Annotated in this window: 54 protein-coding genes (2 of these 54 only partly in view); 29 read left to right on the top strand and 25 right to left on the bottom strand. The window is 71.0% G+C overall.

Annotated features, from left to right (window positions below):
• On the top strand, positions 1–173 hold the 3' portion of the coding sequence (locus QF035_RS38675; protein WP_307525709.1) for an amino acid ABC transporter permease. It extends 742 nt beyond the left edge of the window; 173 of the gene's 915 nt are visible here — the last part of the coding sequence; the start codon falls outside the window, past its left edge; it ends in the stop codon at positions 171–173.
• Positions 170–940, top strand: a complete 771-nt coding sequence (locus QF035_RS38670) for an amino acid ABC transporter ATP-binding protein (RefSeq protein WP_307525707.1) — start codon at positions 170–172, stop codon at positions 938–940. Before QF035_RS38675 ends, QF035_RS38670 begins: the two co-directional genes overlap by 4 nt.
• Positions 941–1,080: 140 nt before the next feature.
• Here QF035_RS38670 and aroQ read toward each other — a convergent pair whose 3' ends face one another.
• Positions 1,081–1,554 carry a type II 3-dehydroquinate dehydratase gene (gene aroQ, locus QF035_RS38665; RefSeq protein ID WP_269653502.1) on the bottom strand — a complete coding sequence of 158 codons (474 nt, stop codon included), beginning with the start codon at positions 1,552–1,554 and terminating at the stop codon, positions 1,081–1,083.
• 103 nt (positions 1,555–1,657) lie between these two features.
• Between aroQ and QF035_RS38660 the strand changes: the two genes are divergently transcribed.
• Both QF035_RS38660 and QF035_RS38655 read left to right on the top strand, forming a co-directional pair.
• Positions 1,658–2,704 carry a S66 family peptidase gene (locus QF035_RS38660; RefSeq protein ID WP_307525704.1) on the top strand — a complete coding sequence of 349 codons (1,047 nt, stop codon included), beginning with the start codon at positions 1,658–1,660 and terminating at the stop codon, positions 2,702–2,704.
• Positions 2,705–2,763: 59 nt separating this feature from the next.
• On the top strand, positions 2,764–4,068 hold the full coding sequence (locus tag QF035_RS38655) for an MFS transporter (RefSeq protein ID WP_307525702.1): 1,305 nt from the start codon (positions 2,764–2,766) through the stop codon (positions 4,066–4,068).
• A 275-nt stretch (positions 4,069–4,343) separates the two neighbouring features.
• On the opposite strand, the gene QF035_RS38650 is transcribed toward QF035_RS38655, so the two are convergent.
• The 7 genes from QF035_RS38650 to QF035_RS38620 form a co-directional block, all read right to left on the bottom strand.
• The gene (locus tag QF035_RS38650) at positions 4,344–5,444 is read right to left on the bottom strand and encodes a calcium:proton antiporter (protein WP_307525700.1); all 1,101 of its coding nucleotides are present in this window, start codon (positions 5,442–5,444) and stop codon (positions 4,344–4,346) included.
• Between the two features lie 71 nt (positions 5,445–5,515).
• Positions 5,516–5,818: a hypothetical protein gene (locus QF035_RS38645; protein WP_307525698.1), complete on the bottom strand. Its 303-nt coding sequence runs from the start codon at positions 5,816–5,818 to the stop codon at positions 5,516–5,518.
• Between the two features lie 131 nt (positions 5,819–5,949).
• On the bottom strand, positions 5,950–6,951 hold the full coding sequence (locus tag QF035_RS38640; protein WP_189840446.1) for a TerC family protein: 1,002 nt from the start codon (positions 6,949–6,951) through the stop codon (positions 5,950–5,952).
• A gap of 286 nt (positions 6,952–7,237) precedes the next feature.
• Positions 7,238–9,274: a TerD family protein gene (locus QF035_RS38635; RefSeq protein ID WP_307525696.1), complete on the bottom strand. Its 2,037-nt coding sequence runs from the start codon at positions 9,272–9,274 to the stop codon at positions 7,238–7,240.
• 45 nt (positions 9,275–9,319) lie between these two features.
• Positions 9,320–9,898 (bottom strand): TerD family protein, encoded by a 579-nt coding sequence (locus tag QF035_RS38630; protein ID WP_055615261.1) that lies wholly within the window; start codon positions 9,896–9,898, stop codon positions 9,320–9,322.
• A gap of 140 nt (positions 9,899–10,038) precedes the next feature.
• Positions 10,039–12,177, bottom strand: a complete 2,139-nt coding sequence (gene uvrB, locus QF035_RS38625) for an excinuclease ABC subunit UvrB (protein WP_307525694.1) — start codon at positions 12,175–12,177, stop codon at positions 10,039–10,041.
• Between the two features lie 40 nt (positions 12,178–12,217).
• Complete coding sequence (locus QF035_RS38620) at positions 12,218–13,084, bottom strand: MHYT domain-containing protein (protein WP_307525692.1); 867 nt, start codon at positions 13,082–13,084, stop codon at positions 12,218–12,220.
• A gap of 276 nt (positions 13,085–13,360) precedes the next feature.
• Between QF035_RS38620 and QF035_RS38615 the strand changes: the two genes are divergently transcribed.
• The 4 genes from QF035_RS38615 (at position 13,361) to fdhA (ending at position 17,751) form a co-directional block, all read left to right on the top strand.
• The gene (locus tag QF035_RS38615) at positions 13,361–14,236 is read left to right on the top strand and encodes a glycerophosphodiester phosphodiesterase (RefSeq protein WP_307525690.1); all 876 of its coding nucleotides are present in this window, start codon (positions 13,361–13,363) and stop codon (positions 14,234–14,236) included.
• Between the two features lie 91 nt (positions 14,237–14,327).
• The gene (locus QF035_RS38610) at positions 14,328–14,882 is read left to right on the top strand and encodes a methylated-DNA--[protein]-cysteine S-methyltransferase (protein ID WP_307525689.1); all 555 of its coding nucleotides are present in this window, start codon (positions 14,328–14,330) and stop codon (positions 14,880–14,882) included.
• A gap of 217 nt (positions 14,883–15,099) precedes the next feature.
• Positions 15,100–16,407 (top strand): MFS transporter, encoded by a 1,308-nt coding sequence (locus QF035_RS38605; protein ID WP_307525687.1) that lies wholly within the window; start codon positions 15,100–15,102, stop codon positions 16,405–16,407.
• A gap of 117 nt (positions 16,408–16,524) precedes the next feature.
• A complete protein-coding gene (gene fdhA / locus QF035_RS38600; protein WP_307525686.1) occupies positions 16,525–17,751 on the top strand; it encodes a formaldehyde dehydrogenase, glutathione-independent in 1,227 nt (408 codons plus the stop codon).
• An 83-nt stretch (positions 17,752–17,834) separates the two neighbouring features.
• Here the strand turns inward: fdhA and QF035_RS38595 are convergent, their stop codons facing one another.
• A complete protein-coding gene (locus QF035_RS38595; protein WP_307525685.1) occupies positions 17,835–18,263 on the bottom strand; it encodes a VOC family protein in 429 nt (142 codons plus the stop codon).
• A gap of 99 nt (positions 18,264–18,362) precedes the next feature.
• Here QF035_RS38595 and QF035_RS38590 point away from each other — a divergent pair, with 99 nt between their 5' ends.
• Together QF035_RS38590 and QF035_RS38585 are read left to right on the top strand one after the other, a co-directional pair.
• Positions 18,363–19,268, top strand: coding sequence for a pseudouridine-5'-phosphate glycosidase (locus QF035_RS38590; protein WP_307525683.1), 906 nt, complete (start codon positions 18,363–18,365; stop codon positions 19,266–19,268).
• On the top strand, positions 19,265–20,209 hold the full coding sequence (locus tag QF035_RS38585) for a carbohydrate kinase family protein (RefSeq protein ID WP_307525681.1): 945 nt from the start codon (positions 19,265–19,267) through the stop codon (positions 20,207–20,209). The genes QF035_RS38590 and QF035_RS38585 overlap by 4 nt, the downstream gene beginning before the upstream one ends.
• A 148-nt stretch (positions 20,210–20,357) precedes the next feature.
• On the opposite strand, the gene QF035_RS38580 is transcribed toward QF035_RS38585, so the two are convergent.
• Positions 20,358–21,152 (bottom strand): methyltransferase domain-containing protein, encoded by a 795-nt coding sequence (locus QF035_RS38580; protein WP_307525679.1) that lies wholly within the window; start codon positions 21,150–21,152, stop codon positions 20,358–20,360.
• A gap of 235 nt (positions 21,153–21,387) precedes the next feature.
• Here QF035_RS38580 and QF035_RS38575 point away from each other — a divergent pair, with 235 nt between their 5' ends.
• Positions 21,388–22,515, top strand: coding sequence for a magnesium and cobalt transport protein CorA (locus QF035_RS38575; RefSeq protein WP_307525677.1), 1,128 nt, complete (start codon positions 21,388–21,390; stop codon positions 22,513–22,515).
• A 66-nt stretch (positions 22,516–22,581) separates the two neighbouring features.
• On the opposite strand, the gene QF035_RS38570 is transcribed toward QF035_RS38575, so the two are convergent.
• Positions 22,582–23,010 carry a CBS domain-containing protein gene (locus QF035_RS38570; RefSeq protein ID WP_269654330.1) on the bottom strand — a complete coding sequence of 143 codons (429 nt, stop codon included), beginning with the start codon at positions 23,008–23,010 and terminating at the stop codon, positions 22,582–22,584.
• 332 nt (positions 23,011–23,342) lie between these two features.
• Here QF035_RS38570 and QF035_RS38565 point away from each other — a divergent pair, with 332 nt between their 5' ends.
• From QF035_RS38565 to QF035_RS38545, 5 genes are all read left to right on the top strand, one after another.
• The gene (locus QF035_RS38565) at positions 23,343–23,984 is read left to right on the top strand and encodes a uridine kinase (protein ID WP_307525674.1); all 642 of its coding nucleotides are present in this window, start codon (positions 23,343–23,345) and stop codon (positions 23,982–23,984) included.
• A gap of 78 nt (positions 23,985–24,062) precedes the next feature.
• A complete protein-coding gene (locus tag QF035_RS38560) occupies positions 24,063–24,458 on the top strand; it encodes a PPOX class F420-dependent oxidoreductase (protein WP_307525673.1) in 396 nt (131 codons plus the stop codon).
• A 57-nt stretch (positions 24,459–24,515) separates the two neighbouring features.
• On the top strand, positions 24,516–25,217 hold the full coding sequence (locus QF035_RS38555) for a DUF2293 domain-containing protein (RefSeq protein WP_307525671.1): 702 nt from the start codon (positions 24,516–24,518) through the stop codon (positions 25,215–25,217).
• Between the two features lie 311 nt (positions 25,218–25,528).
• Complete coding sequence (locus tag QF035_RS38550) at positions 25,529–26,008, top strand: anthrone oxygenase family protein (protein ID WP_307525668.1); 480 nt, start codon at positions 25,529–25,531, stop codon at positions 26,006–26,008.
• A gap of 213 nt (positions 26,009–26,221) precedes the next feature.
• Positions 26,222–27,709 (top strand): glutamate synthase subunit beta, encoded by a 1,488-nt coding sequence (locus tag QF035_RS38545; protein WP_307525666.1) that lies wholly within the window; start codon positions 26,222–26,224, stop codon positions 27,707–27,709.
• A gap of 63 nt (positions 27,710–27,772) precedes the next feature.
• Here QF035_RS38545 and QF035_RS38540 read toward each other — a convergent pair whose 3' ends face one another.
• Positions 27,773–28,249 (bottom strand): carboxymuconolactone decarboxylase family protein, encoded by a 477-nt coding sequence (locus tag QF035_RS38540; RefSeq protein ID WP_307525665.1) that lies wholly within the window; start codon positions 28,247–28,249, stop codon positions 27,773–27,775.
• A 47-nt stretch (positions 28,250–28,296) separates the two neighbouring features.
• On the opposite strand from QF035_RS38540, the gene pdxR reads away from it, so the two are divergent.
• The 4 genes from pdxR to QF035_RS38520 all read left to right on the top strand — a co-directional run bounded on the left by pdxR (position 28,297) and on the right by QF035_RS38520 (position 34,179).
• Entirely contained in the window at positions 28,297–29,721 is a 1,425-nt protein-coding gene (pdxR, locus tag QF035_RS38535; protein WP_307525663.1) for a MocR-like pyridoxine biosynthesis transcription factor PdxR, read from the top strand.
• Positions 29,722–29,970: 249 nt separating this feature from the next.
• Positions 29,971–32,307: a PEP/pyruvate-binding domain-containing protein gene (locus QF035_RS38530; RefSeq protein WP_307525661.1), complete on the top strand. Its 2,337-nt coding sequence runs from the start codon at positions 29,971–29,973 to the stop codon at positions 32,305–32,307.
• A complete protein-coding gene (locus QF035_RS38525; protein WP_307525659.1) occupies positions 32,304–33,236 on the top strand; it encodes a hypothetical protein in 933 nt (310 codons plus the stop codon). Before QF035_RS38530 ends, QF035_RS38525 begins: the two co-directional genes overlap by 4 nt.
• A 226-nt stretch (positions 33,237–33,462) precedes the next feature.
• Positions 33,463–34,179 (top strand): fused DSP-PTPase phosphatase/NAD kinase-like protein, encoded by a 717-nt coding sequence (locus tag QF035_RS38520; protein ID WP_307525658.1) that lies wholly within the window; start codon positions 33,463–33,465, stop codon positions 34,177–34,179.
• Positions 34,180–34,268: 89 nt separating this feature from the next.
• Here QF035_RS38520 and QF035_RS38515 read toward each other — a convergent pair whose 3' ends face one another.
• A complete protein-coding gene (locus QF035_RS38515; protein WP_055616070.1) occupies positions 34,269–34,532 on the bottom strand; it encodes a DUF397 domain-containing protein in 264 nt (87 codons plus the stop codon).
• The gene (locus QF035_RS38510) at positions 34,533–35,393 is read right to left on the bottom strand and encodes a helix-turn-helix domain-containing protein (RefSeq protein ID WP_307525655.1); all 861 of its coding nucleotides are present in this window, start codon (positions 35,391–35,393) and stop codon (positions 34,533–34,535) included. It lies immediately after the preceding gene.
• A gap of 177 nt (positions 35,394–35,570) precedes the next feature.
• Between QF035_RS38510 and QF035_RS38505 the strand changes: the two genes are divergently transcribed.
• The 3 genes from QF035_RS38505 (at position 35,571) to QF035_RS38495 (ending at position 39,055) form a co-directional block, all read left to right on the top strand.
• The gene (locus tag QF035_RS38505) at positions 35,571–36,209 is read left to right on the top strand and encodes an ATP-binding protein (protein WP_307525653.1); all 639 of its coding nucleotides are present in this window, start codon (positions 35,571–35,573) and stop codon (positions 36,207–36,209) included.
• Between the two features lie 90 nt (positions 36,210–36,299).
• On the top strand, positions 36,300–36,755 hold the full coding sequence (locus QF035_RS38500; protein WP_269652351.1) for a hypothetical protein: 456 nt from the start codon (positions 36,300–36,302) through the stop codon (positions 36,753–36,755).
• A 437-nt stretch (positions 36,756–37,192) separates the two neighbouring features.
• Positions 37,193–39,055, top strand: coding sequence for an ABC transporter ATP-binding protein (locus tag QF035_RS38495; protein WP_307531743.1), 1,863 nt, complete (start codon positions 37,193–37,195; stop codon positions 39,053–39,055).
• Positions 39,056–39,138: 83 nt separating this feature from the next.
• On the opposite strand, the gene QF035_RS38490 is transcribed toward QF035_RS38495, so the two are convergent.
• The 4 genes from QF035_RS38490 to QF035_RS38475 form a co-directional block, all read right to left on the bottom strand.
• Entirely contained in the window at positions 39,139–39,309 is a 171-nt protein-coding gene (locus QF035_RS38490; protein ID WP_186001198.1) for a hypothetical protein, read from the bottom strand.
• A 247-nt stretch (positions 39,310–39,556) separates the two neighbouring features.
• Positions 39,557–40,270, bottom strand: a complete 714-nt coding sequence (locus tag QF035_RS38485) for a DUF899 domain-containing protein (protein ID WP_307525651.1) — start codon at positions 40,268–40,270, stop codon at positions 39,557–39,559.
• Between the two features lie 86 nt (positions 40,271–40,356).
• Positions 40,357–41,574, bottom strand: a complete 1,218-nt coding sequence (locus tag QF035_RS38480) for a cytochrome P450 family protein (RefSeq protein ID WP_307525650.1) — start codon at positions 41,572–41,574, stop codon at positions 40,357–40,359.
• Positions 41,575–41,677: 103 nt separating this feature from the next.
• Positions 41,678–43,108 (bottom strand): amidohydrolase, encoded by a 1,431-nt coding sequence (locus QF035_RS38475; RefSeq protein ID WP_307525648.1) that lies wholly within the window; start codon positions 43,106–43,108, stop codon positions 41,678–41,680.
• 147 nt (positions 43,109–43,255) lie between these two features.
• Here QF035_RS38475 and QF035_RS38470 point away from each other — a divergent pair, with 147 nt between their 5' ends.
• Positions 43,256–44,206 (top strand): endonuclease/exonuclease/phosphatase family protein, encoded by a 951-nt coding sequence (locus QF035_RS38470; RefSeq protein WP_307525646.1) that lies wholly within the window; start codon positions 43,256–43,258, stop codon positions 44,204–44,206.
• A gap of 67 nt (positions 44,207–44,273) precedes the next feature.
• Here QF035_RS38470 and QF035_RS38465 read toward each other — a convergent pair whose 3' ends face one another.
• From QF035_RS38465 to QF035_RS38440, 6 genes are all read right to left on the bottom strand, one after another.
• Complete coding sequence (locus QF035_RS38465) at positions 44,274–46,310, bottom strand: FUSC family protein (RefSeq protein WP_307525644.1); 2,037 nt, start codon at positions 46,308–46,310, stop codon at positions 44,274–44,276.
• A gap of 637 nt (positions 46,311–46,947) precedes the next feature.
• The gene (locus tag QF035_RS38460) at positions 46,948–47,679 is read right to left on the bottom strand and encodes a DUF7873 family protein (protein WP_269652725.1); all 732 of its coding nucleotides are present in this window, start codon (positions 47,677–47,679) and stop codon (positions 46,948–46,950) included.
• A 41-nt stretch (positions 47,680–47,720) separates the two neighbouring features.
• Positions 47,721–48,524, bottom strand: a complete 804-nt coding sequence (locus QF035_RS38455; protein WP_307525642.1) for a nucleotidyltransferase domain-containing protein — start codon at positions 48,522–48,524, stop codon at positions 47,721–47,723.
• A 205-nt stretch (positions 48,525–48,729) separates the two neighbouring features.
• Positions 48,730–49,164, bottom strand: coding sequence for a hypothetical protein (locus QF035_RS38450; protein ID WP_307525640.1), 435 nt, complete (start codon positions 49,162–49,164; stop codon positions 48,730–48,732).
• Positions 49,165–49,276: 112 nt separating this feature from the next.
• Positions 49,277–49,807 (bottom strand): hemerythrin domain-containing protein, encoded by a 531-nt coding sequence (locus QF035_RS38445; RefSeq protein ID WP_307531742.1) that lies wholly within the window; start codon positions 49,805–49,807, stop codon positions 49,277–49,279.
• Positions 49,808–50,375: 568 nt separating this feature from the next.
• Complete coding sequence (locus QF035_RS38440) at positions 50,376–51,542, bottom strand: peptidoglycan recognition protein family protein (RefSeq protein ID WP_307525638.1); 1,167 nt, start codon at positions 51,540–51,542, stop codon at positions 50,376–50,378.
• 139 nt (positions 51,543–51,681) lie between these two features.
• Here QF035_RS38440 and QF035_RS38435 point away from each other — a divergent pair, with 139 nt between their 5' ends.
• The 5 genes from QF035_RS38435 (at position 51,682) to QF035_RS38415 (ending at position 55,414) form a co-directional block, all read left to right on the top strand.
• On the top strand, positions 51,682–52,098 hold the full coding sequence (locus QF035_RS38435) for a MazG nucleotide pyrophosphohydrolase domain-containing protein (RefSeq protein WP_307525636.1): 417 nt from the start codon (positions 51,682–51,684) through the stop codon (positions 52,096–52,098).
• 78 nt (positions 52,099–52,176) lie between these two features.
• Entirely contained in the window at positions 52,177–52,938 is a 762-nt protein-coding gene (locus tag QF035_RS38430) for a hypothetical protein (RefSeq protein ID WP_307525635.1), read from the top strand.
• 87 nt (positions 52,939–53,025) lie between these two features.
• Positions 53,026–54,168, top strand: a complete 1,143-nt coding sequence (locus QF035_RS38425) for an asparaginase (RefSeq protein ID WP_307525632.1) — start codon at positions 53,026–53,028, stop codon at positions 54,166–54,168.
• 196 nt (positions 54,169–54,364) lie between these two features.
• A complete protein-coding gene (locus tag QF035_RS38420; RefSeq protein ID WP_307525630.1) occupies positions 54,365–54,784 on the top strand; it encodes a RidA family protein in 420 nt (139 codons plus the stop codon).
• A gap of 12 nt (positions 54,785–54,796) precedes the next feature.
• On the top strand, positions 54,797–55,414 hold the full coding sequence (locus QF035_RS38415; protein ID WP_307525628.1) for a gamma carbonic anhydrase family protein: 618 nt from the start codon (positions 54,797–54,799) through the stop codon (positions 55,412–55,414).
• A gap of 48 nt (positions 55,415–55,462) precedes the next feature.
• On the opposite strand, the gene QF035_RS38410 is transcribed toward QF035_RS38415, so the two are convergent.
• Positions 55,463–55,994, bottom strand: the 3' portion of a protein-coding gene (locus QF035_RS38410; RefSeq protein WP_373466799.1) for a glycoside hydrolase family 6 protein. The gene runs 494 nt beyond the window's last position; 532 of the gene's 1,026 nt are visible here — the last part of the coding sequence; the start codon falls outside the window, past its right edge; it ends in the stop codon at positions 55,463–55,465.

Below are 55,994 nucleotides of genomic sequence, written 5' to 3'. Positions count from 1 at the left end.
GAGCCGTCGACGCCGTGCGCGCCGCGGACATCATCGTCGGCCGCAGCCTCAACTACACGCCGTACATCGTCGCGGGGCTGGTCTTCGTCGCGCTGACCATCCCGATGACCCGCTTCACCGACTGGGTCACGGCACGTATGGACCGGCGGCAGGCGCAGGGAGGGAGCATATGAGTGAGACGCCCAAGGACTCCGGCGTACCCGTGCTGCGGATGGAGGCCGTTCGCAAGACCTTCGGCGACTCGGTCGTCCTGCGTGACGTCGATCTGGAGGTCGCCCCGCACACGGTCACAGCGCTGATCGGAGCCTCGGGCTCGGGCAAGTCGACGCTGCTGCGCTGCGCGAATCTGCTGGAGGAGATCGACGACGGCGCGATCTGGCTGGACGACGAGGAGATCACCGACCCCCGGGCCGACCAGGACGCGGTGCGCCGCCGGATCGGCGTGGTCTTCCAGGCGTACAACCTCTTTCCGCACATGACGGTCCTGCAGAACATCACGCTGGCCCCGCGCCGCGTGCACGGCGTGGACCGCGCGGAGGCGGAGGCACACGCCCGTGAGCTGCTCGACCGGCTCGGGCTCGGTGCCAAGGCGGGCGAGTACCCGGACCGGCTGAGCGGCGGCCAGCAGCAGCGGGCCGCGATCGTCCGCGCCCTGGCCGTACGCCCCAGGCTGCTGCTCCTCGACGAGATCACCGCGGCCCTCGACCCGGAGCTGGTGGGTGAAGTCCTCGCTGTCGTGCGGGACTTGAAGGACGACGGCATGACCATGGTGCTGGCCACCCATGAGATGGGCTTCGCCCGCGACGTCGCGGACCAGGTCTGCTTCCTCGACGGCGGCGTCGTACTGGAACGGGGCACGGCCGAGGAGGTGTTCGGCGACCCGCGGGAGGAACGCACGCGGCGTTTCCTGCGCCGGATCGTGGAGGCTGGACGGCTGTAGTCGACGGCCTGGCGCGGCGCGGGTCGGGATTCGCGGCCCGGGGCGGACGTGGACGGCGTTCGGAAATCCTGGATCAAGGTCATGCGTCGATGGTGGCACCCGCCACTGACAATCGGCCGCCGTCCGCCCGGGGCCTCCCGTCAGGCCTCCGCCCGAGCCGCTCCCGCCAGCGCCGCGACCCGCTCGACCCCGAACACGTAACCCTGCACTCCGCAGCCCGCGATCACGCCGTCGGCGCGGAGCGAGACGTACGAGTGGTGGCGGAACTCCTCGCGCTTGTGGATGTTGGAGATGTGGACCTCCAGCACGGGCAGCCCGTCGCAGGTGTTCAGGGCGTCCAGGATCGCGACGGAGGTGTGCGAGTAGGCGCCCGGGTTGATCACGATGCCGGAGTGGCCGAGGCGTGCCTCGTGGATCCAGTCGACCAGCTCGCCCTCGTGGTTGGACTGGCGGAAGTCTACCGTGCCACCGTGCGCGGCCGCCGCCTTGGCGCACATCGCCTCGACGTCGGCGAGGGTGTCGGAGCCGTAGATCTCCGGCTGGCGCTGCCCGAGGAGGTTCAGGTTGGGGCCGTTCAGAATCATGATCGGGGCGTTGGCGAGGGTGCGGGGCACGGGTCCTCCGGTCCGGTCGGATGGCTCGGCCCGTTCAGGACCGCTGCTCAGACCCGGTTTATCACGGTGCGCCGACACCGGGACGGCCCCTACCCTCCCTCGCATGACGACTCCCGCGTACCCGCCCAAGCCCGTGCCCGGCGACCGGGTGGCCGTGATCTCGCCGTCCGCCGCGCTGCCGGGGATCCTTCCGCTCCCGTACGAGTTGGGCCTGGAGCGGCTGCGCAAGGAGTACGGCCTCGAACCGGTCGAGTATCCGGCGACCCGGAGGATGGGGTCGACGCCTCAGGAGCGGGCCGACGACATCCACGCGGCCTTTGCCGATCCGGACGTCAAGGCTGTCATGGCGTCGATCGGCGGTGACGACCAGATCACCGTGCTGCCGCTGCTGGACCGGGAGTTGATCCACGCCAACCCGAAGCCGTTCTTCGGGTACAGCGACAACACGTGCCTGCTGGCGTACCTGTGGAACACGGGAATCGTCGGCTACCACGGCGCGAGCGTGATGGGCGAGCTGGGCCGGCCCGGCGCCATGGACCCGCTGACCGCCGAATCCGTACGCGCGGCTCTCTTCAGCTCGGGCGAGTACGAACTGCGTCCTGCGGAGCGGTGGCGCGACGTCGACCGCGACTGGGCGGACCCGGCGACCTTCGCGTCGGAACCGGAGACCCGGCCCGGCACCGGATGGACCTGGGTCAACGCCGACCGGGTGGTGGAGGGCCGCAGTTGGGGCGGCTGTCCGGAGATCCTGGCCTGGCTGCTGATGGCCGACCGGGAGATCCCGCGCGACCTCTCCGTCCACGACGGCGGCGTGCTCTTCCTGGAGACCTCGGAGGAACTGCCCAGCGCCGAGGAGGTGTTCCGCGTCCTGCGGAACATGGGCGAGCGCGGACTGCTCCAGCGCTTCTCCGCACTCCTGATGGGCCGGCCCAAGACGTGGTCCTTCGAACGCCCCAACAGCCCTGAGGAGGGCGCCCGTTACGCGACGGAACAGCGCGAGGCCGTGTTGCGCGCCATGGAGGCGTACGCCCCCGACGCCACCGTGGTCCTCGACGTGGATCTCGGGCACACCGACCCGCAGATCGTCATCCCCTACGGAGGAGTGATCCGCGTGGACGGCCCCGCCCGGCGCATCACGGTGACCTACTGAGGCCACTGGGCCCCCACGCGCCCCCGTAACCCTTGGTGACCGTGGGTAGTTGACGCGGCATGCACCGTGCACGCACAGTAAAGCCCCCTTCCATGCCGCGGCTCGCGGCGGCCTCGCTCGCGGGGACGGCCATCGAGTTCTACGACTTCTTCGTCTACGGGACGGCGGCCGCGCTCGTCCTGGGCCCGCTCTTCTTCCCCACGTTCTCGCCGGTGGCGGGGACACTGGCGGCCTTCGGGACGTTCGGAGTCGGGTTCGTGGCGCGGCCGTTGGGCTCGGTCCTGTTCGGGCACATCGGGGACCGGCACGGACGACGGCCCGTTCTCGTCCTCTCCTTGTTGCTGACCGGCGCGGCGACCGTCGCGGTCGGCTGCGTACCGACGTACGACTCCATCGGTACGGCCGCTCCCGTGCTGCTCCTTGTGCTGCGTTTTCTGCAGGGGCTGGGGCTCGGCGGGGAGTGGGGCGGGGCGGTGCTGCTGACCGCGGAGCACGCTCCGGCCGACCGGCGCGGGTTGTGGTCGAGCTTCCCGCAGATCGGGCCCGCGGTGGGGTTCGTCCTCGCCAACGGGGTGATGCTGGTGCTGTCGGCGGCCCTCTCCGACGCACAGTTCGCGAGCTGGGGATGGCGGGTGCCGTTCTGGGCGGCGGGCGTGCTCGCGGCGGCGGGGCTGTGGCTGCGCTCCTCCCTGACGGAGAGCCCCCAGTTCCTCGAACTGCGCGAGCACGCGCGCGTGCCGCTCGCCGAGGTCGTGCGCGAGCACTGGCGGCTCGTCCTGCTGACGGCGGGGGCGCTCGCGATCGGATACGCGGTGTTCTACGCGGTGACGACCTGGTCCCTCGCCTACGCGACCGAGCGGCTCGGGGTGAGCCGTACGGTCATGCTGGCCTGCATCATGGGGGCCGTCGTGGTGAAGGGCGCGCTGACTCCGTTGGTGGCGATTCTCGGCGACCGCTACGGACGGCGGCCGCTGTGTCTGGCGGGCTGCGCTGCCACCGCCCTGTGGATGTTCCCGATGATCGCGCTGCTGTCGACGGGCGAGCCGCTGCTGATGTTCCTCGGATTCCTGGTCGCGCTGATCGCGTTCGTGACGATGTTCGGCGTGATCGCCGCGTATCTGCCGGAGCTGTACGAGCCTCGGGTGCGGTGCACCGGTGCGGCCGTGGGCTACAACCTGGGCGGTGTGCTCGGGGGTGCGCTCACGCCGATCGTGGCCACGGCGGTCGCCGAGCAGAGCGAGCGGGTTCCCTGGGGCGTGGCCGCCTATCTGACGGGCATCGCACTGCTCAGCCTGGGGTGCTTCGCGTTGCTGCCGGAGACTCGGCCGGTGGCTGTTGTGGCTACGGAGCCGGCGACGGGGTGAAACGGGCACAGGGTACGCCGGGCGGGGGCTCGCGTAGACGCTTACGTAAGCGTCTACGCGAGCCCGCGAGCCCGCGAGCCCGCGAGTCCGCGAGTCCGCGAGCCCGCGAGTCCGCGAGCCCGCGAGTCCGCGAGCCCGCGAGTCCGCGAGTCCGCGAGTCCGCGGAGCTCCGCCGATACGCCCACGAGCTCGAAGGGCAGGTTCGGTGGCGACTGCGGGCCGTTGTGGCTGGTCGCGCAGTTCCCCGCGCCCCTTCGGGGCCCAGGCCCCGACTTCTACGGGTTGATCGCGAGTTCCAAGTACGCCGCGAACAGGACCAGGTGGACGCCGCCCTGGAGTGGGGTGGCGCGGCCGGGGACCACGGTGAGGGAGCTGACCACCGCGGTCAGGGCGAGCAGGACCATGTGGGTGGCGCCGAGGCCGAGGACGAGCGGGCCGGAGAGCCAGATGGAGGCGACAGCCACGGCGGGGATGGTGAGGCCGATGCTGGCCATCGCCGAGCCGAGGGCGAGGTTGAGGCTGGTCTGCACCCGGTCGCGGTGGGCGGAGCGCAATGCGGCGATCGTCTCGGGGAGCAGGACGAGGAGGGCGATGATCACGCCGACCACGGAGTGCGGCATCCCGGCCGCCTCGACCCCGGACTCGATGGTGGGCGACACGCCCTTCGCGAGACCGACCACGCCGACGAGGGCCAGGCCCAGGAGTCCCAGGCTGATGCCCGCGCTTCTGGAGGACGGGGCGTCGGCATGGTCGTCGGCGTCGATGACCTCGCCCTGCCGGGTGATGGGCAGGAAGTAGTCGCGGTGCCGCACGGTCTGGGTCGCCACGAACAGGCCGTAGAGGACGAGCGAGGACAGGGCGGCGAAGGTGAGCTGGGCCGTGGAGAACTCGGGGCCCAGCTTGCTGGTGGTGAAGGTCGGCAGCACCAGGCTGAGCGTGGCCAGCGTCGCGACGGTGGCGAGGGCTGCGCCGGTGCCCTCCGCGTTGAAGACGGCGAGCCCGTGCCGCAGTGAGGCGACGAGCAGGCTGAGGCCGACGATGCCGTTGCAGGTGATCATCACGGCCGCGAAGACGGTGTCGCGGGCGAGTGTGGAGCTCTTGTCGCCGCCGTCCGCCATCAGGGTGACGATCAGCGCGACCTCGATGATCGTGACGGCGACGGCGAGGACCAGTGAGCCGAAGGGTTCGCCGACCCGGTGCGCGACGACCTCGGCGTGGTGGACGGCTGCCAGCACGGCCCCGGCCAGTACCAGCGTCACCACGGCGACGACGGCGCCGGGCAGATCGCGGCCCCAGGTGAAGACCAGCAGGACGACCGCCAGCGCGGGCACGACGGCCGTCCACTGCGTCACGAGTGACCGGAGCCGAACGATCATGCAGCGATCGTCGCAGAGGTGAACGGGACCCGCACTCCGGTCGCACGGGCCCCGTTCACGGAACGCATGGGCTACTTGAGCGGGCCCATTTCCCGCACGTCGCAGTTGGTGTAGACGCGCTCACCGACGCACAGCGCGCCCAGTTGCTCGGCCAGCTTGGACGTCTCGGGGTCGTCGCTGTTGCTCATGGCCTCCTCGTACGAATCGAACTCGATCAGGGCCAGATAGCGGCGGGGGTTGTCGCGGTCCTGCAGGAGCACGCGGTGCGTGGGCCCACCCGGCTTGCCGGCGTTGCGCTCCCCGGCCTGCTGGAGCAGCTGCTGCATCTCGTCCAGGCGCTCGGTCTCGAAGTCGATGATCTGCACGAACTTCATCGGTGTCTCCATCCGGCCACGGCGTCCCCGGGCCGGGAAACGCGCTCAGTAGACAAGCAAGCACCGGGAGCGGTGGTCGGCAATTCGCCGCGGGCCGCTCCCGGTGCTGGTTGTTTCTACGTCCGACGTGGTCAGGCCTCGATGCTGTCCTTCGGAGCGCCTTCGTCGTCGCTCTGCGCCGCCTCGGCCGCCGCCTGCTTCTTGGAGGCCATCAGGCTGGTGATCGTGGTGACCACCAGGACCGCGCAGATCACGCCGAGGGAGACCGGGATGGAGATCTCCGGGACGTGGACGCCGGACTCGTGCAGCGCGTGCAGCACCAGCTTGACGCCGATGAAGCCGAGGATCACCGACAGGCCGTAGCTGAGGTGGACCAGCTTCCTCAGGAGTCCGCCGATCAGGAAGTACAGCTGCCGCAGACCCATCAGCGCGAACGCGTTGGCCGTGAAGACGATGTACGGGTCCTGCGTCAGGCCGAAGATCGCCGGGATCGAGTCGAGTGCGAAGAGCACGTCGGTGGTGCCGATCGCCAGCATGACGACCAGCATCGGCGTCATGACTCGCTTGCCGTTCTGCTGGATCCACAGCTTGGTGCCGTGGTAGCGGTCGGCGACTCCGAAGCGCTTCTCGGCGGCCTTGAGGAGCTTGTTCTCCTCCCAGTCCTCGTCCGACTCGTCGGCCCGGGCCTCCTGGATCAGCTTCCAGGCGGTGTAGATGAGGAACGCGCCGAAGATGTAGAACACCCACGCGAAGCTCGCGAGGATCGCGGCGCCCGCGGCGATGAATATCGCGCGCAGGACGAGGGCTATGAGCACACCGACCAGCAGCACCCGCTGCTGGTACTGGGACGGCACCGAGAACTTCGCCATGATCAGGACGAAGACGAAGAGGTTGTCGACGCTCAGCGACTTCTCGGTGATGAAGCCGGCGAAGAACTCTCCCGAGGGCTGGCCTCCGGAGAAGACGAGCAGTCCGAGGCCGAACAGCCCGGCCAGGACGATCCAGACGATCGTCCAGATTCCGGCTTCCTTGATTGATACGTCGTGCGGCTTGCGGCCGATGAAGAAATCGACCGCGATGAGGGCGGCAAGGCCCACGATCGTCAGGACCCAAAGGGTCACGGAAACATCCACTGCGCCTCCGGCAGTACGTAACGGCAAGTGTCAGCGTCGTCGCTGCCGGAGGTCTCTTCCACCCGATGCAGGTGGGGCGCGCGATGCGCCCGGTGCACTCGGGCCGACGCCCCGGGATCTGGCCAGATCCGTATTGACGGGTACGCCGCAGTAGGTAGGGAGTACTCCCCTCCGCACGGACGACAGTACCCCAATCACCAAGGAAAGGTAAAGAGATTAGTAAAAGAAGAGCCAAAAGCGCTGGTCAGGCGACTTGAAGAACTCTTGGTAAAGGGTGCGCGGAGCCTCAGCGGTTCCAGGAGCGGCGGGCCGCCGCGACCTGGGTGAGGACGTGCTGGAGCACCTGGCTGCCCGGGGGGACGCGCGAGGGATCGTAGGTCCACGCGTGCCCGACCCACGGGTCGGCCAGGTGGTCGTCGGGCGTGGGCGTGAGCCGGAGCAGCGAACGCCACAGCGGGTCGAGCAGCGGCCCGTAGGCGGTGGCGTCCTCCCGGTCGGCGACCAGCATGAGGTGGACGCCGACGGCCGGGCCCTCGTCCGCGAGATAGCGCAGCCGGGTCACAGCACGGTCGTCGAAACCGTGCGGGAAGTCGTTGACGATCAGCAGTTGCTCGGCCGTGTCGAGGTCGGGCGGCAGGGAGTCGGCCGCGCCGCCGCGGATCGCCATCTGTACGAGATCGACGCGCTGCGTGAGCCGGGCCAGCACGTCGGTCACCCCGGCGGCACCGGCGGCCGGCGGGCCGTTGAGCACACCGGCCTGCACGAGAGGCGCGAGGGAGGAGGCGCCGGAGCCCGCCGGGTCGATGACATGCAGCGTGTACTCGCCTGCCGGATAGACGGCGAGGAGCCGGGCCGCGATCGCCACAGCGGTGTCCATACCAAGGCGGCGCAGGTCGTCGGAGTCGGCGATCGAACCGTCGAAGGATCCGGAGCGTCCGCTGTCGATCCACAGACCGCGCTCCAGCGGCAGCCGCACCAGCATCGGAATGCTCAGGCCCGCGCTCTCGGGCAGGTGGAGGTCGCCCAGGCGCAGGGCCATGGGGATCTCCATCGGGACCCGGTAGCCGTGCCAGACGGGGTTGTCCCAGCGTGCGAAGGCGGGCGGGAGTGCGGGCTCGACGACCTCCGCCTCGGCGGTGAGCTGGGCGAGGTCGCGGTCGAGGGCCTCCCTGGCCCGGTCGATCAGCTGGGAGTGCTTGGCGCGGGCGGCCTCACGCGCCGCGTCGCCCTGGCCGCCGATGCGGCTGCGCGGGTCGGACAGGACCTTGTCGAGCTCCTGCTCCATACGCGACTCGGCGAAGTCGACCGCACTGCGGTACGCGGCCGTGGCGCGGGCCAGGTCCTCGAACATGCCCCACACCTGGTTGTACAGGCGCTCCTCCATCGACCAGCCGGTCGCGTCGCCCGCGACGGGCTGCGCGGGCTGTCCCGGCTGGGCCGGGGGCGCTGTCGGCGGGGGCGGCGGAGGCGCGGCGGCCTGCCGTCCCGGGTGGCTGTAGTCGACAGGGCCTCCGGCACCGGCGGGCTGGGTGACCGCGGACGGGTCAGGCTGCCCGGGTCCTCCGGGGTGGCCGCCCTGCGGTGTGGCGTGACCGGGAGTGCCGGACGCCGTGTGTCCCGGCCCGCCCGGGTGTCCGTGCTGCGGCGATACGTGGCCGGGGGCGCCCTGGGGCGTGGCTCCGCCCTGGTTCTGACCCAGTGCCGGGGTCGCGGCGTGCCGCGAGCGGTCGCCCTCCGACGTCCGCGGCGGAGGTGCGGCCACCGACCGGGCGAGGCCCTGGGCAACCGCGTCGTTGATGCTGCCCGCGAGTTGACGGGCCTCGGGCAGGCCCTGGTCGGCGAGGAGTTCGGCGAGGCCGCCCGCGTATCCCTGGCCCACGGCGCGGACCTTCCAGGCACCCTGCCTGCGGTAGAGCTCCAGTGCGACGACGGCCGACTCCGCGTCGAGTCCTGTGATCGTGTAGCTGGCGACCTCGGAGCCGTCGAGTCCGGTGACCGCGACGAAGGGCGCGGCGACGGAGCCGAACCTGAGCGGCCCGCTGCCTCCGGACGGCAGCGCGAGCAGCACGCTGACCCGGTGCACGGACTCGGGCAGGGCGTCCAGGTCGCACGCGAGGCGGTGGTCCGCCGCCGCCTGCTTGGAGACCTCCAGACCGGGCAGAGTGGGTGAGCCCGGGTGGGCCACCCACTCGACACCGTGCACCGTGCCCTGTTCGTCGCTGAGCGTGGCCCCGGCCACGATCGGTTTTCCGGCCGACACCCGGATCTCAAGTCGGGCCTGGGGCAGCGGGTGGTTCTGCCCCCGGACCAGCTCAGCCGTCATCGCCTTCGTTCCCCCTATGTACTCGTGCGCCGGGTGCCGGGCTGCCTACAGGTGCGGCAGGATCGCCGGCATCAGGTCCTGGAAGGTGCGGCCGTTGGCCGGCGTACCGAGAGCGGTCATCTGCCAGCCCGCGCCCGCGCGGTGGACCTTCGCCATGATCTGCGCCGTGTACTGGCCGCCGCCGGCCAGCGTGTAACGGGCCAGCTCCTGGCCGTTGGTCTCGTCGACCAGGCGGCAGAACGCGTCCTGCACCTCCTGGAAGGTCTGGCCCGTGAACGAGTTCACGGTGAAGACGATCTGGTCGATGTGGACCGGGATGCGCGCGAGGTCGACGAGGATCGCCTCGTCGTCGCCGCCCTGGCCAACGCCGCCGACGAGGTTGTCACCGGTGTGGCGCACGGAGCCGTCGTCGCTGACGAGGTGGCGGAAGAACACCACGTCGACCGGCTGCTTGTCCGCGAACAGCACGGCGGACGCGTCGAGGTCGATCTCACGGGTGCGAGAGCCGAACAGGCCACGTCGCGGGGCGGCCTGCCAGCCGAGCCCCATGCGGACCGCGGTCAGCGTGCCTCCGTCGTTCTTCTGCAGACTGATGGCCTGACCCTTGGTCATGTTGACCGTCACGCGCTGTTCCCCTCTCGAACTGTCCCCTGTTGCCGCAGAGTCCTGCGGTTGACCAGCAACCCTACGCAGAGCCACTGACAGCGCCGAACCCTGGTGCACACTTTGTGTCGGTCTTGCAACACAGCGCGCCACTCCGGGTGTCAGGCGATGCCGGCTTCCTTCATCTGTCGCAGTTCCTTCTTCATCTCCGAGACCTCGTCACGCAACCTCGCGGCGATCTCGAACTGCAGGTTCGCGGCGGCCGCGCGCATCCGCTCCGTCATCTCCTCGATCTGCTCGGCGAGTTCCGCCGCGGGCCGGTCGGTCGGGACGGTCTCCTTGGCCTTGCCCTTGGCGGACTTGGCGCCCTTGGCCGCCTTTCCACCGAGCGCGGGCACGGGGGCCTTGGCGCCCTTGCCGTCCGACGACTTGCGGTAGCCCGAGCCGAGCAGCTGTTCCGTGTCGACGTCCTCGCGGGCGATCTGCGCCACGATGTCGTTGATCTTCTTGCGGAGGGGCTGCGGGTCGATGCCCCTCTCCGTGTTGTACGCGACCTGCTTCTCCCGGCGGCGGTTGGTCTCCTCGATGGCCTTCTCCATCGCCGGGGTGATCTTGTCGGCGTACATGTGGACCTGACCGGACACGTTGCGGGCGGCGCGGCCGATGGTCTGGATCAGGGAGGTGCCGGAGCGCAGGAAGCCCTCCTTGTCGGCGTCGAGGATCGACACCAGGGAGACCTCGGGCAGGTCGAGGCCCTCCCTGAGGAGGTTGATTCCGACGAGGACGTCGAACTCGCCGGCCCGCAGCTCGCGCAGCAGTTCGACACGGCGCAGGGTGTCGACGTCACTGTGCAGATAGCGGACCTGGATGCCCAGTTCGAGGAAGTAGTCGGTGAGGTCCTCGGCCATCTTCTTGGTGAGGGTGGTGACCAGGACGCGCTCGTCCTTCTCGGTGCGCTTGCGGATCTCGTGCACCAGGTCGTCGATCTGGCCCTCGGTGGGCTTGACGACGACCTCGGGGTCGATGAGGCCGGTGGGGCGGATGATCTGCTCGACGAAGCCGTCGCCGCGCGAGAGCTCGTACTTGCCCGGTGTCGCCGACAGGTAGACGGCCTGGCCGATGCGCTCCTGGAACTCCTCCCACTTCAGGGGGCGGTTGTCCAGGGCGGACGGCAGCCGGAAGCCGTGGTCGACGAGGGTGCGCTTGCGGGAGGCGTCGCCCTCGTACATCGCGCCGATCTGCGGGACCGTGACGTGCGACTCGTCGATGACGAGCAGGAAGTCGTCCGGGAAGTAGTCGATCAGTGTGTTCGGCGGGGAGCCCGGCTCGCGGCCGTCGAAGTGCATCGAGTAGTTCTCGACGCCCGAGCAGGAGCCGATCTGGCGGAGCATTTCGAGGTCGTACGTCGTGCGCATCCGCAGGCGCTGGGCCTCCAGGAGCTTGCCCTGCTTCTCCAGCTCCGAGAGGCGCTCGCCCAGTTCCTTCTCGATGTCGTTGGCGGCGCGCTCCAGGCGCTCGGGCCCCGCGACGTAGTGCGTGGCCGGGAAGATGTACAGCTGCTGGTCGTCGCTGATGATCTCGCCGGTGAGGGGGTGCAGCGTGGAGAGGGCCTCGATCTCGTCGCCGAACATCTCGATGCGGACGGCCAGCTCCTCGTAGACCGGGAAGATCTCGATGGTGTCGCCGCGCACGCGGAACGTGCCGCGGGTGAAGGCCAGGTCGTTGCGCGTGTACTGGATGTCGACGAAGCGGCGCAGGAGGTCGTCCCGGTCGATCTCGTCGCCGATCTTGAGGTTGACCATGCGGTCCACGTACTCCTGCGGCGTACCCAGGCCGTAGATGCAGGAGACCGAGGCGACGACGACAACGTCCCGGCGGGTGAGCAGCGAGTTGGTCGCGGAGTGGCGCAGGCGCTCCACCTCCTCGTTGACCGAGGAGTCCTTCTCGATGTAGGTGTCCGACTGCGGGACGTACGCCTCGGGCTGGTAGTAGTCGTAGTACGAGACGAAGTACTCGACGGCGTTGTTCGGCAGCAGCTCGCGGAACTCGTTGGCCAGCTGGGCGGCCAGCGTCTTGTTCGGTGCCATCACGAGGGTGGGGCGCTGGAGCTTCTCGATCATCCACGCGGTGGTGGCGGACTTGCCGGTGCCGGTCGCGCCGAGCAGGACCACGTCCTTCTCACCTGCGCGGATACGCCGCTCGAGGTCGGCGATGGCAGCGGGCTGGTCGCCGCTGGGCTGGTAGGGGCTGACGACCTCGAAGGGCGCCACCGTGCGTTCGATCTTGGATACGGGCCGCATGGGTTCCACCGTACGACCCCGCACTGACAACCGGGTCGCGTCACCAGTTCTGCGGGGTGCGGGAGCCGGTGCGCCTGGAGCTCCGGCGGCGCTGGCCGGGCACGGACCGGCGGCCGGTGTGGCGGACTGTGTGGGCCGGGATGCCGGGCTTCTGCTCGGCGGGGCTCCAGTCGGGCTTGCCCATGACCATCAGCGGGTCGAACATCACGACGACGCCGGCCAGCAACAGGAAGGCCAGCGGGCCGATCATCAGGGGGGCCAGCAGGGTCGCGGGCGAGTCCCCGGACGGGGTGCTGGCGGCGCCGTGCAGATGGACGTTGAGGGCGGCCATGCCGGTGTAGTGCATGCCGCTGACGGCAAGCCCCATGACGAGGCTCGCGCCCACGCTCCACATGAAGCCGCGGACCTGACCTGCCGCCCACAGGGCCGCGATCGCGGCGACGACGGCTATGACGACCGAGGCGGAAACGGTGAAGGTGTTGTACTCGAGCTTTCCGTTGAGTCGCATTCCGGCCATACCCAGGTAGTGCATCGAGGCGATACCCAGGCCGGTGATGGTGCCCCCTGTGAACAGGGCCGTTCCGGAGGCTCCCTTGTAGCCGACGATGAAGATTCCGATGCCGACCATGACGATCGCGACGCCGAGGCTCGCGAACGTCGTCAGTTTGTCGTAGCGGATCGGGGTTCCCTGGACGGAGAAACCCATCATCGCGATGAAGTGCATGGTCCATATGCCGGAACCGATCGCCGCCGATCCGAGGGCGAGCCAGCCCGGTCGCCAGGAGCGGGTGACGAGCATCGATCTCGTGGTGCAGCGCAGGCCCAGCGCTCCACCGAGGCAGGCCATCAGATACGCCACCAGCGGCGTGACGAGTCCGTAGCTGAATCCGTCGATCGTGCCCTGCATGCGCGGTTGCCCTTCCGCCCTGTTGAGTCCCGGAAATTCGTGAGATGCCCCGTCCCAGGACCGCCACGGCGGTCAGGGTTGACGCAGAGAGTATGACTCGCCCCGGAACGCTCGAACGATTTTCCGGCAAAGAATCACGGCCTTGCCGCACTTGTGCGGCACGCGTGATCGGACATGGGCAACTCCATTCAATCTGTGGCCATCCTGCACCCCCCTACTGTTGACCCTCTGCTGTCACTCTAGGACGGTCCGTGAACACAGACGCAAGGAGTACGCATGCACGCGCGCGCTGCCGCCGCCACGACCACCGCGCTCCTGGGAGCCGCTGTCGTTGTTCTCCCCGCACCCACCGCCCACGCCGCGCCGGACACCGACCGGACTCAGGTGATCGCCCACCGCGGCGCCTCGGCCTACGCCCCCGAGAACACCCTGGCCGCCATCGACAAGGCCGACGACCTAGGGTTCCGCTGGGTCGAGAACGACGTCCAGCGCACCAAGGACGGCGAGCTCGTGGTGATCCACGACGACAGCCTGACCCGCACGACCGACGTCGAGGAGGTCTTCCCCGGGCGGGCGCCCTGGAAGGTCAAGGACTTCACCGCCGCGGAGATCGCGCGCCTCGACGCGGGCAGCTGGTTCAGCCCCCGGTTCGCGGGCGCGCGCGTACCGACCCTGACGCAGTACATGAACCGGGTTTCACGCAATCACCAGAAACTCGTCCTGGAGATCAAGAATCCCGCGCTCTACCCGGGCATCGAGCGGGAGACCCTCAAGGTCCTCAGCAACGAGGGCTGGCTCGGTCCGGCCCACGTTCGGAGCAAGCTGGTCGTACAGAGTTTCAGCGCGGACAGCATTCGGGCGGTGCACGCGCTGCGGCCCGACATCAAGACGGGTTTCCTGGGTACGCCGCCGGTCGCGGAGCTGCCCGCGTACGCGCAGTTCGCCGACCAGATCAACTCGTCGCACACGACGATCTCCCTCGGCTACGTCACCGCGATCCACGCGCTCGAAGGGCCGCACGGCAAGCCGCTGGAGATCTCCACCTGGACCGTCGACACCGCGGCGGACGCACGGCGCGTCGAGGGCTTCGGCGTGGACGGCGTCATCACGAACAAGCCGGACGTGGTGCGGGAGGCGCTGAACGAGCGCTGAACCCGCCTTCACCAGCTCCCGCCGGTGGCACGGACGCTCGCATGCGTCCGTGCCACCGGCGTTGTCAGTGGTGCGCCGTACCGTGGAGCGCATGGACAGCCATGGGCAGAACGAGCAGCGAGTGGTGTGGACCGTCGTCGACAGCGACATCGGTCCGCTGCTGCTGGCCGCGACCGGCGAAGGCCTGGTCAGCGTCGGTTTCCACGCCACGGACGCGGTGTGCGACAAGACCCTCGACCGGCTCGGATCCCGGTTCGGCACCGAGCCCGTCGAGGCACCGGAGTCCCCGCTCCTGGCCGAGGCGATACGCCAGATCGCGGCGTACTTCGCGGGCGAGCGCAAGGACTTCGAGCTGCCGCTGGACTGGTCCCTGATCTCCGGGTTCAACCGCCAGGTGCTGCGCGAGCTGGCGTCCGGCGTTCGGTACGGCTCCGTGGTGGGGTACGGCGACCTGGCCCGGCGGGTCGGCCAGCCGGGGGCGGCCCAGGCCGTGGGCATGGCCATGGCTGCCAATCCACTGCCGGTCGTCGTGCCGTGCCACCGGGTGGTGGAGAGTGACGGCGGGATCGGCGGGTTCGGGGGCGGCCTGGAGACCAAGCGGAAGCTGCTGGCGCTGGAAGGCGTGCTGCCAGAGCCGTTGTTCTGAGGGTGCCTCGGTGCTGAAGGTGCCTGCGGGAAGGGTGCCTGGGGGGAAGGCGCCTCCGTGCTGAGGGGTGTCTCGAAGCGCTCGGCCGTGGGGGCGCGGTCGCTGTTGTCGTGAAGGTGTCCTGAGCTCAGGACAAGGGGGAGGATGCGCCGGTGACCACATCGATCACGCGCGGGCATGTGCCCGAAATGGTGCGGGCCGCAGGACCAGGCGCAGTATGCCCGTTCGGCTGCGACGCCCCGGGCCGGTCTCGGTGACCGCCGTCGAGCGGCCGGTCGCCGGGCCTGTCGACGCGGAGGCACTGCCGGCCCTGCGGCGCCGGATATCCGCGGTTCTCGTCGCCAGCCAGATCCTCGGCGGGCTCGGTGTGGCCACGGGCATCGCGCTCGCGGTCGTACTGGCCCAGGAGGTCGCCGGCACCGAGTCGCTGGCCGGGCTGGCGCCCACCGCGACGGTCACGGGGACGGCCGTGCTCTCCGTGCCACTCGCCGCGCTGATGACCGCGCGCGGCCGTCGGCCGGGGCTCGTGCTGGCGTACCTCATCGGAGCGTTGGGGGCGGGGATCGTCGTGGTCGCCGCGGGGATGAACAACTTTCCGCTGCTGCTGCTCGGCATGGCGGGGTTCGGCGCGGCCTCGTCCGCGAATCTGCAGGCGCGCTTCGCGGCAGCGGACCTGGCCGAGCCGCAGCGGCGGGCACGGGCCATCTCGAACGTCGTGTGGGCCACGACGATCGGCGCGGTCCTCGGCCCCAACATCGCCGCGCCCGCCGGCCGCAGCGTCTCCGGGCTCGGCATACCGGAGGCGGCGGGACCGTTCCTCTGGGCGGCCGGGGTCTTCCTCATATCGGCGCTCCTGGTCGCGGTGCTGCTGCGGCCCGACCCGCTGCTCACCGCGCGTGCGCTGGCGCCGGTCGAGGAGCAGTCCCCCGCCGCGCGTTCCATACGGGCGGGGGCGGCCGCCGTCCGGGCCTCGCCGCGGGCCCGGCTGGCCCTGGTGACCGTGGCCGTCTCGCACACGGCGATGGTGTCGGTGATGTCGATGACGCCGGTCGATCTCGGTCACCACGGCGCGAGCATCGATCTGATCGGGCTGGTCATCAGCATCCACATCGCGGGCATGTTCGCGTTCTCGCCCGTCATGGGACGGCTGTCCGACCGGTTCGGGCGGCTGCCGGTGATCGGTCTTGCCGTGGGGCTGCTGGCCTGCGCGGCGCTGCTCGCGGGCACGGCGGGCGCCAGTCACACGCAGACCGCCGTCGGGCTCTTCGTCCTGGGTCTCGGCTGGTCGGCCGGTCTCGTCTCCGGCTCCGCGCTCCTGACGGACTCCGTGCCGCAGCCCGCGCGCGCCGCCGCACAGGGGCTGTCCGACCTGACCATGAACACGGCGGCGGGACTCGGCGGCGCGGCGGCCGGCCTCGTCGTCGCCCAGGCGAGCTACGGCTGGCTGAACCTCGTCGCCGCCTGTCTGCTGTTGCCGCTCGGCGCCCTGGCGCTGTTCACCCGGGGCCGGACCGCCACATCGTGACGTACGCACGGAGACCCGCGCGAAGGCTGGCCGGAACGGTGCGGCGGTAGCAGACTCCGCCATGCGCACAGCCACTGGCATCCGAAGTCACGGGGGCCGAAGGGACGGCGATCACGTATGAGCGGGAACCGGGCAGTCGCGTATCTCAAGCCGGGCGCGGTGGAAGTCAGGACCATCGACTACCCGACGCTCGAACTGCAGGACGGGCCAGGGGTGGCGTCCGCGAACATCGGCCGCAAGTGCCGGCACGGAGTCATCCTCAAGGTGCTCGCCAGCAATATCTGCGGCAGCGACCAGCACATGGTGCGCGGCCGGACGACAGCGCCCGAGGGGCTCGTCCTCGGGCACGAAATCACCGGGGAGGTCGTGGAGCGAGGCCCGGACGTCGAGTTCGTCGAGGTCGGGGACATCGTCTCGGTGCCGTTCAACATCGCATGCGGACGGTGCCGCAACTGCAAGGAACGCAAGACCGGCATCTGTCTGAACGTCAACCCGGCCCGCCCCGGGGCGGCCTACGGCTATGTCGACATGGGCGGCTGGGTCGGCGGCCAGGCGGAGTACGCCATGGTCCCGTACGCGGACTTCAACCTGCTGCGGTTCCCGGACCGGGACCATGCGCGCGAGAAGCTCCTCGATCTGACCATGCTGTCGGACATCTTCCCGACCGGGTTCCACGGCGCGGTGACCGCGGGCGCCGGCGTCGGCTCGACGGTGTACGTCGCCGGGGCGGGGCCGGTCGGTCTCGCGGCCGCGGCGTCGGCGCAGCTGCTGGGCGCCGCCGTCGTCATCGTCGGTGACCTGAACGCAGAACGTCTCGCGCAGGCCAGGAGTTTCGGCTGCGAGACGGTCGACGTCAGCCGGGGCGACGTGGGCGAGCAGATCGACCAGCTCCTGGGTGAGCCGGAGGTGGACGTGGCCGTCGACGCGGTCGGTTTCGAGGCGCGGGCCCACGGGCCCGATGCCCCGGAGGCACCCGCCACGGTCCTCAACTCGCTGATGGGCATCACACGCGCGGGTGGCGCGCTCGGCATTCCGGGCCTGTACGTCACGGACGACCCCGGCGGGATCGACCAGGACGCGCGGACCGGGACGCTGAAGGTCCGGCTCGGTCTGGGGTGGGCGAAGAGCCACCGCTTCACGACCGGTCAGTGCCCGGTGATGCAGTACCACCGGGGCCTGATGAAGGCGATCCTGCACGAGCGGGTGCACATCGCCAAGGCCGTCAACGCGACGGTGATCGGTCTGGAGGACGCTCCGCGCGGCTACGCCGAGTTCGATCAGGGCGCCAGCCGCAAGTACGTCCTCGACCCGCATGGGGCACTGAACGGAGCGAGGCCTGTCTGAGCGGGCCCGGAAGGCCGAAGGGGTGTCCACGCGCGCGTGGACACCCCTTTCCCCAGTCCGAGAGCCACTCTTGGTCCTGCGGGCTACTCGTAGTGCCGCGCTTCGAAGACGTTCCCGTCCGGGTCCCGGAAGTAGAAGCTCCGCTTGGCCTTTCCGCGGGCGCCGTACGCGTCATGAGTGAAGTCCGAGAGGGGGACGGCACGCTCCTCCAGGCGGGCGCGGAGCGCGTCGAAGTCCTCGCCCGGGAGGGACAGGCAGACGTGGTTGACCGGATGGCCCGCGCTGGCGGCCGCGTCGGGGACGACGTCCATGCGAGGGGCCATCGTCAGGGGCGCGAGGTCGAAGATGGTCTCCTCGTTGAGGCGCACGGAGGGGAAGGCCACCTTCCCCGCGGCGAACTCGGTGACCCTGATGGACTCAAGGCCCAGCGCCTTCTCGTAGAAGTCGGCCGAGGCCACGGGGTCGCGTACCCAGAGGACGACATGGTCGAGACGTGTCGAGTTGTCCGTCATGGCCTCAGGCTGCTGCCCCGTTGTGCTGGTCGCAAGGGTTTGGCCGGGCGCGTCGCCCGCCAGGGATGAGGGGAGAACCGACAGACAGGAGGCACGCGCGTGCTGGTGGTTTCCGAAGAGGTACGGGAGGCGCTCGCCGCGGGGCGGCCCGTGGTGGCACTGGAGTCCACGATCATCGCGCACGGGCTGCCGCGTCCGCGCAATCTCCAGGTGGCACTGGAACTGGAGGACGTCGTACGCCAGGAGGGTGCCGTTCCCGCGACGATCGCCGTGCTCGACGGGCAGCCCCACGTGGGTCTCGACAAGGAGCAGCTGGAGCGGGTCGCCAACGAGGACGGCATCCGCAAGCTCGGGCATCGCGATCTGCCGCTCGCGGTCGCCGCGGGAGTCAGCGGGGCGACCACGGTGTCCGCGACCGCGCTGCTGGCCGCACAGGCGGGCGTACGGGTGTTCGCGACGGGCGGGCTCGGCGGCGTACACCGGGAGTGGACGGTGACGCAGGACGAGTCCGCCGACCTGGGGCTCCTGGCCCGCACCCGGATCACGGTGGTGTGCGCGGGGGTGAAGTCGATCCTGGATGTGCCGGCGACCCTGCAGCGGCTGGAGACGCTGGGGGTCGCGGTCGCCGGATACGGGACAACGCGCTTCCCCGGCTTCTATCTGTCCGACTCGGGTCACCCGGTGGACTGGACCCTGGAGTCGCCCGGCGAGGTCGCGGCCGTCATGCGTGCGCAGGACGCGCTCGACGGGCCCGAGTCGGCGCTGATCGTCGCCAACCCGGTGCCGGAGGCGGAGCAGCTCGATCCCGAGCTCCACGCGCGCGTGCTCGCCGACGCTCTGAACGCGTGCGAGGCGGAGGGCGTGAGCGGCCAGGCGGTGACACCGTTCCTCCTCGGCTATCTGGTGCGCCACACCGAAGGGGCGTCACTGAGCGCCAATCTGGCGGCGGTACGCGGCAACGTACGGCTCGCGGGGCGGATCGCGACGGCCTGGGCAGGCGCGTGAGCGGGGCGAGCGGACCCGGCGGGGCTCCCGGCAGTGCTCCCGGCGGGGCTCTCCTGGTCGTCGGCGACGTCGTCACGGACATCGTCGCCCGGCACCGTGGGCCGCTCGCGTCCGGCACCGACACGGCCGCCGTCGTCCGGACCGTGCCGGGCGGCGCGGGTGCCAACGTCGCGTGCTGGGCGGCCCGCCGGGACGGCACGGAGGTACGGCTGCTCGGCAAGGTGGGCATGGACTCCGCCGCGTGGCACGAGCGCGAGCTGGCCACTTCGGGAGTGCGCGCCCTCCTGGTCATCGACCCCGAGGCGCCGACCGGGACGGTGATCTGTCTGGTGGACACGGGCGCTTCGGCGGAGCGCACCTTCCTCACGAACAGCGGCGCGTCCATGCGGCTCGCCCCCGGCGACTGGTCCGAGTCGCTGCTGGACGGTGTCGCCCGGCTGCATCTGTCGGGCTATCTGTTCTTCTCCGAACCGAGCCGTGCGCTGGTGGCCGTGGCGCTGGAGTCGGCACGCGCGCGTGGGGTGCCGGTGAGTGTGGATCCCGCGTCGGCGGGATTCCTCGCGGAGCTGGGGGTGGCCCGCTTCCTCGCACTCACCGAGGGCATCGACGTCCTGCTGCCCAGCCGGGACGAGGCCTGCCTGCTGACCGGTCTGCCCGATCCGGCGGACGCGGCGGCCAAGTTGAGCCGCCACGTCCCGCTGGTGGTCGTCAAACAGGGCGGGGCCGGAGCCCTGGTCGCCCGGTCGGGGGAGGTCCGGGCCCGGGTTCCGGCGGTGCCCGCGACAGCGGTCGACACCACGGGTGCAGGGGACGCCTTCACCGGCGCCTTCCTGGCCGCGCTCATCGGGGGCACCCGGCCGGAGGAAGCCGCCGCGGAGGGATGCCGGGCCGGGGCACGGGCGGTGGAACAGGTGGGCGGGAGGCCGGCGATGAACACGTAGGCCTCCCGGGCCCGCGGCCCGACCCGGACCGACGCGGGCCGCCCCGACCACCGCGGGCCGACCACGAAGGCGTGAGCGTCCGAGGTCCGCAGCGGCGAGGCGCAAGCCTTTCGGCTCCCGCCGGGCACTGCACGCTCACCACGCCCTGCTACACCTTGCGCCCCCACGCCGAGATCAGTGGCGCCGTGGCCAGGTCCATCCCGCCCGCGGCCACGTTCGCGAGGTGCCGGTCGATGTCCTGGTCCGTGGCAAGGCCCGCAGCGACGAGCCGGTCGCGGACCTGACGGATCGTCGCGGACTCCAGCGCACCGCAGGCCGGCGAGGTGATCGGGAAGTACGCGTCGGCCTCGACCTGCCGCAGCCCGGCCTCGCGGAGCAGACGCGGAAGCCGACGCCCGTAGGCGAGGTCGGCGCCGTGTTCGGTGAGCAGGTCACGGAACCCGTGGCGCAGCCGGTTGGCCAACTGCTGTTCGGGGCCGCGCTCGTCGGGGCAGGCCAGCGGCTGGAGCGCCGGGTCGGCGTCCTCGACCAGGAGCCGGCCGCCGGGCCGCAGCGATCTGATCATCGAGTGCAACGCCCGCTCCCTGTCCGCCACATGGACCAGGACGAGCCGCGCGTGCACGAGGTCGAAGCCCTCCCCCGGCGGTTCGTCCACACCCACGTCATGCACGCGCAGCTCGATCGGCGGGCGGACGGCCGAGGTGGCCCAGGAGGTGTCGATGTCCGTCGCGACGACCTTGCCGGTGGGGCCGACCTTCTTGGCGAGCCAGGACACCACGGACGTGCCGCCCGCGCCGACCTCCCAGCAGCGCCAGCCGGATCCGATGCCGAACCGTTCGATGTGCCGGAACGTCGTGGGGTCGAAGAGAGCGGCGAGGGCGTCGAAACGCTGCCCCGCCTCGGTCTGCCGGTTGTCGAGGAGGTACCCGTCGGTTCGCGTCATGCGTCGATCATCCCAGTTGTCCCGCTTGTCCATGATGGTTGACGCTCCCGAGGTCAAGCGCGTCGCGCTCGGCCCGCCGACGGCCGTCGACGCCACGTCAGTACCGGTCGAGGTGGTGAATCCGGAGCGGAATGTTCCGTTCCCACAGGCTTACCCGGCCGTCAAAACATCCTGGCAGACTGGCCGCGGCAAGGCGCAGAGTGCGGCGCGAGGAGATCCACGCGAGGAGATCCAGATGTCCATGGCAGGGAATCTGCGAAGGGTCACGGGCCTGAGCAAGGTCGGCGGCCTGCGCAGGGTGGCACGGCTGACACGACGGCGCGCCCGTGTCGATCTGAGTCATCCCGCCCGGTCTCCGCTGGGCACCGCGGTGGTGAACTGCGTGGCGTACGAAGAGGGGGCGAGGGTCCCGGCCGGCCGCGATCTGGTCGAGACGGTGCAGCGGATCCGCAAGGCCGACGGCGGATTCGTCTGGCTCGGACTGCACGAGCCGACGGAAGTGGAGTTCGCGGGCATCGCCGAGCTGTTCGACCTCCACCCGCTGGCGGTCGAGGACGCGGTGGACGCCCATCAGCGCCCGAAGCTGGAGCGGTACGGCGACACGCTGTTCGCGGTGTTCAAGACGGTCTGCTACGTCGAGCACACCGAACTGACCGCGACCAGCGAGGTGGTGAACACCGGCGAGATCATGGTGTTCGTCGGCCAGGACTTCGTGGTCACCGTGCGGCACGGCAGGCACGGTTCGCTGGGTCCGCTGCGCGAGGAGCTGGAGGCCCGCCCCGAGCAGCTCGCCAAGGGCCCGGCCGCGGTGCTGCACGCGATCGCGGACCATGTGGTGGACGACTATCTGAACGTCACGGACTCGGTGCAGGAGGACATCGACCAGGTCGAGACGGATGTGTTCGCCGCGAACGGCGCGCGGGCGGACCCCGGGCGCATCTACCAGCTCAAGCGTGAACTCCTTGAGCTGAAGCGGGCGGTGGTCCCGCTGGGCCGCCCCATCATGGATCTCGCCACCCGGCCGATCCGGGTGATCGACCCGGAGATACAGGCGTACTTCCGCGACGTCTCCGACCACCAGCTGCGGGCCGCCGAGCAGATAGCCGCGTTCGACGAACTGCTCAACTCGATTCTGCAGGCGCATCTCGCGCAGGTCAGCGTCGCGCAGAACGAGGACATGCGGAAGATCACGGCCTGGGCGGCGCTTATCGCCGTGCCGACCATGGTCTGCGGGGTCTACGGCATGAACTTCGACTACATGCCGGAGCTGCACTGGAAGTTCGGCTACGGCCTGGCCGTCGGCATCATCGCCGTCGCGTGCTCCACGCTCTACCGGGGGTTCAAGCGCAACGGCTGGCTGTGACACCGCTCGTCCGGCGCGCGTGGCCGGACGAGCGCGTGTCCCGGTCGTGCCGTGGGGACGTCGGGGTCAGCGTGCCGCGCTCTTCGCGTAGACGCTCTCGGCCCAGCCCGCGAGTTGCTCGTCCGTCAGATGCGCGGCCAGGTCGGCCTCGCTGATCATCCCGACCAGGCGCTTGTTCTCGATCACAGGAAGGCGGCGGATCTGGTGCCCCTGCATCTCACCCAGTACGTCGCTCACGTCGGCGCTCGAGTCGATCCAGCGCGGTGTGCCCTTGGCCATCTCCCCCGCGGTGATGCGTGCCGGGTCGTGGCCCATGGCCACGCAGCCGACCACGATGTCCCGGTCGGTGAGGATGCCGCAGAGCCGTTCGTTCTCGTCACTGATGGGCAGCGCGCCCACGTTGAGCTCACGCATCAGCTGGGCGGCACGGTCCAGCGTCTCGTGAGCGGGGATCCACTGGGCGCCGCGGTGCATGATGTCTCCGGCGGTGGTCATGTAGTACCTCCCGGTGCCGGACGGCCGGCGCGGCGCGGGGAGGCACCGCTAGTCCCGGCGCCCTACATTCTCGCCCGGTACGGGGAGATACGCACCCGGAAGTTCGCCGCTTCGGCCTGACATCCCGGCCCGCCCCACCACTCCCCGCCCACCCGTCCGGCCGGTCTCTCCTCGCCCACCCGCCCGGCCGACCTCTCCCGCCCACCTGTCCTGCCGGTCTCTCCTCGCCCATCCGTCCGCCCGGGCTCTCCCCTTTCCATCGTCCACCCGGGTTCCCCCATTCATTCGTCCGCCCAGACCGCCCGTCCACACCCGTTCACCCGCGCGGCATCATGGGACGGGTGCGACTCGAAGCGATCACCTGGGAACGGCTCGGCGACCTCCTCGCCGAGCGGCTGCTCGATCTGAAGCCGGCCGACGGCAGCCCCTGGCCGCGCATCGCCTTCGACGGGGCTCCGGCCGCCCGGCCCGGTGATCTCGCCGAACTCGTCGCCGAGGCCCTGCGCCTGCGGGGCCGGTCCGCACTCGTCGTCGGCACGGAGGACTTCCTGCGGCCCGCCTCGCTCCGGTTCGAGTACGGCCATCAGGACGTCGAGGCGTACTACGACGGCTGGTTCGACACCGGTGCCCTGTGGCGCGAGGTCTTCGGTCCGCTGGAAGCCGGCGGCGACGGCCGTGTACTGCCCGACCTCTGGGACCCGGCCACCGACCGGGCAACCCGCAGCCCGTACGTCCAACTACCGCCCGGTGCGGTGCTGTTGATACACGGTCCACTGCTGCTGCATCACTGGTTCCCGTTCGACCTCACCGTCCACGTACGCCTCTCACCGGCCGCGCTTCGACGGCGTACCCCCGAGGGCGAGCACTGGACGCTTCCCGCGTACGAGCGCTACGAGAGCGAGACGGCGCCGGGCGACGCGGCCGACGTCCTGGTACGCGCGGACGACCCACGCCACCCGGCGTGGAACGGCTGACCCGAGGCCGGGCTTCGATCTCGCGATTCTCACCCGAAAGGACTTTTATATGCACGCGCATATAGTTACTCTGGCAGCATGACGATCTCCTTCGACGACTCGGTCCGTGCGCTCCTCGACGGCAAGAACTTCGCCAGCGTCGCCACTCTCGGTCCCGGGGGTGCTCCCCAGAACTCGGTGGTCTGGTTCAAACGTGAGGGGGACACCGTCCTCTTCTCCTCCACCGACGGTCGGCAGAAGATCCGTAACCTCCGGCGCGACCCCCGGATCAGCGTCTCGGTCTACGACCTCGCCAACCCCTACACCTCGGTCGAGATCCGCGGCACCGCCGAGATCCTCCCCGACGAGGGCAAGCGCCTCCCGCACGAGCTCTCGCACAAGTACCTCGGGATCGACCCGCCCTCGGAGAAGGACGACGAGGTCCGCGTGATCGTCCGTGTCGTACCCGAACGGATCGTCGGCTTCTCGGCGTGAACCGGATTCTCGGCGTGAACCGGACGGGCCGCCTCGCCGGGCGGGAATGACACACCCATGACGACCACGACAACTCCCCCGACCCGCACCGGACTTCTCGTCGTCCAGCCGGTCAAGCGGCGGCACTGTGCCGAGTGCCGGGGCGGGCCGCTCTCCTTGCTGGTGCTGGAGGAGGGGACGCCTCGGTGTCTCGACTGCGCCGACCTCGGGCACCTGGTGTTTCTGCCGCGCGGTGACACGGCGTTGACGCGGAGGTCGCGGGAGGGGAGCACGCTGTCGGCGGTGGTCGTACGGTTCAACCGGCGGCGGGGCCGGTACGAGCGGCAGGGTGTGCTCGTCGAGGAGGCGGCGCTCGCGCGGGCCGAGGAGCGCTGTCTCGCGGACGCGGAGGCGCGGCGGCGGCGCCGGGCCCGGGACGCGCGGCGGCGGGCCGCGGAGGATCTGCGGTTCACGGACGCGTTCGCCAAGGAGATCCGGCGGCTCTTTCCCGGCTGTCCGGACGATCGGGCCTGCGCGATCGCCGGGCACGCCTCGGTACGGGGCAGCGGGCGGGTGGGCCGCAGTGCCGCCGGGCGGGCCTTGTCCGAGGGTGCGGTGACGTCGGCGGTGCGCGCCGCGGTCCGGCACACGGACACCCCGTACGACCAGCTGCTGATGAGCGGCGTTCCGCGGCATGAGGCCCGACGCCGGATCGCGCCCACGGTCGAGACGACGCTCGCGGGGTGGCGCGCGGGCACGGGCGGGGCACCACGGGCGTGAGCAAGCAGCAGCCGACTGCCGAGCGGCTGCCACCCCACCCCCAGCCCCTCACCCGAACAGCCCTCGACCACACCCTGCCTCTCCGGCCGCCCCCACCTCCGGGGCCACCCCGGACCCTGCCCCGGACCCCGCCCGAGACGACCGAACATGCCCCCGAGCCCCTCGGCCATGGTCACCCTTCCCGTACGGCATTTCACTTGTGGTGACAGGGAGTGCCGGGCAGGATCTTGGGGTTCGGGGTCGTCCGGACCGGCGGTTCTGGGAGCGGTGCGCGAGTTGTTGCCCAAGGGTTTACTTACGCGGGAGTTGCCATGATCGAGGGACCGTACTTCGTCATCACCGTGGTGGGGGTGCTCGGCACCGGGCTGGTGGCCGGTGTCTTCTGTGGGTTCTCGACGTTCGTGATGAAGGGGCTCGCCGCGCTGCCGCCGGCGCAGGGAGTCGCCGCCATGCAGGCGATCAACGTGACCGCGCTGATGCCGGCGTTCATGTTCGTGTTCATCGGTTCGGCGGTGATGTGCGCCGTGCTCGCGGTGGTCACCTTCGTGCTGTGGCCCGACGAGGGCACGGTGGAGATGCTGCTGGGCAGCGCGCTGTATCTGTTCGGCTGTTTCGGGGTCACCATCGCGGCGAACGTCCCGCGCAACAACAAGCTGGCCACGATGGAGGCCGGTACGTCGGAGGCCGTCGCGTACTGGCCCACGTATGTGAGCGAGTGGTCGATGTGGAACCACGTCCGCACGGTCGCGTCGGCCGCCGCGTCGATCTCGTACGTACTGGCGCTGACCTGAGGCGTACGCGGTCGCGCTCGTCGGCCCACGTGGCCGCGCCCCCGGTGGATGTGCCCGCGGTGGATGTGCCCGCGCACGCCCGAGGCGGGCGCGGCCACGGCGTCGTATCGTGGCGGGAAGAGTCTGCCGACAGGCCCTCGGCCCGCCGCCCGGACGATGGCGTCGGAGACGGAGACCGCAGGGGCACCGTTCACGTACGTGAGGGAGACGGCCGTGGCCGATCCCAAGGGTTTCCTCAATGCCTCCCGCGAGGAGTGGCCGCGGCGCCCCGTCGGGGAGCGGGTCCATGACTGGGACGAGGTGTACGTCCCGGGGGCTCTGCTGCCGATCATCCGCACGCAGGCGGACCGGTGCATGGACTGCGGTGTCCCGTTCTGCCACGAAGCCTGCCCGCTGGGCAATCTGATCCCCGAATGGAACGACCTGGTCTCGCGCGACGACTGGCGGGCGGCGAGCGACCGGCTGCACGCGACGAACAACTTTCCCGAGTTCACCGGCCGGCTGTGCCCCGCGCCGTGCGAGGCGGGCTGTGTCCTGGCGATCAACCAGCCGGCGGTCACCATCAAGAACGTCGAGGCCGCCATCGCCGACCGGGCCTGGGAGGACGGATTCGCGCCGCCACGGCCGCCGGACCGGCTGTCCGACCGGACGGTCGCGGTGATCGGCTCGGGGCCCACGGGGCTCGCCGCGGCGCAGCAGCTGACCCGGGCCGGGCACACGGTCGCCGTGTACGAGCGGGACGACCGGATCGGCGGGCTGATGCGGTACGGGATCCCCGAGTTCAAGATGGAGAAGCGGCACCTGGAGCGGCGGGTCGCCCAGATGCGGGCCGAGGGAACGAAGTTCCGTACGTCGACCGCCGTCGGCCGGGACGTCGGGGCGGCCGAGTTGCGGGCCAGGTACGACGCGGTCGTCCTCGCCGTGGGTGCCACGGCCTGGCGTGAACTGCCGGTCCCAGGGCGGGAGTTGAGCGGGATCCATCAGGCGATGGAGTATCTGCCGCTGGCCAACCGGGTGTGCGAGGGGGATCTGGAGACGTCACCGCTGTCGGCGGCGGGCAAGCATGTCGTGATCGTCGGTGGCGGTGACACGGGTGCCGACTGTCTGGGTACGGCGGTGCGCGAGGGCGCGAAGTCCGTGACGCAGTTGGACATCTATACGCAGCCGGGCGCGGAGCGGGACGAGGACGCCGACCCGTGGCCGGTGTACCCGAAGATCTACCGGCTGTCGGCCGCGCACGAGGAGGCCCGGGACCTGGAGACGGCGCCCGCGGCGGACGCGGACGCGCGGCTCTTCGCGGCGTCGACGCTCCGTTTCACCGGTGACGCGGCAGGGCGGGTGCGATCGCTGCATCTGGTCGAGGTCGACGCGGAGCGCCGCCCGCGCGCCGGGACCGGGCGAGTGCTCCCGGCCGACCTCGTGCTGCTCGCGCTCGGTTTCTCCGGCCCCGACCGCTCCGACGGCCTCGTCGATCAGCTCGGACTCGCCCTGGATCCCCGTGGCACGATCACCCGCGACGCGGACTTCGCGACGAACGTGCCCGGCGTGTACGCCGCCGGGGATGCCGCGCGCGGCCAGTCCCTGATCGTGTGGGCGATCGCCGAGGGGCGGGCGGTGGCGGCGGCGGTGGACCGCCGGCTGACGGGCACCTCTCGGCTGCCGGCGCCGATCGGGCCGTACGACCGCCCGATGACCGCGTAACCGGCGCCGACGCCCGCGGCCCACCAGCCACCCGCCCACCGCCCACCGCTCGGCTCCCGCTCTTCAGCGTTCGTCCGTCCCCGCCCTCTTCGCCGTCGCCAGGGCGACCCGGTTCCAGGTGTTGATCGCGAAGATCAGTGCCAGCACCTGGGCCAGTTCCTTCTCGCCGAACCTGGCCGCGGCCTCGGCGTAGACGTCGTCCGGGACGCCGCCGTCGGCGACCAGGGTCACCGCCTCCGTCAGGGCGAGGGCCGCGCGCTCCTTCTCGGTGAAGAAGTGCGGGGCCTCGCGCCACACGGCGACCATGTGCAGCCGGTCCTCGGACTCGCCGGCCTTGCGCGCGTCGTTGGTGTGCATGTGGAGGCAGTACGCGCAGTGGTTGAGGTGCGAGGCGCGGATCTGGATCAGTTCGACGAGGGCCGGGTCGAGCCCCTCGCGGGCCGCGATGTCGAAGCCGACGAGGGCGCGGAACGCCTTCGGAGCGGCCTTCGCGAAGTCGATCCGGGCGTTCGTCGTGGTGTGCGTCGTGTTCGTCGTCATGACCATGAATCTACGAGCCTGAAAGACCCTCTGTAGGGTGCATTTCCATGGCAGATTCATGGGTCAATTCCGCGGAGCGCATCGGCGCCGATCTGCATCTGGAACTGTCCGGTCCGGGTGGTCGCCGCGCCGCTCTGATCCGCGCCCTGCGTGAGGCGGTCCGCAGTGGGCGCCTCGCCCCGGGTACCCGGCTCCCTCCGTACCGCTCGCTCGCCGCCGACCTGGGCGTGGCCCGCAACACTGTCGCCGACGCGTACGCCGAGCTCGTGGCGGAGGGCTGGCTGACCGCGCGGCAGGGTTCGGGCACCCTGGTCGCCGAGCGCGCCGAGCCGTTGGCCGCGAACGCGCGCGTACCCAAAAAGGCACCCCCACGCGCGCGTGGACCGCGCCACGACCTGCGGCAGGGCACGCCGGACGCGTCGTCGTTCCCGCGCGCGGCGTGGCTGGCCTCGTACCGGCGGGCTCTGCGGGAGGCCCCCAACGAGGCGTTCGGGCCCGGTGATCCGGCCGGCCGGATCGAACTGCGGGTGGCGCTCACGGAGTACCTGGCACGCGCGCGTGGCGTCCGTACCGAGCCGGGGCGGATCGTGATCTGCTCCGGCTTCGCGCACGCCCTGCGCCTGCTGTTTCCCACGGTGCTGCGGGGTCCGCTGGCCGTCGAGTCGTACGGCCTCGCCTTCCACCGCGAGTTGCTGACGGCGGCGGGCGTGCGGACCGTCCCCCTGCCGCTCGACGAGGACGGCGCCCGGGTCGACGGCCTGGGCAGGGAGCGGGCCGTACTGCTCACGCCGGCACACCAGTTCCCGACCGGCGGACCACTGCATCCCGCGCGGCGGGCCGCCGTGATCGACTGGGCACGCGCGCGTGGAGGGGTGATTCTGGAGGACGACTACGACGGGGAGTTCCGCTACGACCGCAAGCCCGTGGGGGCCGTACAGGGCCTGGACCCGGAGCGGGTCGTCCACATCGGTTCGGTCAGCAAGAGCCTGTCGCCCGCGTTGCGGCTGGGCTGGATGGTCCTTCCGGAGCGGTACGTCGACGGGGTCCTGGAGGTCAAGGGCGAGCGGGAGGCGTGGGCGAGCGTCCTGGACCAGTTGACGCTCGCGGACTTCGTGGCCTCGGGGTCGTACGACCGTCATGTGCGGCGGATGCGCCAGCGGTACCGGAGGCGGCGGGACCGGCTGGTCGACGCGCTCGCCGTGCACGCGCCGCACGTCGAGGTCACCGGGATCGCGGCCGGGCTCCACGCGGTGCTGCGGCTGCCGCCCGGAAGCGAGCAGTCCGCGGTGAAGGCCGCCGTGTGGCAGGGCCTCGCGCTGGACGGGCTCGCGGAGTTCCGGCATCCGGAGTTCCGGCACTCGGAGACGACCATGCCCGCGCCGGACGGTCTGGTCGTGGGGTACGCGACGCCTTCGGAGCACGCGTACGGGGCCGCGCTGGAGGCGTTGTGCGCGGCGCTGCCGCCACCGTGAGCACCGGGTGCGGAGTGAGTACCGGGTACCGGGTGAGTACTGGTGGAGGAGCAGTTCGTCGGCCGGAATCCGACTTCCGGATGACATGAAACACAACACCGAGTGGGATCCTCGGCTGTAGGAGGCGCGTTGTTGTCACGGCCGTACCCCGGTCGGGCAGGAGCTCGCCCCCATCCTTCGTTCCGTCGTCAGGCGCAGGGCCACCCCCGCGCGTCCCCCCTGTTGGCGGTCGGTCCTGGAGGGTGTTCGATGACGACGGTTGACGAACGTCACGGAGACGGTGCGCGCGACGGGGACGACCAGGGCGGTGTCCCCCGTATCCGCGATCCACTGGCCTCCCGGTTTCCTCGGACCGCCCCTGAAGCTCCTCGACTCGCCCCCGAGATTCCTCGACTCACCGCGGAAGCGGTCCCCTTGAGCGATCCGCGGGCGGCGCGCATCCCGTTCGCCGGTTCCAAGGCCGCGCATCTCGCGCGCGCCGCGCTGGCCGGGCTGCCGGTACTGCCGGGGTTCGTCGTGCCGTACGGCGATTGGGCCGACAAGCGTGCCGGCGAAGGCGACCTGGAAGGGCTGCGCCGAGCCTGGCAGAAGCTCTCCGCCGACGGCACGCGCCCCCTCGTTGTACGGTCCTCCTCACCGCAGGAGGACACCCAGGAGTCGTCCCTGGCGGGCCAGTTCGCGTCCGTGCTGGACGTACAGGGCTGGCACGAGTTCCGTGCGGCCGTGCGGACCGTGCTCGACTCGGCGCACCGGCCCGACGGCACGGTGGCTCCGATGGCCGTGCTGGTGCAGCCGATGCTCGCGGCCCGCGTCGGCGGGGTCATGTTCGGCGCCGACCCCGTGGAGGGCCGGACGGACCGGATGCTGGTGAGTGCGGTGCGGGGCGGGCCCGACTCCCTGGTCAGCGGTGAACAGCCGGGCACGAACTACTGGTTGAGCCGCTGGGGACGGCTGCTGCGCACCGAGCCGGAGGACCCCGAAGGTCTGCTCGGCGCCGACGGACTGCGTCGCCTGGCCCAACTGGCGCGGCAGGCACGCGGGGTCTTCGGCGGGCCGCAGGACATCGAGTTCGGGTTCGACGCCTCCGGGCGGCTGTGGCTGTTCCAGAGCCGGCCGATCACGGCGATGGCGGCACGGCCCGCGCGCGGTGCGCGGCTGCTCGGCCCCGGACCGGTGGCGGAGACGCTGCCGGATCAACTGGAGCCGCTGGAAGAGGACTTGTGGGTGGCCCCGATGGCACGGGGTCTGGCCGCCGCGCTCGACATCGGGGGCACCGCGCCCCGACGGCAACTGCGCTCGCTTCCGCTCGTCAGGGCGGTCGGCGGACGGGCCGCGGCGGATCTGCGGCTGCTGGGCGCCGTACCGCCCCGGAACCGGTGGCTCGCGCTGCTCAACCCGGCACCGGGTGCCCGCCGGCTGGCCGCCGCCTGGCGGGTGGGCAGGCTGACGGCGGCGCTGCCCGGTCTCGCGGTGGACCTCGTCGCGGACGTCGACCGCCGGCTCGCCGAGACACCGCCCGCGGACCGGCTCACCCGCCCCGACCTTCTCTCCACTCTCCGCTGGACCCGTACCGTCCTGGTCTCCCTGCACGCCCAGGAGGCTCTCGCGGGCGCCCTCCTCCCCGAGCCCCGCGCCACGGCCGCGGGCACGGCCCTCGCCGCCCTCGCCGAGTCCCGCGCTCTCGGCGTACCGGACGACCGGATGGTGGCTGCGCAGCCGGTGGTGCTGGCGCTGGTGGCGCCCGGTCTGGGCAGGGAGCTGAGGCTTCCGGCGGATCCCGGAGACACGGAGGGCGCACCGACGACACGTCAGGGCGCCGCCTCGACGACAGCGCTCACGGACACGCTCACCGCCCTGGACACACTCCCCCCGCCCCTCCCCTCGCTCCCTCCCCGCGAGGCGCTCCGCCTCCGTATCCGTATCCGCTGGGTGCAGGAACTCCAGGTGCGGCTCGTCCGGGAGGCGGCGCGGCGACTGGCCGTACGGCGCGGTCCGGGCGAGGCGTCGAAGGTCGGGCTGCTGCGGTGGCGGGAGTTCGTCGAGGCGCTCGAACACGGCCGCCTGCCCGGCGACTTCGAGGAACGCCTGCCGCGAGCCGTGTCGGCGCCCCTGCCCGACGCGTTCCGGCTCGCGGAGGGCGGCACGGTCGTCGCCGAACGGCCCCTGGGCAAGAGCAAGGGCAAGGGCGGAAGCGAAGGCGCGGGCCAGGGCGTGTCCGGCGGACGGGCCGCCGGAACGGCCTGGGACGGCACCGGGACCCGGCCCGCCGACCCCGTACTCGTCGTCCGCACGCTCGACCCCGCGCTCGCCCCGCTCCTCCCCGGCCTGGCGGGGCTCGTCGCGCAGACGGGGAGTCCGCTGTCCCATCTCGCCGTGCTGGCCAGGGAGTTCGGCCTGCCCACGGTCGTCGGCGCCACGGACGCCGTACGCCGCTTCCCGCCCGGGTCCCGCCTCACGGTCGACGGCACCACCGGCGACGTACACGTACGGGAGCAGGAGGAACAACAGGTCCGCGCCAAGGTGCCGGAGCAGGAACAACAGGAACGACAAGCCCTCGGCCAGGAGACCCGGGGAGACCTCCGATGAGGCGCGTCGCCTACTTCTTCGGGGGCGCGGCGGCCGCGGGAGCGGGGACGTACGTCGTCATCTATCTGTACCGGTGGCAGTGGCAACGGGCCATCCTGTGCGGGGTGTTGCTGCTGGTCGTCGAGGTGATGCTGCTCGGGATCGTGCTGCTCGGGCGGCTCTCGCGGATCGAGGAGCGGATGCGTGACGCGGACCGTCGGCAGGAGGACGTGCTGGCGCGGCTGCGGGAGAAGGACGCCCGGCCGGCGGGCGACCGGTTCCGCTGGCTGGACGAGCCGACGAGTCGTACGTACGTCTTCGTGCCGGTCCTGATGGTCACCGGTGTACTGCTCTCCGGTCTCGCCTGGATCGTGCAGCGGATCGCGTCGGCCACGGTCCGGCCCACGGCGGAACGGCGGCTCGCGGGGCGGCTGGCCGTCCTGGCGGCACCCGATCCGGCCCGGGACGCCGATCCGGACGGCAAGAACGACCTGGCCGACCTGGACGACCTGCCGCCCATCGGCGTCGGCGCGCGAGGACGGCACGGCCGTACCGTGCGCGTGCTCGCCGTGAGTGCGGTCGGGGCCGCGCTGGCCGGCGCGCTCGTCGTGGGGCTCGCCGACCTCACCCAGACCCGCGAGGAGGAGACGAGGAACTCCGAGGCGACCTCCCTGCTGCTGAAGGTCGACATGCGCGGTACGAACATGACCGCCGAGCGGGAGTCCCTCGCCGCGCACCAGCTCTGGGAACGCTGCCGGGACTCGACGTCCGTACCGCTGAACCGCGCCACCCTCGGCACGCTGGGCGACGGTCTCTTCGCGGGCGTGGTCCAGCCCGCGCTGACCGACCACGACCGGATGCGGCTGCGCGGCTGCCTGGAGGACACCGGTCTGGACCGTACGCACCTCACGGTGGTCGGCATCGGCGACGCGGACGCGGACGACGACTGAGCGCGGACGTGCGGATGCGGACGCCGACCGAGCGCGCACCCGCGGGCGACGCCCCGCCCCGGCGCAGTGATTCGAACCGGGAACTCCGGTCGCTTCCGCCCCTTCTCCCACACGGGCAACTTCTGCCATACATGGACAACTCCCGCCCCGGCGGCCCGGGTTACGATGCCAAGGCGCCCCTCCTCTCCGAGCCCGCGCCCCTCGTCCCCGAGCCTCCGGGTCGCCCATGGCTGTCGTCGCTCCGCCCCCTCCCCGCACCACCCTGCCCACCGGTCGGCCGCGCAGATCCCTGCGCCGAACCGTGCTGAGAGTGCTCGCCGGACTCGGTCTCGGCTATCTCGCCCTCTGGGCGACCGGCGCGCTGGGCATCCTCGCGCTGTCGTACTGGACCCGGGAACAGACCCCACCGCCGGAGGGAACGCACGCGGTCCAGGGCATCCACCACTTCCAGCCCGTGGACGCCGAACGTGCACTGTGGCGGGGCGCCGCCCCGTCCCCCGCGGGCTACCGCGAGCTGGCCAGGCTCGGCTTCACCACGGTCGTGGACCTGCGCGCCGAGGACCTGAGCGCCTCCCAGCTGGCCGGGCCGGGCAGGGCGGGTCTCGACGCCGTACGACTGCCGATCCGGGACGGACAGACCCCGACGCCGCACCAGGTACGACGCTTCCTGAGCGTCGTGGGCGCGGCCCCGGGGCCGGTGTTCGTGCACTGTGGGGCGGGTGTGGGCCGTACGGGGACGATGGCCGCGGCCTATCTCGTGCAGGCCGGGCAGGAGTCCCCGTCGGCGGCGGTCCGGCGCAACCTCGCGGTCGGACCGCCTTCGATCGAGCAGATCTACTACGCGCTGAGCCTCGGCCAGGACCGTGCCGAACAGCCGCCTTTCCCGATCGTGGCGGTGAGCCGGCTGGTGGACGCGCCTCGGCGCATGTGGTCCTGGTGGTGAATCGACTGGGTCACTGGATCAACTGAATGCCAAGGTAGAAAGCACGTGGGACAAGTAGGTGCGGATCAAGGACCGGCCGGTCTGCGGCCTCAGGAGAGCAGGAAGTCGGCCTCCCCCGCCTTGGCTCCCTGGATGAACGCGGTCATCTCGCCGGGGGTGTAGATGAGGGCGGGCCCGTCCGGATCCGCCGACTGACGGACCGCGATCCGGCCGTCGGAGAGCTTCATCGCCTCCAGGCAGTTGCCGCCGTTGCCGCCGCTCCACGGCTTGTGCCAGCCCTCGCTGCCCAGTTCCCTGGCGGGCATGCCGTTGTAGATCCGCGCGTTGCGTATCCGGGTCTTGATGCGATCCATTCACAGCTCCTTGCGGAGATCCAGCAGGATCTCCTTCGTGCGATGTGCCGTGGCGGCTTGCGCCGCCATGCGGTCCATGACCTCGAGGTGGGTTGCCACCTCGGTACGTCCGTCCAGGTAGACGGCGCCGGTCAGGTACTCGCTGTAGACCATGTCCGGCAGTTCGGGCATGGCAAAGCGGAACAGCACGAAGGGCCCGTACGTGCCCGCGTGCGGCCCCGAGGAGAAGGGGGCGATCTGCAGTGTCACGTTGGGCAGCTTCGTGGCCTCGAGCAGCCTGTCGATCTGGGCGCGCATGACCTCGGGGCCGCCGACGGGGCGGCGCACGGCGGTCTCGTCCATCACGGCCCAGAACCGGGGCGCGCCCTCGCGCGTCAGCAGCTCCTGGCGTTGCATGCGCAGCGCCACATGGCGCTCGATGTCCTCGGGTCTGGTCTGGCCGATGGCGCCGGATTCCATGACGCCACGCGCGTACTCCTCGGTCTGCAGCACTCCGGGAACGAAGTGGGGTTCGTACGAGCGGATGAGGCCGGCCGCGCCCTCCAGACTCACGTACATCGAGAACCAGCCCGGCAGGATGTCGTGGAAGCGCTGCCACCAGCCCGGCAGGTTCGCCTCCTCCGCCAGGGCGACGAACGCCTCGGCCTCTTCGTCGGAGACGCCGTACGACTTCAGCAGGAGCTGGAGGTACGGGATTTTGAGCGCTACCTCGGCCGTCTCCATGCGGCGGACGGTGGCGGAGGTGACGCGCAGGATCCGCGCGGCCTCCTCACGCTTGAGCCCCGCGCGCTCCCGCAGGTCAAGCAGGCGCCGTCCGAGGACGACCTGCCCGACCGTCGGCGCGGACCGCGGCTCGCTCACGTCCACCTCCACTTTGTCCAGACAGCCCGGGCGGCGCCCGTTCGGGCCCCGAACGGGTACCCAACTGACGCCGCGCCACATGCTGTTGCGAGCAGTGTGCCATGGCCATACGGCGCGGAACACTGCACTCTGCAATTTTCAGAGTGACACTTGCCAAGTGTTCACGACGGGGAGATAGTGGCAAGCGTGATTCCGTCCGCGCCGTTAGGAACAGACGCAGCCGAGGACCGGTTCCGTCTCGGTGCCACCGCTGGGGTACGCCCCGAGGCGGCAGCCGAGCGCCGGTTCCGCTTCGAGTTGGCCGCTCATCCGGGCTCCGCAGCACAGGCCCGGCATCTGACGCGTGCCCGGCTCTCCGGCTGGTCGGTCTGTGAGGACACCTGCGACACGGCGGAGCTCGTCGTCTCCGAACTGGTCACCAACGCCATAGTGCACACGGCGAGCCGCCATGTGGTGTGCGAGCTGCACGACGGCGGCGACCTGGTGCGGATAGCCGTCCGTGACGAGGGGTGTGCGCCGGGTGAGCCCCACCCGTCGCCGCAGCGTCCCGAAGAGGAGCACGGGAGGGGACTGCTTCTCGTCGCGGCGATGTGCACAGCCTGGGGCGCCCAGGAAACCGGTCCCGGACTGCTGGTCTGGGCCGAACTGCCGCGCTCGGCGAACAACGGCGCCGAGCCGCGGTCGGACCTGGGCTGGAGTGCGAGGAGCCGGCCGGCCCCAGCCGGCTCCTCGCCGACCGGGCAGCACGCGCACGGGGAACACGCGCATGCGGAGCCGAGCGGCTCGCAGCCGCCCCCTGCCGGGCACGACTGGTAGTGACCTGAATCGTTCCAGCCGCTTCCCGGCTGGTGCGGCGACAGCCGTTTCCGGATGGTTCGGAAAAATTGGAGAACGGACGAGGGCTGAATGGGTGTGAGGGCAACGTCGGCCGGTGCGCCACGGGTACTGAACCTGGACACGCTGGTCCGCCTGGAGCGCGGCCTGCGGAAGACGTCCGGGACCGGGCCGTCGCGGCGGCTGACCGTGCCGGAGGGCATGCGGGCGCCGCTGGGCTGTGACGCGGTGGCCATGCCCGCGAGACTCGGCCCGCTGCTGATGCCCCGCCTGCCGCGCGTCGGCTGTGTGTACGCCGACAGCACGCACTGGTGGTGGCTCGTGCCCTCCGACTCCGACGTCGCCCTGGAGTGGCCGGCGCCCGCGCACTACGCCACGGGGGCGCTCGTACCCGCCTCGCCCGGTCTTCCCGGACTCATCCACAAACCCGGCGGCACGCTTCCGTACACGCCGCCGATCCCGCTCTATCTGGCGCTGTGCCGGTTGACGGGGACCCCGCCGGCCTGGACGAGGCCCGTCAGCGCGTGAGCGCTCCGCTGGGGTGCGCTGCATACGTCTGCGGGTAGTCGTGGGCTGGTCGCGCCCCGCGACGGAGCCGCTTATGTCACAGCCCCGCGCCCCTTCGGGGCGCCCCACACTCAGCGCGCGGTGGTGAGCGCCCGGGCGTGCTCCGGTTACGCCGTGGCGGACCGGGCGCGCGCCCTGCCCGATGGCGTCCCGCGCCGCGATAGTGGCCGTTCGTCCACGATCGGGGGAGGCCACCGGTGGGACCTGCGGAATCTGCGGGAGCTTCGAAGAGGACCGGGCGGAGAATCGGGCGGAGAACCACGAGGAAGACCGGGCCGGCGGAATCCGTGAAGCCGGGATCTGTGAAGCCTGGGTCTGTGAACGGGAAACCCGGTGCGGGCGAGCCCGAGCCGTCCGAGTCCGAGCGGCTGCTGTTCGGCGGCCCCTTGCGCTACGACATGGGCTGGTCGCAGCACTCCGACGCGTTTCTGGAGCTGAACTTCCGGGCCATGGTGACGCGGCTGCCCACGCTGCTGGCGTCCAGTTTCCGGCTCGCCTGGCAGGCGGACCGGCGGGCAGCACGGATCGTGGTGGGCGCGGAGGTGGGCCGCGGCCTGGCGCAGGCGGTGAGCCTGCTGGCCGTCAACAGCGTCCTGGGGCGCCTGATGGCGACCGGCCCGGTGGAGGACCGGCTGCGCGACGCGGTGCCCGCGCTCGTCGTCGTCGCCGTCGTGATGCTGGTCGCCGCACTGCTGCGAGCAGCCTCGACATACGCCACGGGCCGCCTCGAACCGAAGGTCGAGCGCGTCGCGACGGAGCTGTATCTGGAGCGGGCGGCGGCCGTCGAGCTGTCGGCGATCGAGGACGAGGCCTTCCACAAACTGCTGGACACAGCGCAGTACGGCGCCTCGTCCGCCCGGCGAATGATCAGGATCGCCACGCGCGTGGTGAACGCGGGGATCTCGCTGATCGCGGCGGCCGGTGTGCTGACGGTGCTGCACGTGGCACTGCTGCCGCTGCTGGTGACGATGACGCTGCCGAGCGCCTGGAGCGCGCTGACCATGGCGCGGCGCCGCTACACGTCGTTCCACGCCTGGGTGCAGCACGCCCGGGCCGGCCAGCTGATCAGTGGTCTGCTCACCGAGCCCGCCGCGGCACCCGAGATCCGCGTCCACGGGGTCGGCCCCTTCCTGCTGCGGCACTTCCGCGCGATGTCGGAGTCCGCGGAGGCGGAACAGGCCCGGCTGGCCCGGCTGGGGGCACGGACCGGACTGATCGCGGCCGCCTGGACGGGCCTCGCGACCGTGGCGACGTACGCGACGCTCGGCGGGCTGCTGCTCGCCGGTGCGATGGCGCTGTCCGTGGCGGGCACGGCGGTGATCGCGATCCGTACGGGCTCCGGGAATCTCGACACGCTCGTCCTGGAGGTCAACAGCCTCCATGAGGAAGCCCTGTTCGTCGGGGATCTTCAACGCTTGTACGTGGAGGCGGCCGAGCGTGCCATCCCGGTCGGCGGTGTGCCGCTGCCCGAGGAGCCGCGTGAGATCCGCTTCGAGAACGTCACGTTCACCTATCCGGGCAGTGCGGCCCGCCCCGCGCTGGCGGACCTGACGCTCACCGTGCCGCTCGGCAAGATCGTGGCGCTCGTCGGGGAGAACGGCTCCGGGAAGACCACCCTGGTCAAGCTGTTGTCGGGTCTGTACACGCCGCAGCGGGGCCGGATCCTGTGGGACGGCGTGGACGCGGCGACCGCCGACCGGCACCAGCTCGCCGAGCGCATCGCGATGGTGGCGCAGGACTTCAAGAGGTGGCCGTTCACGGCCCGGGTGAACGTCGCGATCGGCCGGACGTCGGCGCCGCTCACCGACGAGCGGCTGCGCACGTCCGTCACCGAGGCGGGCGCCGAGAACGTGGTGGACGATCTGCCGCGCGGTCTGGACACGCTGCTGGCCCGTATGTTCAGCGGCGGCCACGAGCTGTCGGGCGGCCAGTGGCAGCGGCTCGGTATCGCGCGGGCGGCGTACCGGAGGGGCGCGATCCTGGTCGTGGACGAGCCGACGGCGGCTCTCGACGCCCGTGCCGAGCTGGAGGTCTTCGAGAAGATCCGGGCCCTCGCGGGTACCGGTCAGACGGTCATCCTCATCACACACCGGCTCGCGTCGGTGCGCCACGCCGACCTGGTGCACGTCCTCGACCAGGGCCGGCTCGTGGAGTCCGGCACTCCGGAGGAGCTGCTTTCCTCGGGCGGGGTCTACGCCGAGTTGTACTCGCTCCAGGCGGAGCAGTTCGCCGCCAGGGTGCCGGCGCCCAAGGCCGGATGAGGGTCGGCGTGCCTCACGTCGGGCCGCGCCTCACACCGGGTGAGGCCCTCGGCGGCCCGCCCGGCTCACTCTGCTCACTCTGCTCACTCTGCGAGTTCCCGCACGACCACCAGGAAGGCGTCCGTCGACAGGTCCATCACGACCTCGACGTGCTGCCCCTCCAGGCGGCGCGCCTGCGCGAACTCCTCGGCCGGCCACGAACCACGCGGCCCACCGGCGGGAAAGCGCTCCAGCACCGTTCGCCCGTTCACCACGTTGCACCTCCATGTAGCGCTGCTCTCCTGAGAACTCCAGAGAGCCCTTGAAGAGTTAAACGCCAAACATGGGGTGGACGTCTCGCGAAGTGACGTTACTGAGACGTAGCTGACACGCGGCCATCACACCTTGTGAAACACCTCTCAGGCCGTACCGACCTTCTGTACGGCCCTTCGCATGACCCTTTGCAGGCCTTTCGCGTGGCCTTTTGCGCCGCGGCCGGACTCGGTCCTCGGCCGGCCGGACTCAGTCCTCGTACTCGTCGTGGTACCGGACGCGCTCGCTGCCCGCGGGCGCGCCCAGTACCGACGCGCGCCCCTCCGGCTGCTCCCACTCCTCCTGCCTGCCGAGGGCGGTGAGGTCCAGGAGACCAGTGGTGGAGCCCAGTCCGTCCAGTCCGCGCTCGTACGTCGAGTACGTGTGGAAGATCCGCTCACGGTCGCGGAGGAAACGGCTCAGCCCGGGCCGTTCGTACGGGTCGTGACTCTGACCGCCGGCGCTGCTGTCGTGGCCCTCGAACGACACCTGGAAGTCGTGGTTGAAGTCGTTGCCGTACGACGAGTACCAGGGCACCGTCCACCCCATCCGCGCCTTGAAGGGCAGGATCTTCGTGTACGGCGCCCTGGAGACCACCGCGAACTCGGTGCCCCGCGCGCGCAGATGCGCGAGGTGTCCGATCTGGTCGACGAAGCCCGAGCAACTGCGGCAGCCCGCGTCCCACTCCAGCGCGAACATGAAGTGGTAGACGACGAGTTGGGGCCGCCCTTCGAAGAGGTCGAACAGCGTCGCCTTGCCGTCCCCGCCCTCGAAGACGTACTCCTTGTCGATCTCGACCATCGGCAGTCGTCGCCGCTCGGCGTTCAGCGCGTCACGCGCGCGGGTCGCTGCCTTCTCCCTGACCAGCAGTTCCTCGCGTGCGCCGCGCCACTCGTCGCGCGACACCATCCGCGGAAGCGTCATTGGCCCCTCCTCCGGTGCGGTGCTTTCCCTGGGGTGGACCGGAGGGAGGGGCGGAACTCATCGGTGGGGCGCGGAATTTCCTTTCTTCAGTACGTCACCGGAAGCGCGAGCAGGCCGCGTGCGCGCAGGGACGGTCGCCACCGGAGGTCGCCCGGGTCGCCGTCGAGTTCCAGGTCGGGGAGGCGTTCCAGGAGGGCGGCCAGGGCGATCTCCGTCTCCAGTCGGGCCAGTGGGGCGCCCAGGCAGTAGTGGATGCCGTGGCCGAGCGCGAGATGTCCGCCGGCGTCGCGCCCGAGGTCGAACCGGTCGGCGTCCGGGAAGCGGCGGGGGTCGCGGTTGGCGGCACCCAGGGACAGCAGGACCGTCTCGCCCGCCGGGACGGTGACGTCGCCGATCGTCACGTCCTCCCGCGGGAAGCGGCGGATGGCCAGCAGGGCCGGTCCGTCGTGGCGGACGAACTCCTCGACGGCGGCCGGGAGCCGGGTGGGGTCCGCGCGGAGAGCCGCCAGTTGGTCGGGGTGCTGGAGCAGCGCGAGGACCGCGGTGCCGATGAGCTGGACCGTGTTCTCGTATCCCGCGAAGAGGATGAGGAAGGCGAGCGACATCAACTCGTCCTCGGAGAGCCGGTCGCTCCCCGCACGGTCGCTCCCCTCGCGACCGCCCTCGTCCCTGACCGCGATGAGGTCGGAGAGCAGGTCGTCGGCGGGCTCTTTGCGCTTGTCGGCGAGGAGTCGGGTGAAGAAGCCGAGCATCGCCACGACGGCCTCTTTGGCGGCCTGCGGCCTGGCCGGGTCCGGCGCGACGAGCACATCGGTCCAGGCCCGGAAGTCACGGCGGTGCCCGTCCGGTACGCCGAGCAGGTCGCAGATGACGGTGATGGGGAGCGGGGCGGCGTACGCGGCGATCAGGTCCGTGCCGCCGTGCGCGCCCAGTGCGTCGAGAAGCCGGTCGGCGGTCTGCCTGATGGGGGCGCGCAGTTGCTCGACGCGGCGCGTTGTGAAGGCCCGGCCGACCAGGCGGCGGATGCGGGTGTGGTCGGGCGGATCCATGTTGAGAAGGTTCGCGTCCAGGGCGGGCGGCAGAGCAAAGCCCTTGTAACCACCGGGCAGCGCATGCCTCTTGTCCAGCGAGAGGAGCGGATTCGCCAGGGCCTCGCGTACGTCGTCGTAACGCGTGACCAGCCAGGCGGGACTGCCGTCGGGGCCGGTGACACGGTGCACGGGCGCGGTGTCACGCAGCCGGTCATAGACGGCGTACGGATGGGTGAGGAGATCGTCGGTAAGAAGGTCCTGGTCAGTGGACATACCTCCACCCTAGGCGCCCCGTAAGGGGCGCGGGGAACTGCGCGACAAGCCCCCACCGGCCCGCAGCAAAGCGAACCGCACACCCCCACACCGAGCGGAGCGCTCACGTGTCGTAGTCCTGGATCCGCTTCCCGTGGCTCCGGTCGATCAGCGCAGGCATCCGTTCGTTCATCTCCCGCACGATCGCGGGCACATCGAGCGTGAGCAGCTCCCGGTCGCGCATGATCACCCGCCCGTCGACGATCGTCGTGCGTACGTCGCCGGAGCGGGCGCTGTGTACGAGAGTGGCGGCGAGGTCGTGCACGGGCTGGGTGTGCGGGCCGCTCACGTCGACGAGGATGATGTCGGCCCGGCGGCCCGGCGCGAGGCTGCCGATCTCCTCGCCGAGGCCGACCGCCCGCGCACTCTGCAACGTCGCGTGGTGCAGGGCCTGTCGGGAGGTCAGCCAGCGCGGGTCGCCCTCGGTGAACTTCTGCACCAGCGCCGTGAGGGCCATGGACTCCCACACGTCCAGGGAGCTGTTGGAGGCGGCCCCGTCCGTGGCGAGGCCCACGGGGATGCCGAGCTCGCGGAGTGCGCGTACCGGAGTCGTCGTGGGCCAGGCGAACTTGAGGTAGCCCCGGGGCGCGCCGGCCACGGCGATCCGGCCGGTGGCACCGGCGAGTACGGGCAGGTCGCGCTCCTTGATGCCGGTGCCGTGCGCGATGAGCAGGTCGGTGTCGAGGAGTCCCGCGTCGGCCAGCACCTCGATGGGGGTGCGGCCGTGGCGGGCGAGGCTGGTGTCGGCCTGGTCGCGGTTCTCGGAGGCGTGGATGTGCACCAACAGGCCGTGTTCCCGGGCGAGTCGGGCGGTGGCGGCGAGGTCGGCGTCCTCGACTGTGTACGGCGCGTGCGGGGCGAGTGACGTGGTGATGCGGCCGTCGGCGGTGTCGCGGTGGCGGAGGGCGAAGTCCAGCGACTGCTCGCGCCCCTCGTCGCCCTGGGAGGAGAAGAAGGCCTGTCCGAGGTTGGCACGCATCCCGCTCTCGGCGGTCACGGCGGCGACCGTGTCCATCGAGAAGTAGTGGTCCGCGAAGCAGGTGACCCCGCCCCGGATCATCTCGGCGCAGGCGAGCCGCGCGCCCAACTCCACGTCCTTCTCCTGGAGGTTGGACTCGATGGGCCAGACGAAGTCGTTGAACCACTCCTCGATGGGCAGGTCCTCCGCGATACCGCGCAGGGTGACCATCGGCGCGTGCGTATGGCAGTTGACGAGGCCGGGCATCGCGACCTGTCCGCGGGCATCGATACGTACGGTGTGCTCCGCGGCCGGAACGTCGACGTCGACCGGCCCGGTGGTGACGCTCTCGATGCGACCACCCCGTACGACGATGGTGGCGTCCTCGACGAAGCCGATCTGTTCGTGATCGTCGTGCACCAGGGCGGTGCACCGGGTGATAATGAGATCGGCCGGGGCTTTTGTGCCGGGCGAGTTGGCCCGATCATCGGCAGAGGCGTTGGGCGTCGCGTCGGGCGTGGGCTCGGGCGAGGTCATCACGCCACGGTACGACGGGATCGTGCCGTCGGGTGACGTGAACCGCGCATCCTGTTCCTGCCCTGTCGCCCCGGCGGTTTCGCGCGCACGCTGGCCTCACCATTCGACGGGCGGGCCCTGGAAGGCGCGTCCGGGAAGGAGCCCGGCATGCTCCTCGGCACCTGGAACCTGGAGAATCTGTACCGGCCTGGCGGCGACTTCGGACCGCGCGGCGAGGACGCGTACAAGGCGAAGCTCGCCGCGCTGGCGTCGGTCGTCGCGGAGCTCGACCCCACGCTGCTCGGCGTGCAGGAGGTCGGCGATCCCGAGGCGTTGGAGGACCTGGCCGCGATGCTGGACGGCGACTGGCACATCGCGCTCTCGGAGCATCCGGACAGCCGCGGCATCAGGGTCGGCTTCCTCAGCCGACCGAAACCACGGAAGATCACCGACACGAACGCCTTCCCCGAACCGATGCGAGCCGTTCAGAGCGACGACGACAGTGAGCCGGTCTCGCGGACGGGCCGCGGCATCCTGACCGCGGAGATAACCGTGCGGGGCACGACCCTGACCGTGGCGGTCTGCCATCTCAAGTCGAAGCTTCTGACGTACCCGGGCAAGCGGTTCCAGCCGCGGGACGAGGGTGAGCGGGCCCGCTACGGCGCGTACGCCCTGTACCGGCGGGCCGCCGAGGCCACCACACTGCGGACCGTCGCGGACGGCCTCCTCGACGGCAAGGGCAAGGAACGGAACGTGGCCGTGCTCGGCGACCTCAACGACGAGGTCACGGCCGCCACGACCCAGATACTCCAGGGCCCGCCCGGTTCCGAGATCGGCACACCGGGTTTCGAACGGCCCGACAAGGGCGACGCGGCCCGGCTCTGGAACATCGCGCCCCTCATCCCGGAGGAGCAGCGCTTCTCCCGCGTCCACTCCGGCCGCCCCGAACTGATCGACCACATACTGGTCAGCCGACTGCTGCTCGACCAGGTGACCGGGGCGGGGACGGGGACGCCGGTCCGGGAGACCCCGTTGCCGTCGGTCGACGAGAACCCGGGGACACGGCGGGACGCGGCAGGGTCGGACCATGCGCCGGTGTGGGCGCGGATAGAGCCCTGAGGGGAGCCCTCGGGGAAGCCCGTTCGTCGGTCAGGTGCTGCGAGGGGAGCCCTTGCGGTTTCGCTGCTCAGGCGCTGAGGAGGTCGGCCGGAGGGTCCGCGAGGCCGGCGCGCTCGCGCTGCTCGACGAGTTCGTCGAGGAGGGTGGCGAGGCGCTCGGTGTGCCGCGGGGTGAGCCGGCCCGTGTCGTCGAGGTGCACGGCAGAGGCGGTGGTGGTGTCGACGAGGCGTTCCAGGGTGGCGGCGACCTCGTCGGTGCCCTCCGTGTGCCGGGCCAGGGTGGGGAGTTCGGCGGCGGCGCGGTCGATCGCGGCCCGGGCCTCGGCCAGCTTCCGGTAGGCCTCGCGGCGCAGCGCCCAGCGGGCGGCCCGGTCGTCGGCGCCGCTCAGTACGTGGGTGAGATACGCGTGGGCGGCGTCGGTGGCCGCGTCCAACCGCGCCCTCACGTTCCCGCCGCGCTGTCCCGGAGTCGGCAGATGTCCAACGATCAGGACGATCGCACAGGCCAGCAGCGTCTCGCCGATACGGCTCCAGGAGGCTTCCGGCTCTCCGCCGACCATGACGAGGGCGAGTACGAGGACGGTGACGACCGCGGTCTGCGCGGCGAAGTGCCTGGTGGCGACGGGTATCAGGGCCCCGCTGATCGCCACGAGCGCCACGAGCCCCTCCGGCCGGGGCAACACGGCCGCGAACCCCGCGAAGACGAGGGCGCCCAGGACTGTACCGGCCGCCCGGTTCAGCACGCGCGAGACGAGCGGTCCGAGGTCCGGCTTCACGAGGAAGACGGCGGTGGCCGGCAGCCAGTACCAGTGCACGTGGTGCAGGGCCTGCGCGACGGCCGCGCTGGCGCCGTAGCAGAGCGCGACGCGGAAGCCGTACTCACGGCCGCCCTGGCCGGTGACCGTGCGGAACAGAGCCTTGGTACGGAAGGGGCGTAGGCGCAGGCCCTTGTGCGCGGTCTGCCGGGCGCCGCGGTCGAGGGGGTTGGTGCCGGTGTCGCTGTGAGGAGCGGCGTCGACGTCGCTGCGGGGGGCGGCGCCGCGCTTGTCATCGGCGTTGTCGCTGCGGGTCTTTTCACCGTCAATCCGCCGGCTGCCGGTCTGCTTGCCGCCGCGGTCGAAGGTCTCGGCGGCGTGCAGGAGTGCGTCGTCGAGGGCGCGCAGTCCGGGTACGGACCGGGCGGGCGCGGGCAGCGGCCCGCAGGGCTCGCCGGTCCGTACGGCGACGGCGAGCCGTCGCGGCCCCTCCGCCGTACGGGCGGGCAGCGCGTCCCCGGCCCAGGCCAGCGCGGTCGCGGCCTCGGCGAGCGGCAGCGCGGCGGCGTACTGCGCCCGCAGCCGCCGCTCGGCGGAGGAACTGGCGTACCGTCGCAGCCGCGGTCCCGCGAGGGCGTCCTGCGCGTGGTCGAGCGCGGCGGTGAGGGCGGCCCGCCGGGCCCCGGCCTGCTCGCCGCCGGCAGCGGCGAGCAACTCGGCGATGGCGTCGTAGACGTCCGCGACGGCCACCCGCTCCCCGTCGAACCGGAAGTCGTGGGCGAGGGCACCGGGCGTGGGCAGCACTAGCCGCAGCGCGATCAGCCAGGCGGCTCCGGCCAGGAAGAACAACGCCCGCTGCCATCCGGGTTCGGGGAGCGGCATCCCGGCCCCGATGGCCGCGGCGACGAGCAGTTGGGTACCGGCCCCGGAGGACACGGGTCCCACGGCGCTCACGGCCCCGGCGACCAGCCCGAGCGCGGTGAGTATCAGGGTCAGCGGAACGGCACCGAGGCCCTCCCCCGCGTACGTACCGACGACGAGCCCCGCGGCTCCGGCAAGCCCGGGCACCCCGATGCGGTGCACGGCGGTGCGCCGGCTCCCGGGCCTGTCGTTGATCCCGGCGAGCATGGCTCCCAGGGCGGCCATGACCCCGATGGACTCCCGCCCGGCGAGGACGGCCGCGAGCAGCAGCGGCCCGGCGGCGAGCGCTCCGCGCACGACGGCATTCCACGGCACGGGCCCCCTTTGCGCACGCAGGGCATGCGTGAGCCAGGGCGGCAGGGCAACGGAGAAAGGTCGCGGCACGGGCACGGGGCTCCTGTCGGGACGAGGGCGGTTGCGGGGTGGCATGCCTTCGGGCGACGTCGGCCTGGGCGGTGGTGCTTACGGTAGGTCGGGTTCCTGGAGGGTATGGGGTCTACACGTTTCGGGGATGTGACGATTGCCGTAGTGGCCGCGTTCTTTATGTACGCAATCGGGAGCGGGCCGGGTGTACGTCTTCCAGGGGCGGCCTCGGCGGCCTCATCCGCGCGCGACCAGGTGCAGCGCCGGAGGGCGGCTCCGAACGGGAGCGGGCCCGGAGGCGTAGCCGGCCCCCGAGCCCTGTGATGCCACCCATGTCGCACACCGGCACGCTTGAGAACTCAGGTCAGTGTTATGTCGCCGCGTCCTGCCTTTGGACCACCGCACATCGAGCTGTGCGGGCCGGACTTGAACCGGCATTTCGACGCCCGGAGCCTGAGCCCGGTCGATCCGGCGATCGGCGGCGAATGCTGAGTCTGGAGCAATAGTCTGAGATTGATCGCGGTCTGCCTCTGCCAGTTGGGCTACCGCGGCGCGAGACACCGTGTACGACTTGTACGGGTGCCGGGTTGGTGCCGCGGGGAGGACTCGAACCTCCACTGGAACCGCGCAGTCACGACAAGCTTCAGTTTCAGCTTGCGCTCCTCGCGCACCCCGGTCGCAGTGGACCGGGGAGTCTTCGAGGCTACCCGAACAGGTAGCCGAACACGGCGTCTCCGACGCGCTGGTCGGTGACGTCGGCGCCATTCGCCTCTTCCCGGGCGAACTTGACGGCCTGCTGCATCTTCTCCACGCGGTCCAGCAGCTCGTTGACGCGCCGGGCGGGAAGGGCACCGGAGAACTTCACCGTCGTCCAGTACCCGACGGGGATGTCCTCGTAGTACACCTCGACCTGCGCCGGATGCTTGTCGGTCGCCTCCGCCTTCACGTGGTTGCGCGGGACCTTCTTCGTCCGCAGCGTCCTGACCGGCTCGGTCTTCCACGCGTCGGCCGACGGGTCCTGCACCCACGACTCGGAGGCGTCGAGCACGGGCAGCTTCCGCACGAAGGTGTTGAGATCGGTGAGCTGCTTCTCCAGGAAGAGCAGATAGGACACCGGGACATCGGCGACGAGCACCCGCCCGTCGACCTTGATGTCCGCGCGGGCCGTGCAGTTGGCCCAGTCCTTGGTGGCGGTCACGTCGAACAGGCGGGTCAGCGTGGCCGCGGTGTCCCGCAGCACGTCCTCGGCCTGCACCTGCACCCGAGTCGACTCGGGCGGCAACTGCTCACCCTCCTCGTCCTTGGGCTGATACGTACGTGAGATTCCGGCCAGCAACGCCGGCTTCTGCAGCCCGTGATGGGCAGCCGTCAGGTCCTGATGAGACTTGGACTTGATGCCCTTCTCGACCGCGATGATCTGATTGAGTTTCGCCACGTCGGTGACGGTAGCAGTGTCAACTTGACGTTTTCCAAGGGTTATTCGGCGTCCATGGCGGATCCGTCCGATTGCGAACCCGTCCGTTCGAAGAGTGTCCGGGTCGCCGCAATGGCCAGATGCAACGGGTTCGCGCCCTGGTCCGCGCCCGGGTGCGTGGACAGCGAGCCGATGATGTCGTCGACACCCCGCAACCCCGCCCGCTCCAGCAACCGCTTCTCGTTCGTCACCCACTCCCCCCGCCCCGCCAGTACCGCGTGCCCGGCCTGCATGGCGGCCGTGGCGATGGCGCCCGCGGTCTCCGTGCGGCGGCCGTTCGGGGCGTGGTTGGCCTTGGCGTAGGCGAGGGTCATGAGGGCGGTGTCGTGCCAGCGGGTGTGGGCGGTGTGGCGGAGCTTCTCCGGGTAGGCCGTCGGTCGGGGCAGGGTGCCGTGGAGCACCTCGTTGATGGCCAGTTCGGCGACCAGCAGGTAGCTGGGGATTCCGGCGAGGTGGAAGAGCAGCGGTTCGACGTGGAAGCTGCCCTCCTCCGCCTCCGACAGTTCGTGTTCGACGACGTCGAGGTCGCGGTAGTGGACGTCGACACGGCGGCCGTCGATGGTCAGCCATGCGCCGCCGTTGAAGACGCCGCCTCCCCAGCCGCCGATCTCGGAGACCTCGCCCTCCCAGCCGATGGCGCGGAGGGCGGCGGGGGTGAAGTCGCCGCGGTAGTAGACGGCCAGGTCCCAGTCGCTGTCGTGGGTGTGGGTGCCCTGAGCCCGGGAGCCGCCGAGGGCCACCGCCCGGACCGCCGGGAGGGCGGCCAGGCGGTCGGTGACGGTGTCGAGAAAAGCACGGTCGTTCACGGGCGGTCACTCGCAGAGTTGTTGCTCAAGGTTTGTTACTCACAGGGCTGTTGGTCACTGGGAGCTTGGTCACTGGGCTCTTGGTCACGGACTGTTGATCACTGGGCTGTTGATCACCGGGGCAGGGCGTCATCCGCGAGGCGGTCGCCCGAGCCCGGGGCGCTCATCACAGGAGTCGTTCCGGGCGGCGTTCCTGAAGGGCGCGTCACGGTAGCCTCGGGGGCAGTCCGATCGTCACGCCGCCGCCGACCGTGTGTGCCTGGACCACGGCGCTGTGCTGCACGTCGCCGCTGATGGTGTTGTGGAGGAAGCCAGGGGCGGGGGCTGTGGCGGGCGGGGTCAACTCGTCCAGCAGCGCGCGGAGTTCGGCGGCAGCCGCGGGGTCGTCGCGCAGCGTGCGCCGGAGCCGGGTGCGCCAGGACGCCTGGACGTCCGCCGCGGCCTCCTCGTCGTCGGCGTCCCGCGCGGCGACGAGATCGGCCCGCGATTCCTCCAACTCGCCCACGACGGCCTCTTCGTCCCTCCCTCGTGAGAAGAGAACGACGACCCGATCCCGTACGTTCGCCCATCCGTCGGTCACCATCTGCTGCACGAGCGCCGTCGCCCCGGCCGCCGCCAGCGCCGCCAACTCCGTGTCCATCGGGCCCCCTTCATCTCAGGGTATGGGTTCCCACGGTAGCCGGACCGACCGACAACGCCCCCGTACAGCAACCGAGGAACCCCCTGCGGGGCCTGCCCCTGGAGAGGGCGGCTCACCCATACACCCGCGCCGCCCTCCGCTCGTACCCCCGCCTCCAGAACGCCTTCCACAGGAGTGCGATCGGCGTGGGCACATCCGCGAGGAGGCGTTTGCGTTCGCCGGGCAGGGCGTAGTGCAGCAGCATGCCGAAGAGGGCCGGCAACCGACGGTCCGCCGCCTTGAGCTCGCCCTTCACGAACTCCTCGAACTCGGCCTGGCTGACCTGGCGGGTGATCGCCGGGAAGACCTCGGCCTCCTCCAGGGCGAGGTGAGGGCGCAGGACGTCCAGCAGTTCCCGGATGACCGGGGCGCGTTCGGGGAGGGGGCGGGTGCGGTCGGCCGCGTCGTCGGCGAGTTTCTGGATGAGGGTGTGTTCCTTCTCCAGCTCGTCGAGGATGGTGGCGATGCTCGGCTCCCGGTCGCGTACCAGCGGGTGGAGCTTTTCGTCCTCGCCGTGGTGGTGCTGGTGGAGTACGGCGATCACCAGCTCGATCTGTTCCTGGACCGCTTCGGCCCGCCGGCCGGACTCGGCGGCGTCCGCCAGTCGGCTCAGTTCCTCACGCAGCCCGCGGTGGATCAGGATCCCGCCGATGTCGTCATGCTGAGGCCGAGACTGAGACTGAGGTTGTGACTGCGGATTCGGATCTGGCCGCGAGTCCGACTACGGATTCGGATCTGGCTGCGATCGTTCCGTCGTCATGGTCGACTCCGTCCCCCGTGTGGTCTCCGTCGAGGCGTACGGAAGCCATCCCTAGCGGGCGCGGAGCGGTCACGCGAGGCGGCTCGTGCAGGTCGCGCAGGGCGGGTGGGTCGCGCATCGGCGCGCGCGGTCCGGTCGTCCGGCCGAAGGCGTGAGAGCTGTGCCGTACGTCGACTGCCGGGGCTCCTGAATGAGAGCGCATCCGGGTCCTCGTACGCCGTCCGGCCGTTTCCGTGTGCGCCAGGACCGGTCCGTCCCCGTACGCGAGGCCGGGCGGGCACTCCGGTGGGAGTGATCCCGAACGCCCGCGCGCGGCGGACGTATTGCGTACGGGGAGGGCGGCACGGGAGCCGGCGCCGCGGGGGCACCCGGAGGTACCCCCACGGACGCCCGCGGCACTCGGCCGTGGTGTTCAGCCGGTACCCGCCGCGGCCTTCCGCAGCTTCGCGAGCTCCCCGTACATCACGTCACCCGGGCACTCCGTCGACAGCCAGTCGCGGTGGCCGCTGATCTCGTTGACGTCCTTCGTGGTGCCGTTGATGGGGTTGGTGTACGTGACCTGGGCCTGGGGGTCGACCCCGTGGAAGCGGGTCAGGGCGCGGACCAGGCTGGTGAGGGACGCGCGGGCGGCGTCGGTCGGGCCCTGTTCCATCAGGTTGCCGAGGAGGGCGATGCCGAGGTTGCCCGAGTTGAAGCCGCCCACGTGGAAGGCGGTCACGAGTTTGCCGTCGGTGTCGTGGGCGGCGACGCCGTCGTCGCCCGAGTAGCGGCCCTCGTAGACGTTGCCCTTTTCGTCGATGAGGAAGTGGTAGCCGATGTCGCCCCAGTCGTTCGTGATCGCGTGGAGCTGGTAGATCGCGCGCACCGTGGCGGCCGGGTCCGGGTCGTCGTTGGCGGTGGCGGTGTGGTGGACCGTGAACGTCTGGAACGGGTAGTACGCCGTCGGCGTGTTCTCCGTGCCGTCCGGCTTGAAGCGGAGCTTCTCGTCCGCGCCCCAGGCCGCCCGCGAGAGGTAGGCGACACCGCGTACCCGGGTCGTGTCCGCCGGAACCGCCACCTTGCGGCTCGGGCCCTGCGTCGTGTCGATGGCCAGCGAACGCAGCCCGGTGGCTCCGTCCGGTGCCTTCAGCTCGTAGCCCGCGGCCCGGTCGACGGGGATGAGCAGCGCGCCGCCGTTGCTGTCCGAACAGCCGTTGCCGCTCAGGGACTTCCAGGCTCCCTTGCCGCCGTCGGCGTCGGTCAGCCGGATACCGCCGCCGGTGGCCTCACGGGTACCGGCCCAGCGCACACCCACGTAACCGATGGGGAAGGCGGCCTCGACCGGCGCCTCGCCCGTGGCCTCCTTGGCCCGGGTCTTCGGGAAGGTCTCGGAGGTCGTACCGGGCTCGGCGTCGGTGGTGTCCGAACCGGCCGCGTCCGAGGTGGTGTTGGCCATCACGACGGGGGTGAGCGCGGCGCCCGCCGCGACCGCGCCCGCCGCACCGATCAGCCCGCGCCGCGTGACGCGGGACCGGGCACGGTGGGACGCGGGAGCGGGAGAAGAGGGGGGAGGGGTGGGATTGGTGGGGGGAACAGTCATGGGGCTTCCTTAGGTGTTCCTGGTCGTTCCTGACGGCGGCGGGGCGTACGGGCCCACACGCCAGCCATGCTTGAAGACTCAACGGAGCATAGGGGTTCCGGTTACCGGCCCTGTCCGCGCCCCTCGATAAAATCCCCGGATGCACTCCTCCCCCTCCTCCCCCGCACGTCTCGTCCATGAATTTCATCTGGCCTTCGGACTCGACGCCCGCACGACACCCACGGAGGTCTCCCCGGAACTCGCGGCCCATCGCGGCGAGTTGCTGGCCGAGGAAGCCGCCGAGGTGGCGGAGGTCTCCGTCGCCGGTCCGCTCGACCGGCTGGCGCACGAGCTCGCGGACATCGTGTACGTCGCGTACGGCACTGCGCTCGTCCACGGCATCGACCTGGACGCGGTCATCGCCGAGATCCATCGCGCCAACATGACGAAGCTGGGGCCCGACGGGCGGGTCAGCCGCCGGGCCGACGGCAAGGTCCTCAAGGGTGACCACTACCGGGCTCCGGACGTGTCGGACGTGCTGCGGAATCAGGGCTGGGAACCTCAACCAACCGTCTGACCTGCACTTTCTCCTGACTGTCAGTGGCGTGCGTTACGAATTGATGTGTCACGCAGCGTCACGACGGGGGAGGTAGTGATGACGATGCAGGGTGCGCCCGATCCGAAACCGGAGCAGGGTCGTATGGCGGAACCCGCCCGTACGCATGTCTCGGCTGCCGGGCTGCGGGCGCGGGGGTGGACCGACGGGATAGTGCGCCGACTGTTGGGGGAGCCCGACCGGTTGAGCGCGCATCCGCGTTTCCGGTCGGCGCCGTGGACCCGGATGTATCGCGTCGAGCGGGTCGAAGCCGCCGAGCAGAGCGCGGAGTTCCGGTCGGGAGCGGCGTTCGCGGCGCGGCGGTCCGGTGCGGTGCGCAAGGCCGTGGGCCGCAGGGGGCGGGAAGCCGTGGCGCGCCGTCGGCGGGAGGTGCTGGCCCGGATTCTGGCCGAGCCCATCGACGTACCGCGGATGGACACCGGGGAGTTGGCACAACGAGCCGTTGAACACCGCGCCCGGCAGGAGGCCGGGGCAACCGCAGGCATGGCAGGCACCGCAGGCACGGCAGGCACCGCAGAAGCCCTCGGCATCCCCAGCACCCTCAGCCCGCCCCGCACCGATCGTGCCTTGCTCGACCGATGGAAGGTCGACTACCTGCGGCACCGGCTCAGCCCCTACGACGAACTCCTCGAAGGCCTCTCCAGCCGGGAGGGGCGAGGCCGGGCCGCGGCGCTGCTGCGGCAGCGGATCCACGCCGCCATCGCCGAGGCGTACCCCGGGCTCGCGGAGGAGTGCGAGCGCCAGGTGCGCGACCGGCAACTCGGCCCGCCGGAAGGGGAAATCGCCGGGCACAGCGATTGACACGTGCACGCAACGCTCGGGAAAACACCGCTTCCTACGGTCGGCGGGCGAGCGCCGATCACCGACCCGCAAGGAGCCGTGCCACCCGTGAAGATCGCCCACCGTACAACCGCCCTGCTCTGTTCGTTCGCCGTAGCCGCGGGAGCCTCGCTGGCAGGTGCGAGCGCCCATGCCGAGGAGAGGAAGGACCTGCCCGAAGTGGCGGTGATCGGCACGGGCGGGACCATCTCCGGCGTCAGCACGAACCGCGTCTCGTTCCAGGACTACCAGTCAGGGAAGCTCGCGATCTCCAAGATGGTGGACGAACTGCGGCCGGAGGTGAACGGACTGGCCAAGGTGACGACCGAGCAGTTCGGCAACAAGGGGTCGAGCGGCTACTCCATCGCGGACTACCGCAAGCTCACCGCATCCGTGGACGCCGCGCTGAAGAAGAACGACGCCGTCGTGGTCACGACCGGTACGGACACGATGGAGGAGTTCGCGTACTGGCTCGACCTGACCGTGCGCAGCGACAAGCCGGTCGTCCTCACCGGGTCGATGCGGCCGTGGACCGTCATCGGCACGGACGCACCGGCCAACCTCTACAACGCCATCAAGCTCGCCGCGAGCCGCAAGACCAAGTGCTACGGGACCGTCGTCATGCTCAACGACGAGATCCAGGCCGCCCGGGAGGTCCGCAAGACCAACGCACTGCGCATGGACACCTTCGAGAGCGGACGTTCCGGGGTGCTCGGTGCCGTCGACCAGGACAACATCCGGCTCAACCGGGCACCGGCCCGCGTCCAGAAGTGCGGCAAGAGCGCCTGGCGTACGCCCTTCGACCTGGACCGGATCGTCGGCAAGGTGAGTGCCGAGGAGAGCAAGCCGCTGCCGAAGGTGGAGATCGCGTACTCGTACCAGGACGCGGGCGGCGAGGCGATCAAGGCGTTCGCGGACGGCGGCGCCAAGGGGGTCGTGACGGCGGGCACGGGCGCCGGGGGCATATCGCCCGCGATGTCGACCGCGCGGACGGACGCGGTGAAGAAGGGGGTGACGTTCGCGTCGACCACCCGTACCGGATCGGGCGCGGTGTACGACTCGACCGGTACCACCGGCGTCATCGGTGCCGAGGACCTGAGCCCGCAGAAGGCCCGCCTGTTGCTGCTCCTGTCGCTCGCGGCGACGAAGGACGAGAAGCTGATACGGGAGTGGTTCGCGACGCTGGGGACGGCCCAGTTCACCACCAGGTGACAGTCGGGTTCACGACCAGGTGACAACCGGGCCGACCACCAGGTGAAGGCCGACGGCGGCCGGTGACGCCTCGCGGAGGATCCGCGGTGGATATTCGGATGCGGCCCCGCCGGGCGGGGCCGCATCATCGGCGGGTTGTCCTTCGACATCCACCGATCGCCTCGAAGTCCACCGATCCGTCCGCGGGAGGCCACCCATGCTGAAGCGCGTCACCGTCCCCACCCTCTTCAAGCCGCCCACCTACTCCCACGCCTCCGTCGTCGAGGCGGGCACGCGTCTCGCCTTCCTCGCCGGATCCGTGCCCCTCAACGCCGACGGCGAGCTCGTCGGCCCGGGCGATCCCGTACGGCAGGCCGAGCGGGTGATCGCGAACCTGGGCGAGCAACTCCGGGCGGTCGGCAGCGACTTCGAGCACGTCGCGTACACCGATGTGTATGTCGTGAGCAGTGACCCCGCGGTGCTCTCCGAGGTGTGGGACGTCGTGGAAGCCTCCCTCCTCAGCGTCGGCCCGCACTCCTCCACCCTCCTCGGCGTCTCATGCCTCGGATACACCGGCCAGCTCGTGGAGATCACGGCCACGGCCGTGGTCCCGGACCCCGCTTCCGACCAGGCCTAGAGAGAGCCCCCCATGCTGATCGAACACCGCGGGCAGCGGCCCGTCGTCCCGGCCTCCGCGTACGTCGCGCCGACCGCCGTCCTCTGCGGCGCGGTCACCCTCGGCGAACACGCCCGCGTACTGCACGGCGCCGTGCTCACCGCGGAGGACGGGGAGGTGAGGACCGGCGACAACGTCGTCGTCATGGAGAGCGCCCTCGTACGGGGACGGCGACGCCACCCCGTACTCATCGGAAACTCCGTGCTCATCGGACCGCACGCCCACGTCAACGGCGCCCGGATCGAGGACGAGGTCTTCGTGGCCACCGGGGCCTCCGCATTCCCCGGAGCCGTCGTGGGCGCCGGTTCGGAGCTGCGGATCAACAGCGTGCTGCACGCCAACTCGATCCTGCCGCCCGGCTCGGTCGTACCCATCGGATGGATCGCCGCCGGCGCCCCGGCAGCCCAGCTCTTCGCGCCTGGCCAACATGACGAACTGTGGGAAGTGCAAAGGGAGTTGGATTTCCCGGGCACGGTGTACGGCGTCCCGCGCGGCACCTCCATGCGGGACATCATGGCCCGGCAGGCGGACCACTTCGCCGCGCACCTCGACGACCGCGTCCTCGACGTCGGCCACCCCTCGACCGACTGACGTCCCGGCCCAGCCCGGACCGGCACGCCCCACCCCGGCCACGCCCGTTCAACCGCGGGCGTTCCGGGCCAGCTCCAGCGCGTACGACGGCCACCACTGTCCGGCGGTCGGTCCGCCCCGGCAGGTGCCGTCGGACTCGCCCGGGCGCTTGATCCACAGGTAGGCGTCGATCAGCGGAGCGCCGGTGGCGGTGGTCGGCGGTGTTCCCAGGGCCCTGCCCGGCGGATTGCACCAGGAATCGGTGCCGGTGTAGGGCCCGTTGCCGTTGCGGCTGGTGTCGATCACGAAGTGCTTGCCGCCGAGAGCCGCCGACAGCCGATTCCCGTACGCCGAACTGGCCGCGTCGGTCTGGAAGTTGGAGACGTTCAGCGCGAAGCCGTCGGCGCGGGCGATGCCCGACTGCGTGAGCGGCTCGACCAGCCGCGAAGTGTCCGGCAGCCAGGCGGAGTTGCCCGCGTCGAGGTAGACACGGGTACCGGGCTGCCGTTTGAGGCGGTCCACGGCGTACGCCAGCAGCGCGTACCGCTCCTCGGCCACGACCGAGACGCAGCCCGCCACCGTCTGCGCCACGGCGTCCGGT

Origin of the sequence: Streptomyces umbrinus, assembly GCF_030817415.1 — a bacterium.
GTDB classification, from domain to species: domain Bacteria; phylum Actinomycetota; class Actinomycetes; order Streptomycetales; family Streptomycetaceae; genus Streptomyces; species Streptomyces umbrinus_A.
This window is presented reverse-complemented; position numbering and strand designations above follow the sequence as displayed.

Coding starts and splice junctions, on each gene's coding strand:
- QF035_RS38670 (WP_307525707.1), top strand. CDS start 170: ATGAGTGAGACGCCCAAGGACTCCGGCGTACCCGTGCTGCGGATGGAG.
- QF035_RS38660 (WP_307525704.1), top strand. CDS start 1,658: ATGACGACTCCCGCGTACCCGCCCAAGCCCGTGCCCGGCGACCGGGTG.
- QF035_RS38655 (WP_307525702.1), top strand. CDS start 2,764: ATGCACCGTGCACGCACAGTAAAGCCCCCTTCCATGCCGCGGCTCGCG.
- QF035_RS38650 (WP_307525700.1), bottom strand. CDS start 5,444: ATGATCGTTCGGCTCCGGTCACTCGTGACGCAGTGGACGGCCGTCGTG.
- QF035_RS38645 (WP_307525698.1), bottom strand. CDS start 5,818: ATGAAGTTCGTGCAGATCATCGACTTCGAGACCGAGCGCCTGGACGAG.
- QF035_RS38635 (WP_307525696.1), bottom strand. CDS start 9,274: ATGACGGCTGAGCTGGTCCGGGGGCAGAACCACCCGCTGCCCCAGGCC.
- uvrB (WP_307525694.1), bottom strand. CDS start 12,177: ATGCGGCCCGTATCCAAGATCGAACGCACGGTGGCGCCCTTCGAGGTC.
- QF035_RS38620 (WP_307525692.1), bottom strand. CDS start 13,084: ATGCAGGGCACGATCGACGGATTCAGCTACGGACTCGTCACGCCGCTG.
- QF035_RS38615 (WP_307525690.1), top strand. CDS start 13,361: ATGCACGCGCGCGCTGCCGCCGCCACGACCACCGCGCTCCTGGGAGCC.
- QF035_RS38610 (WP_307525689.1), top strand. CDS start 14,328: ATGGACAGCCATGGGCAGAACGAGCAGCGAGTGGTGTGGACCGTCGTC.
- QF035_RS38605 (WP_307525687.1), top strand. CDS start 15,100: ATGCCCGTTCGGCTGCGACGCCCCGGGCCGGTCTCGGTGACCGCCGTC.
- fdhA (WP_307525686.1), top strand. CDS start 16,525: ATGAGCGGGAACCGGGCAGTCGCGTATCTCAAGCCGGGCGCGGTGGAA.
- QF035_RS38595 (WP_307525685.1), bottom strand. CDS start 18,263: ATGACGGACAACTCGACACGTCTCGACCATGTCGTCCTCTGGGTACGC.
- QF035_RS38580 (WP_307525679.1), bottom strand. CDS start 21,152: ATGACGCGAACCGACGGGTACCTCCTCGACAACCGGCAGACCGAGGCG.
- QF035_RS38575 (WP_307525677.1), top strand. CDS start 21,388: ATGTCCATGGCAGGGAATCTGCGAAGGGTCACGGGCCTGAGCAAGGTC.
- QF035_RS38570 (WP_269654330.1), bottom strand. CDS start 23,010: ATGACCACCGCCGGAGACATCATGCACCGCGGCGCCCAGTGGATCCCC.
- QF035_RS38565 (WP_307525674.1), top strand. CDS start 23,343: ATGGGACGGGTGCGACTCGAAGCGATCACCTGGGAACGGCTCGGCGAC.
- QF035_RS38560 (WP_307525673.1), top strand. CDS start 24,063: ATGACGATCTCCTTCGACGACTCGGTCCGTGCGCTCCTCGACGGCAAG.
- QF035_RS38555 (WP_307525671.1), top strand. CDS start 24,516: ATGACGACCACGACAACTCCCCCGACCCGCACCGGACTTCTCGTCGTC.
- QF035_RS38550 (WP_307525668.1), top strand. CDS start 25,529: ATGATCGAGGGACCGTACTTCGTCATCACCGTGGTGGGGGTGCTCGGC.
- QF035_RS38540 (WP_307525665.1), bottom strand. CDS start 28,249: ATGACGACGAACACGACGCACACCACGACGAACGCCCGGATCGACTTC.
- pdxR (WP_307525663.1), top strand. CDS start 28,297: ATGGCAGATTCATGGGTCAATTCCGCGGAGCGCATCGGCGCCGATCTG.
- QF035_RS38530 (WP_307525661.1), top strand. CDS start 29,971: ATGACGACGGTTGACGAACGTCACGGAGACGGTGCGCGCGACGGGGAC.
- QF035_RS38525 (WP_307525659.1), top strand. CDS start 32,304: ATGAGGCGCGTCGCCTACTTCTTCGGGGGCGCGGCGGCCGCGGGAGCG.
- QF035_RS38520 (WP_307525658.1), top strand. CDS start 33,463: ATGGCTGTCGTCGCTCCGCCCCCTCCCCGCACCACCCTGCCCACCGGT.
- QF035_RS38515 (WP_055616070.1), bottom strand. CDS start 34,532: ATGGATCGCATCAAGACCCGGATACGCAACGCGCGGATCTACAACGGC.
- QF035_RS38500 (WP_269652351.1), top strand. CDS start 36,300: ATGGGTGTGAGGGCAACGTCGGCCGGTGCGCCACGGGTACTGAACCTG.
- QF035_RS38495 (WP_307531743.1), top strand. CDS start 37,193: ATGGGCTGGTCGCAGCACTCCGACGCGTTTCTGGAGCTGAACTTCCGG.
- QF035_RS38485 (WP_307525651.1), bottom strand. CDS start 40,270: ATGACGCTTCCGCGGATGGTGTCGCGCGACGAGTGGCGCGGCGCACGC.
- QF035_RS38480 (WP_307525650.1), bottom strand. CDS start 41,574: ATGTCCACTGACCAGGACCTTCTTACCGACGATCTCCTCACCCATCCG.
- QF035_RS38475 (WP_307525648.1), bottom strand. CDS start 43,108: ATGACCTCGCCCGAGCCCACGCCCGACGCGACGCCCAACGCCTCTGCC.
- QF035_RS38470 (WP_307525646.1), top strand. CDS start 43,256: ATGCTCCTCGGCACCTGGAACCTGGAGAATCTGTACCGGCCTGGCGGC.
- QF035_RS38465 (WP_307525644.1), bottom strand. CDS start 46,310: ATGCCACCCCGCAACCGCCCTCGTCCCGACAGGAGCCCCGTGCCCGTG.
- QF035_RS38450 (WP_307525640.1), bottom strand. CDS start 49,164: ATGGACACGGAGTTGGCGGCGCTGGCGGCGGCCGGGGCGACGGCGCTC.
- QF035_RS38440 (WP_307525638.1), bottom strand. CDS start 51,542: ATGACTGTTCCCCCCACCAATCCCACCCCTCCCCCCTCTTCTCCCGCT.
- QF035_RS38435 (WP_307525636.1), top strand. CDS start 51,682: ATGCACTCCTCCCCCTCCTCCCCCGCACGTCTCGTCCATGAATTTCAT.
- QF035_RS38430 (WP_307525635.1), top strand. CDS start 52,177: ATGACGATGCAGGGTGCGCCCGATCCGAAACCGGAGCAGGGTCGTATG.
- QF035_RS38420 (WP_307525630.1), top strand. CDS start 54,365: ATGCTGAAGCGCGTCACCGTCCCCACCCTCTTCAAGCCGCCCACCTAC.
- QF035_RS38415 (WP_307525628.1), top strand. CDS start 54,797: ATGCTGATCGAACACCGCGGGCAGCGGCCCGTCGTCCCGGCCTCCGCG.